Source organism: Azospirillum sp. (assembly GCF_035627195.1).
GTDB lineage: Bacteria > Pseudomonadota > Alphaproteobacteria > Azospirillales > Azospirillaceae > Azospirillum.
Genome location: NZ_DASPMG010000119.1, coordinates 1 through 54,673, shown reverse-complemented (window position 1 = coordinate 54,673; position 54,673 = coordinate 1). Strand labels below are relative to the sequence as shown.

At 69.9% G+C, this 54,673-nt stretch carries 55 protein-coding genes (1 of these 55 cut by a window edge); 28 read left to right on the top strand and 27 right to left on the bottom strand.

Annotation, left to right across the window (positions count from 1 at the left end; translation table 11 throughout):
• On the top strand, positions 1-865 hold the 3' end of the coding sequence (gene typA / locus VED21_RS11010) for a translational GTPase TypA (RefSeq protein WP_324882394.1). 968 nt of this gene lie to the left of the window's left edge; 865 of the gene's 1,833 nt are visible here — the last part of the coding sequence; its start codon lies beyond the left edge, outside the window; the stop codon is at positions 863-865.
• Between the two features lie 140 nt (positions 866-1,005).
• Here the strand turns inward: typA and VED21_RS11005 are convergent, their stop codons facing one another.
• Together VED21_RS11005 and VED21_RS11000 are read right to left on the bottom strand one after the other, a co-directional pair.
• Positions 1,006-1,173, bottom strand: coding sequence for a hypothetical protein (locus tag VED21_RS11005; protein ID WP_324882393.1), 168 nt, complete (start codon positions 1,171-1,173; stop codon positions 1,006-1,008).
• A gap of 28 nt (positions 1,174-1,201) precedes the next feature.
• Positions 1,202-1,645 carry an HIT domain-containing protein gene (locus VED21_RS11000; RefSeq protein WP_414638183.1) on the bottom strand — a complete coding sequence of 148 codons (444 nt, stop codon included), beginning with the start codon at positions 1,643-1,645 and terminating at the stop codon, positions 1,202-1,204.
• 350 nt (positions 1,646-1,995) lie between these two features.
• Here VED21_RS11000 and VED21_RS10995 point away from each other — a divergent pair, with 350 nt between their 5' ends.
• Complete coding sequence (locus VED21_RS10995; RefSeq protein WP_324882392.1) at positions 1,996-4,599, top strand: glycosyltransferase; 2,604 nt, start codon at positions 1,996-1,998, stop codon at positions 4,597-4,599.
• Positions 4,600-4,658: 59 nt separating this feature from the next.
• Here VED21_RS10995 and VED21_RS10990 read toward each other — a convergent pair whose 3' ends face one another.
• The gene (locus VED21_RS10990; protein WP_324882391.1) at positions 4,659-5,009 is read right to left on the bottom strand and encodes a helix-turn-helix domain-containing protein; all 351 of its coding nucleotides are present in this window, start codon (positions 5,007-5,009) and stop codon (positions 4,659-4,661) included.
• 25 nt (positions 5,010-5,034) lie between these two features.
• Positions 5,035-5,313, bottom strand: a complete 279-nt coding sequence (locus tag VED21_RS10985; RefSeq protein ID WP_324882390.1) for a BrnT family toxin — start codon at positions 5,311-5,313, stop codon at positions 5,035-5,037.
• A gap of 150 nt (positions 5,314-5,463) precedes the next feature.
• Between VED21_RS10985 and VED21_RS10980 the strand changes: the two genes are divergently transcribed.
• Complete coding sequence (locus VED21_RS10980; protein WP_324882389.1) at positions 5,464-6,729, top strand: tetratricopeptide repeat protein; 1,266 nt, start codon at positions 5,464-5,466, stop codon at positions 6,727-6,729.
• Here VED21_RS10980 and VED21_RS10975 read toward each other — a convergent pair.
• Positions 6,726-7,295: a hypothetical protein gene (locus VED21_RS10975; RefSeq protein ID WP_324882388.1), complete on the bottom strand. Its 570-nt coding sequence runs from the start codon at positions 7,293-7,295 to the stop codon at positions 6,726-6,728. The two genes, VED21_RS10980 and VED21_RS10975, sit on opposite strands and share 4 nt — an antisense overlap.
• A gap of 263 nt (positions 7,296-7,558) precedes the next feature.
• On the opposite strand from VED21_RS10975, the gene VED21_RS10970 reads away from it, so the two are divergent.
• The 3 genes from VED21_RS10970 to VED21_RS10960 all read left to right on the top strand — a co-directional run bounded on the left by VED21_RS10970 (position 7,559) and on the right by VED21_RS10960 (position 10,038).
• Complete coding sequence (locus tag VED21_RS10970; protein WP_324882387.1) at positions 7,559-8,164, top strand: hypothetical protein; 606 nt, start codon at positions 7,559-7,561, stop codon at positions 8,162-8,164.
• Between the two features lie 140 nt (positions 8,165-8,304).
• A complete protein-coding gene (gene egtB / locus VED21_RS10965; RefSeq protein WP_324882386.1) occupies positions 8,305-9,600 on the top strand; it encodes an ergothioneine biosynthesis protein EgtB in 1,296 nt (431 codons plus the stop codon).
• A 105-nt stretch (positions 9,601-9,705) separates the two neighbouring features.
• The gene (locus tag VED21_RS10960; RefSeq protein WP_324882385.1) at positions 9,706-10,038 is read left to right on the top strand and encodes a (2Fe-2S) ferredoxin domain-containing protein; all 333 of its coding nucleotides are present in this window, start codon (positions 9,706-9,708) and stop codon (positions 10,036-10,038) included.
• 99 nt (positions 10,039-10,137) lie between these two features.
• Here the strand turns inward: VED21_RS10960 and VED21_RS10955 are convergent, their stop codons facing one another.
• The 4 genes from VED21_RS10955 to VED21_RS10940 all read right to left on the bottom strand — a co-directional run bounded on the left by VED21_RS10955 (position 10,138) and on the right by VED21_RS10940 (position 13,545).
• On the bottom strand, positions 10,138-11,286 hold the full coding sequence (locus VED21_RS10955; protein ID WP_324882384.1) for a nicotinate phosphoribosyltransferase: 1,149 nt from the start codon (positions 11,284-11,286) through the stop codon (positions 10,138-10,140).
• A 205-nt stretch (positions 11,287-11,491) separates the two neighbouring features.
• On the bottom strand, positions 11,492-12,886 hold the full coding sequence (locus VED21_RS10950) for a class II 3-deoxy-7-phosphoheptulonate synthase (protein ID WP_324882383.1): 1,395 nt from the start codon (positions 12,884-12,886) through the stop codon (positions 11,492-11,494).
• 91 nt (positions 12,887-12,977) lie between these two features.
• Positions 12,978-13,334, bottom strand: coding sequence for a type II toxin-antitoxin system PemK/MazF family toxin (locus VED21_RS10945; RefSeq protein WP_324882382.1), 357 nt, complete (start codon positions 13,332-13,334; stop codon positions 12,978-12,980).
• A complete protein-coding gene (locus tag VED21_RS10940) occupies positions 13,327-13,545 on the bottom strand; it encodes a hypothetical protein (protein WP_324882381.1) in 219 nt (72 codons plus the stop codon). The genes VED21_RS10945 and VED21_RS10940 overlap by 8 nt, the downstream gene beginning before the upstream one ends.
• A gap of 168 nt (positions 13,546-13,713) precedes the next feature.
• Between VED21_RS10940 and VED21_RS10935 the strand changes: the two genes are divergently transcribed.
• Entirely contained in the window at positions 13,714-15,078 is a 1,365-nt protein-coding gene (locus VED21_RS10935; RefSeq protein WP_324882380.1) for an AmpG family muropeptide MFS transporter, read from the top strand.
• Between the two features lie 19 nt (positions 15,079-15,097).
• Here VED21_RS10935 and VED21_RS10930 read toward each other — a convergent pair whose 3' ends face one another.
• From VED21_RS10930 to VED21_RS10900, 7 genes are all read right to left on the bottom strand, one after another.
• A complete protein-coding gene (locus VED21_RS10930) occupies positions 15,098-15,991 on the bottom strand; it encodes a manganese catalase family protein (protein WP_324882379.1) in 894 nt (297 codons plus the stop codon).
• A 137-nt stretch (positions 15,992-16,128) separates the two neighbouring features.
• A complete protein-coding gene (locus VED21_RS10925) occupies positions 16,129-19,500 on the bottom strand; it encodes a M10 family metallopeptidase C-terminal domain-containing protein (RefSeq protein WP_324882378.1) in 3,372 nt (1,123 codons plus the stop codon).
• A 138-nt stretch (positions 19,501-19,638) separates the two neighbouring features.
• Positions 19,639-21,006 (bottom strand): glutathione-disulfide reductase, encoded by a 1,368-nt coding sequence (gene gor / locus VED21_RS10920; protein ID WP_324882377.1) that lies wholly within the window; start codon positions 21,004-21,006, stop codon positions 19,639-19,641.
• A 136-nt stretch (positions 21,007-21,142) separates the two neighbouring features.
• Positions 21,143-21,619, bottom strand: a complete 477-nt coding sequence (locus tag VED21_RS10915; protein ID WP_324882376.1) for a flagellar basal body-associated FliL family protein — start codon at positions 21,617-21,619, stop codon at positions 21,143-21,145.
• A 428-nt stretch (positions 21,620-22,047) separates the two neighbouring features.
• Entirely contained in the window at positions 22,048-23,415 is a 1,368-nt protein-coding gene (locus tag VED21_RS10910; RefSeq protein WP_324882375.1) for a glutamate--cysteine ligase, read from the bottom strand.
• Positions 23,416-23,456: 41 nt separating this feature from the next.
• The gene (locus VED21_RS10905; RefSeq protein ID WP_324882374.1) at positions 23,457-24,254 is read right to left on the bottom strand and encodes a 16S rRNA (uracil(1498)-N(3))-methyltransferase; all 798 of its coding nucleotides are present in this window, start codon (positions 24,252-24,254) and stop codon (positions 23,457-23,459) included.
• 41 nt (positions 24,255-24,295) lie between these two features.
• Complete coding sequence (locus VED21_RS10900; RefSeq protein WP_324882373.1) at positions 24,296-25,504, bottom strand: MFS transporter; 1,209 nt, start codon at positions 25,502-25,504, stop codon at positions 24,296-24,298.
• A gap of 124 nt (positions 25,505-25,628) precedes the next feature.
• Here VED21_RS10900 and ubiA point away from each other — a divergent pair, with 124 nt between their 5' ends.
• A complete protein-coding gene (gene ubiA, locus VED21_RS10895; protein ID WP_324882372.1) occupies positions 25,629-26,555 on the top strand; it encodes a 4-hydroxybenzoate octaprenyltransferase in 927 nt (308 codons plus the stop codon).
• Positions 26,556-26,562: 7 nt separating this feature from the next.
• Here ubiA and VED21_RS10890 read toward each other — a convergent pair whose 3' ends face one another.
• A complete protein-coding gene (locus tag VED21_RS10890; protein ID WP_324882371.1) occupies positions 26,563-27,273 on the bottom strand; it encodes a CHAP domain-containing protein in 711 nt (236 codons plus the stop codon).
• Between the two features lie 205 nt (positions 27,274-27,478).
• Here VED21_RS10890 and VED21_RS10885 point away from each other — a divergent pair, with 205 nt between their 5' ends.
• A complete protein-coding gene (locus VED21_RS10885) occupies positions 27,479-28,147 on the top strand; it encodes a class I SAM-dependent methyltransferase (RefSeq protein WP_324882370.1) in 669 nt (222 codons plus the stop codon).
• Here the strand turns inward: VED21_RS10885 and VED21_RS10880 are convergent.
• Both VED21_RS10880 and VED21_RS10875 read right to left on the bottom strand, forming a co-directional pair.
• On the bottom strand, positions 28,144-28,713 hold the full coding sequence (locus VED21_RS10880; protein ID WP_324882369.1) for a methyltransferase family protein: 570 nt from the start codon (positions 28,711-28,713) through the stop codon (positions 28,144-28,146). The two genes, VED21_RS10885 and VED21_RS10880, sit on opposite strands and share 4 nt — an antisense overlap.
• A gap of 10 nt (positions 28,714-28,723) precedes the next feature.
• Positions 28,724-29,368: a glutathione S-transferase family protein gene (locus VED21_RS10875; RefSeq protein ID WP_324882368.1), complete on the bottom strand. Its 645-nt coding sequence runs from the start codon at positions 29,366-29,368 to the stop codon at positions 28,724-28,726.
• Positions 29,369-29,508: 140 nt separating this feature from the next.
• On the opposite strand from VED21_RS10875, the gene VED21_RS10870 reads away from it, so the two are divergent.
• Positions 29,509-31,020, top strand: a complete 1,512-nt coding sequence (locus VED21_RS10870) for a UbiD family decarboxylase (protein WP_324882367.1) — start codon at positions 29,509-29,511, stop codon at positions 31,018-31,020.
• 102 nt (positions 31,021-31,122) lie between these two features.
• Positions 31,123-31,548 (top strand): hypothetical protein, encoded by a 426-nt coding sequence (locus tag VED21_RS10865; protein ID WP_324882366.1) that lies wholly within the window; start codon positions 31,123-31,125, stop codon positions 31,546-31,548.
• Between the two features lie 86 nt (positions 31,549-31,634).
• Here the strand turns inward: VED21_RS10865 and VED21_RS10860 are convergent, their stop codons facing one another.
• The gene (locus VED21_RS10860) at positions 31,635-32,594 is read right to left on the bottom strand and encodes a hemerythrin domain-containing protein (RefSeq protein WP_324882365.1); all 960 of its coding nucleotides are present in this window, start codon (positions 32,592-32,594) and stop codon (positions 31,635-31,637) included.
• 216 nt (positions 32,595-32,810) lie between these two features.
• Here VED21_RS10860 and VED21_RS10855 point away from each other — a divergent pair, with 216 nt between their 5' ends.
• The 5 genes from VED21_RS10855 (at position 32,811) to VED21_RS10835 (ending at position 38,677) form a co-directional block, all read left to right on the top strand.
• Positions 32,811-33,947, top strand: coding sequence for a DUF3616 domain-containing protein (locus VED21_RS10855; RefSeq protein ID WP_324882364.1), 1,137 nt, complete (start codon positions 32,811-32,813; stop codon positions 33,945-33,947).
• A 96-nt stretch (positions 33,948-34,043) separates the two neighbouring features.
• Positions 34,044-34,469 carry a DoxX family protein gene (locus VED21_RS10850; protein WP_324882363.1) on the top strand — a complete coding sequence of 142 codons (426 nt, stop codon included), beginning with the start codon at positions 34,044-34,046 and terminating at the stop codon, positions 34,467-34,469.
• A 133-nt stretch (positions 34,470-34,602) separates the two neighbouring features.
• Positions 34,603-35,790 carry a multidrug effflux MFS transporter gene (locus VED21_RS10845; RefSeq protein WP_324882362.1) on the top strand — a complete coding sequence of 396 codons (1,188 nt, stop codon included), beginning with the start codon at positions 34,603-34,605 and terminating at the stop codon, positions 35,788-35,790.
• A gap of 71 nt (positions 35,791-35,861) precedes the next feature.
• Positions 35,862-37,217 carry a TldD/PmbA family protein gene (locus VED21_RS10840; protein ID WP_324882361.1) on the top strand — a complete coding sequence of 452 codons (1,356 nt, stop codon included), beginning with the start codon at positions 35,862-35,864 and terminating at the stop codon, positions 37,215-37,217.
• Between the two features lie 131 nt (positions 37,218-37,348).
• A complete protein-coding gene (locus tag VED21_RS10835; protein ID WP_324882360.1) occupies positions 37,349-38,677 on the top strand; it encodes a diguanylate cyclase domain-containing protein in 1,329 nt (442 codons plus the stop codon).
• Positions 38,678-38,703: 26 nt separating this feature from the next.
• Here VED21_RS10835 and VED21_RS10830 read toward each other — a convergent pair whose 3' ends face one another.
• The gene (locus tag VED21_RS10830) at positions 38,704-39,582 is read right to left on the bottom strand and encodes a hypothetical protein (protein ID WP_324882359.1); all 879 of its coding nucleotides are present in this window, start codon (positions 39,580-39,582) and stop codon (positions 38,704-38,706) included.
• A gap of 323 nt (positions 39,583-39,905) precedes the next feature.
• Between VED21_RS10830 and VED21_RS10825 the strand changes: the two genes are divergently transcribed.
• The 8 genes from VED21_RS10825 (at position 39,906) to VED21_RS10790 (ending at position 45,764) form a co-directional block, all read left to right on the top strand.
• On the top strand, positions 39,906-41,204 hold the full coding sequence (locus VED21_RS10825) for a 3-deoxy-D-manno-octulosonic acid transferase (protein ID WP_324882358.1): 1,299 nt from the start codon (positions 39,906-39,908) through the stop codon (positions 41,202-41,204).
• Positions 41,201-42,178, top strand: coding sequence for a tetraacyldisaccharide 4'-kinase (lpxK, locus tag VED21_RS10820; RefSeq protein WP_324882357.1), 978 nt, complete (start codon positions 41,201-41,203; stop codon positions 42,176-42,178). The genes VED21_RS10825 and lpxK overlap by 4 nt, the downstream gene beginning before the upstream one ends.
• Positions 42,178-43,086 (top strand): lipid A biosynthesis lauroyl acyltransferase, encoded by a 909-nt coding sequence (locus tag VED21_RS10815; protein ID WP_324882356.1) that lies wholly within the window; start codon positions 42,178-42,180, stop codon positions 43,084-43,086. The genes lpxK and VED21_RS10815 overlap by 1 nt, the downstream gene beginning before the upstream one ends.
• Before the next feature lie 108 nt (positions 43,087-43,194).
• The gene (locus VED21_RS10810; protein ID WP_324882355.1) at positions 43,195-43,854 is read left to right on the top strand and encodes a LysE family translocator; all 660 of its coding nucleotides are present in this window, start codon (positions 43,195-43,197) and stop codon (positions 43,852-43,854) included.
• A gap of 112 nt (positions 43,855-43,966) precedes the next feature.
• On the top strand, positions 43,967-44,362 hold the full coding sequence (locus tag VED21_RS10805) for an NADH:ubiquinone oxidoreductase subunit NDUFA12 (protein WP_324882354.1): 396 nt from the start codon (positions 43,967-43,969) through the stop codon (positions 44,360-44,362).
• Between the two features lie 35 nt (positions 44,363-44,397).
• Positions 44,398-44,895, top strand: a complete 498-nt coding sequence (mlaD, locus tag VED21_RS10800; protein ID WP_324882353.1) for an outer membrane lipid asymmetry maintenance protein MlaD — start codon at positions 44,398-44,400, stop codon at positions 44,893-44,895.
• 123 nt (positions 44,896-45,018) lie between these two features.
• On the top strand, positions 45,019-45,261 hold the full coding sequence (locus VED21_RS10795) for a hypothetical protein (protein WP_324882352.1): 243 nt from the start codon (positions 45,019-45,021) through the stop codon (positions 45,259-45,261).
• A gap of 107 nt (positions 45,262-45,368) precedes the next feature.
• Positions 45,369-45,764, top strand: a complete 396-nt coding sequence (locus tag VED21_RS10790; protein WP_324882406.1) for a DUF2155 domain-containing protein — start codon at positions 45,369-45,371, stop codon at positions 45,762-45,764.
• 3 nt (positions 45,765-45,767) lie between these two features.
• Here VED21_RS10790 and aat read toward each other — a convergent pair whose 3' ends face one another.
• Positions 45,768-46,415: a leucyl/phenylalanyl-tRNA--protein transferase gene (gene aat / locus VED21_RS10785; RefSeq protein WP_324882351.1), complete on the bottom strand. Its 648-nt coding sequence runs from the start codon at positions 46,413-46,415 to the stop codon at positions 45,768-45,770.
• Between the two features lie 143 nt (positions 46,416-46,558).
• Here aat and VED21_RS10780 point away from each other — a divergent pair, with 143 nt between their 5' ends.
• Together VED21_RS10780 and VED21_RS10775 are read left to right on the top strand one after the other, a co-directional pair.
• Complete coding sequence (locus tag VED21_RS10780) at positions 46,559-47,206, top strand: ribonuclease T2 (RefSeq protein WP_324882350.1); 648 nt, start codon at positions 46,559-46,561, stop codon at positions 47,204-47,206.
• 96 nt (positions 47,207-47,302) lie between these two features.
• Positions 47,303-47,650, top strand: coding sequence for an endonuclease domain-containing protein (locus VED21_RS10775; RefSeq protein WP_324882349.1), 348 nt, complete (start codon positions 47,303-47,305; stop codon positions 47,648-47,650).
• A 74-nt stretch (positions 47,651-47,724) separates the two neighbouring features.
• Here the strand turns inward: VED21_RS10775 and accC are convergent, their stop codons facing one another.
• Genes accC through aroQ form a run of 3 tightly spaced genes read right to left on the bottom strand, consistent with a single transcriptional unit; the run spans position 47,725 to position 50,006 of the window.
• Positions 47,725-49,068 carry an acetyl-CoA carboxylase biotin carboxylase subunit gene (gene accC, locus VED21_RS10770; RefSeq protein WP_324882405.1) on the bottom strand — a complete coding sequence of 448 codons (1,344 nt, stop codon included), beginning with the start codon at positions 49,066-49,068 and terminating at the stop codon, positions 47,725-47,727.
• Positions 49,069-49,090: 22 nt separating this feature from the next.
• Positions 49,091-49,534, bottom strand: coding sequence for an acetyl-CoA carboxylase biotin carboxyl carrier protein (gene accB, locus VED21_RS10765; protein ID WP_324882348.1), 444 nt, complete (start codon positions 49,532-49,534; stop codon positions 49,091-49,093).
• Between the two features lie 22 nt (positions 49,535-49,556).
• Positions 49,557-50,006: a type II 3-dehydroquinate dehydratase gene (aroQ, locus tag VED21_RS10760; RefSeq protein ID WP_324882347.1), complete on the bottom strand. Its 450-nt coding sequence runs from the start codon at positions 50,004-50,006 to the stop codon at positions 49,557-49,559.
• A gap of 218 nt (positions 50,007-50,224) precedes the next feature.
• Between aroQ and VED21_RS10755 the strand changes: the two genes are divergently transcribed.
• Both VED21_RS10755 and VED21_RS10750 read left to right on the top strand, forming a co-directional pair.
• A complete protein-coding gene (locus tag VED21_RS10755; protein ID WP_324882346.1) occupies positions 50,225-50,665 on the top strand; it encodes a hypothetical protein in 441 nt (146 codons plus the stop codon).
• 23 nt (positions 50,666-50,688) lie between these two features.
• Positions 50,689-50,940 (top strand): hypothetical protein, encoded by a 252-nt coding sequence (locus tag VED21_RS10750; protein WP_324882345.1) that lies wholly within the window; start codon positions 50,689-50,691, stop codon positions 50,938-50,940.
• A 3-nt stretch (positions 50,941-50,943) separates the two neighbouring features.
• Here VED21_RS10750 and VED21_RS10745 read toward each other — a convergent pair whose 3' ends face one another.
• Both VED21_RS10745 and VED21_RS10740 read right to left on the bottom strand, forming a co-directional pair.
• Complete coding sequence (locus VED21_RS10745; protein WP_324882344.1) at positions 50,944-53,007, bottom strand: HD-GYP domain-containing protein; 2,064 nt, start codon at positions 53,005-53,007, stop codon at positions 50,944-50,946.
• Positions 53,008-53,121: 114 nt separating this feature from the next.
• Positions 53,122-54,438 carry a GTPase gene (locus tag VED21_RS10740; RefSeq protein ID WP_324882343.1) on the bottom strand — a complete coding sequence of 439 codons (1,317 nt, stop codon included), beginning with the start codon at positions 54,436-54,438 and terminating at the stop codon, positions 53,122-53,124.
• Between the last annotated feature and the right edge of the window lie 235 nt (positions 54,439-54,673).

The window sequence follows — 54,673 nt, the reverse complement described above, 5'->3', positions numbered from 1 at the left end:
GGGCGACAAGGTCACAAGCCGCATGATCCGCGACCGCCTCTACCGCGAGACGGAAGGCAACGTGGCGCTCCGCGTGACCGACACCGAGGGCGGCGATGCCTTCGAGGTGGCCGGCCGCGGCGAGCTGCAGCTGGGCATCCTGATCGAGACCATGCGCCGCGAGGGCTATGAGCTGTCGATCAGCCGCCCGCGCGTGCTGTTCAAGAGCGACCCGCTGAACGGCCAGCGCCTGGAGCCGATCGAGGAAGTCGTCGTCGACGTGGACGAGGAGTTCTCGGGCACCGTCGTCAACAAGATGGCCGAGCGCAAGGCCGACCTGGTCGAGATGCGTCCGGGCGGCGGCGGCAAGACCCGCATCGTCTTCCACGCCCCGTCCCGCGGCCTGATCGGCTACCAGAGCGAGTTCCTGACGGACACGCGCGGCACCGGCATCATGAACCGCCTGTTCCACGGCTACGCCCCCTACAAGGGGCCGATCGCGGCGCGGCGCACCGGCGTGCTGATCTCCAACAGCGACGGCACGGCCGTGGCCTACGCGCTGTGGAACTTGGAGGACCGCGGGCCGATGCTGATCGACCCGGGCGTCCCGGTCTACCAGGGCATGATCATCGGCGAGCACACCCGCGGCAATGACCTCGAGGTCAACGTCATCAAGGGCAAGCAGCTCACCAACATCCGCACGACGAGCAAGGACGAGGCCGTGCGCCTCACCCCGCCGATCCAGATGACGCTGGAAAAGGCGCTGTCCTACATCGCCGACGACGAGCTGGTGGAGGTGACGCCGAAGTCGATCCGCCTGCGCAAGCGCTACCTGGACCCGAACGAGCGCAAGCGCCACCAGCGCGCCATGGCCGAGGCGTCGTAAGGTTCTACCCTCTCCCGTCCCGGGAGAGGGTGGCCGCGAAGCGGCCGGGTGAGGGCAAAAGCAAGGATCCTTGCACTTGCCCTCACCCTCCCGCCCTGCGGGCGGGCCCCTCCCTCTCCCGGGGCGGGAGAGGGATTTCCTTACTCCCGCCCCGCCTTTTCCCTTATCTCGTCCCGCTCGCCCATCTCGTCGAACTTGTCGTTGACGGGCTTGTCGGTGTCGCCGGCGGCCTTGCCGGTCTCCTTCACCAGCTTGTCCTCGATGCGCTGGGCAGCGCCGCTCGGCGCGTCGTGCTTGCGGTCGGCCATCGAACCCTCCTGCTCACGGTTGCACCCCTTAAACAGGCGAACCGCCGCCAAGTCGCAGCCGCAGCTTTTCGACCAGCGCGTCGCGCTCCCCGTCCCCGTACGGCTCGGCGAAGCCCGAACCCCACACCGGCCCCGGCCACGCTGGGTCGCCCTTGCCGCGTGCGATCACATGCACGTGCAGTTGCGGCACGATGTTGCCCAGCGCGGCCACGTTGATCTTGTCCGGCCGGAACAAGTCTTTCAGAACAACGGACGCGCGCGTGATCTCTTCGATCAGCAGCGCCCGGTCCGCCGCGTCCAGGTCGTGGATCTCCACCACGCCCGCCCGCGCGGGCACCAGGATCAGCCACGGCCACACCCGGTTGTTCATCAGCAGGACCCGGCAGAGGCCGAGCGTGCAAACAGGGGTGGTGTCGGCCGTCAGGCGTTCATGCAATTGGAACATCGATCCTCGCTTCACGTTGTCGCGCACGGCGGATTATTGCAGGCCGGAATAAAGCGGGAATACCCCGTGTTCATTTTCGGCGCTGGTTGCGGTGCAAGAGAAAATGTATAAAATACGCCGACGGTCTGAAATGGATCGCTCGGCGCGAATGCTGCGCCGAACGCACCGTGAAGGTCGTTGCGCAGGGTCCTGGTGAGGGGCCGGCGTGCGGGTTTCGCGACGGGGGATCTCCGTTCAGCAGCCAGTGGGTGCCGGGTTCGGTCCGAGGGTGGTCGGGGCGGCGATGCCGCTCGCTTGGCGCCTGCGGATGGCACTGAAGATGCGCCGCGGCAACCGAGCTGCCGCGGACGGGTACGTGCGGGGAATGGCATACAGCTATGCGCAAGACAGCCATCGCGGTCCTCTTCCTGGTCATCCTCGGCAACGTCGGGGTCTGGGCGCTGTGGAACCGCCCGGTCGCCGAGCGGCCGTGGGCCGGCGTCGTCAGCGGCGTCGGTTATACACCGTTCCACCCCGACAAGAGCCCGACGAAGGGTGACCGCGCCAGCGCGGATGACATCGAAAAGGACATGAAGGCGCTGGAGGGCACCGTGAAGGGTGTCCGCATCTACTCCGCGACCGACGGGTCGGAGCAGGTGCCCCCCATCGCCCGCAAGTACGGCATCCCGGTGACGGCCGGCGCCTGGGTACAGGGCAAGCCCGAGATCGACGAGCCGGAAATCGCCGGCATCATCAAGCTGGCGCGCGACAACGCCAACGTGCGCCGCGTCCTGGTCGGCAACGAGGCGATCCTGCGCGCCGACGTCACCGTCCCGCAGGCCATCGAATACATCAAGCGCGTCAAGAAGAAGGTCAACGTGCCGGTCTCCACCGCCGAGCCGTGGCACGTCTGGCTGTCGCATCCCGAACTGGCCGAGGCGGTGGACTTCCTCGCCGTGCACCTGCTGCCCTACTGGGAAGGCGTGCCGGTCGACCAGTCGGTCGATTACGCGATGATGCGCTACAACGAGTTGAAGACCAAGTACCCGAACAAGCACATCCTGATCTCGGAAATCGGCTGGCCGTCGGAAGGCCCGTGGCGCCGCGGCGCCGAAGCCAGCCAAGTCAACCAAGCGAAGTTCCTGCGCAACTTCCTGAACATCGCGGCGCAGAACCGCCTGGACTATTTCATCATGGAGGCCTTCGACCAGCCCTGGAAGCGGGAGATCGAAGGCACCGCCGGCGTGTCGTGGGGCATGTGGGACGCGTGGCGCAACCCCAAGTTCCCGATGACCGGCGAGGTGCAGGAGATCCGCAACTGGCCGTGGATGTGCGCCGCCTCCATCGCCATGGCCTTCCTGCCGCTGGTGTTCTTCCTGTGGCGCCGCGGCGACCTGAAGTTCGGCGGCATGCTGTTCTACGGCGCGCTGATCCAGGCCGTGGGCTCGGTGCTGGTCACCACCATCTACGCCGCCTCCGCCGCCGGCCTCGCCACCACCACGGAAATCGCCTGGGGCTTCCTGATCTTCTGCCAGCTCGTCCTGCTGGGCGTTATGCTGATCGACGGGCTGGAACTGACCGAGGTGGTCTGGCAGGCGCACTTCCGCCGCAAGTTCAACCCGTGCTCCGCCGCCCCGGCGCCCGACGCGCCCAAGGTCTCGATCCACGTGCCGTGCTACAACGAGCCGCCGCACATGGTGATCCAGACGCTGGACGCCCTGGCCCGCCTCGACTACCCGAACTTCGAAGTCCTGCTGATCGACAACAACACCAAGGATCCCGAGGTGTGGAAGCCGGTCGAGGCGTACTGCAAGCAGCTGGGCGAGAAGTTCCGCTTCTTCCACCTGGACAACTGGCCGGGCTTCAAGGCGGGCGCGCTCAACTTCGGCCTCGACCAGACGGCGCCGGACGCGCAGTTCATCGCCGTCATCGACAGCGACTACCAGGTGCACCCGGACTGGCTGAAGGCCACCATCCCGCACTTCGCGCGGCCGGAGGTCGGCTTCGTCCAGTCGCCGCAGGACTACCGCGACTGGGACCACGACCTGTTCCAGCGCATGATCAACTGGGAATACGCCGGCTTCTTCCACATCGGCATGATCCAGCGCAACGAGCGCAACGCGATCATCCAGCACGGCACCATGACGATCATCCGCAAGACCGCGCTGATCGAGGTGGGCCGCTGGGGTGAGTGGTGCATCACCGAGGACGCCGACCTGGGCCTGCGCCTGTTCGAGGCCGGGCTGGAGGCCGTCTACATGCCGGAGAGCTACGGCAAGGGCCTCGTCCCCGACAGTTTCTCGGCCTACAAGACGCAGCGCTTCCGCTGGGCCTACGGCGCCGTGCAGATCCTCAAGCACCACTGGCGCGAGCTGCTGCCGGGTGCCAAGAAGCTGACGGCCGGGCAGAAGTACCACTTCATCTCCGGCTGGCTGCCGTGGTTCGCCGACGCCGCGCACATGGTATTCGGCATCGCCGGCATCGTCTGGTCGCTGGGCCTGCTGCTGTTCCCCAAGTACTTCGAGTTCCCGCCCAACGCCTTCATGATCCCGACGCTGAGCGCCTTCGCCTTCAAGGTGGCGGCCAGCATGTGGCTGTACGAGGCGAGGGTGAAGTGCGGCTTCTGGGACAAGGTGGGTGCGGCGGTGGCCGGCATGGCGCTGACGCACACGGTGGGCCGCGCCATGTGGCAGGGCCTGTTCACCTCCGGCCGGCCCTTCGTCCGCACGCCGAAGTGCGAGAACCAGCCCGCCTTCATGCAGGCCCTGCTGATGGCGCGTGAGGAGATCGCGCTCCTGATCTGCCTGTGGGGTGCGGCGGCGGCAATCGTCTTCGTCTTCGGCCACGAGAACCGCGACGCCTTCATGTGGGCCGGGTTGCTGGTGGTGCAGTCGCTGCCCTATCTGGCGGCGCTGATAACCTCGCTGATCAACGCCTTCCCCGACTTCCACTTCGGCCGCCGCCGACCGCAGCCGGTGGCGACCATGGGCGCTGCGGACTGATCCGCACCGGCAAAGCCGCGAAACGAACCGGGCCCCCATAGGGCCCGGTTTTCTTTTGCCTATTCGGCGGCGCGGAGCGCCCGCAGAACGGCGTCCGGTTCCCGCTCGATCACCCGGATGTAGGCCTGCGTGGCCGCGTCCGGCGTGCGCCGCCCCTGCTCCCATTCCTGGAGGCTGGCGACGGGAATGTGGAAGCGTTCGGCAAAGCGTGCCTGCGACAGCCCCAGGCGGTTGCGCAGCCGCCTCACCCGCGCTCCGAAGAAGGCCCGGTCCAGTTCCTCGTCCGAGAGCAGCGGGGCCGCGTCCGGATTCTCGGCAACCTGCCGGGCGATGTCCTCGTCGGTCATGGCGTCGAGGACGGGGTCATCCGGTTCCGGAACGGCGTAGGGCACCTCGGTGCCGTCGGGCATCACCCGCACCGCCGTGCCGTCGGCCCTAACCCGAAGCGTGGTCGCGGAATTTGTGCTGCTCTCGCTCATTGGCCTTCCTCACGGAGATGATGCGCATCTCGTCGCCGCGCTCGGCATAGACCGCGACGTACAGGCGCTTGCCGACCCGGCCGTAGCAGATGACCCGGCGTTCCCCATAGTCGAACCGCGTGTCGTCCACATGCAGGGCCTCCGCATCGCCGACGACCAGGATGCCGAACCCCAGCGCCAGCTTGTGCGTGCGAAGGTTGGCGGCGTCCTTGGCCGGGTCGATGGTGATCCGCATCGGCTCCACTGTGCGGCATTGACGGATATGCGGTCAATGCCGGCTTTCCGCTATGGCGCGCGCGGATTTTGCCGTGCAATCCGGGCCGCGCTTGCGCTATCCCCCTTGAGTGCCGGGATCGGTGCCGGCATCGCTGATGGGAGCCTTGGAATGAACAGACCGCTGCGCCGGGGGGAGCCGAAGGGGGCGGCGCTGGCCAATCCCGCCCGCCTCAACGAGGACGGGCAGAAGCTGCTGGCGCGCGGTCAGGCGGCGCAGGCGGCCGAGCTGTTCGCCAAGGCCGTGCGCCTGTCGCCGGAGCAGCCGGAATACCGCGTCAACCTCGGCCGCGCCTACGCCGCCCAGGGCAACACCGCCAAGGCCAAGGCGGCGCTGGGCCGCGCCGTGGCGCTGTTCCCGGCGATGGCGGACCTCTACGGCTCGCTCGGCAACGTGCTGGAGGCGGAGGGCGCCAATGTGCCGGCGCTCAACAGCTACCGCCGCGCCGTGCGCCTCGACCCCGGCCACTACACGGCGCGCAACCTGGACGTGGTGGTGGCGAAGCTGGCGCAGGCGGTGCACGGCTGGCACCTGCCGATGCTGGCCGACACGCTGCGCAACGACGCCTTCCAGGCGGCCATCGAGGCCGCCGTCCGGCCGGACGACGTGGTGCTGGACATCGGCACGGGCTCCGGCCTGCTGGCCATGATGGCGGCGCGCGCCGGGGCGGGGAGCGTCTACGGCTGCGAGATGCTGAACGATCTGGCCGAGTTGGCGAAGATCGTCGTCGCGCGCAACGGCTTCGCCGACCGCGTGACGGTCATCCCCAAACCGTCGACCGAACTTGAGGTCGGCCGCGACCTGCCGGCGCGCGCCACGCTGCTGGTGACGGAGACGTTCGATTCCCTGGTGATCGGCGAGGGCATCCTGGGCACGCTCCGCCACGCGCACGAGCACCTGCTGGCCCCCGGCGCGCGGGTGATCCCGGCCGGGGCGACGCTGAAGGGGCAACTGGTGACCCTGCCGCGGCTGAAGGCGCTGCACCCGCTGAAGACCATCAACGGCTTCGACCTCAGCGCCTTCTCCATCGGCTCGCCGGTGGAGCGGTTCTACCCGGTCTTCCCCGACCACGAGGACCACACCGCCCTCACCGCCCCCTTCGACCTGCTGGGGTTCGACTTCACGGTGAAGCCGGCCCTGCGCCAGTCCTGGTCGGCGGAGGCCGAGGTGGAGGCCGACGGCACGGTGCAGGCGCTGCTGCTGTCCTTCGACCTGCACCTGGACGCCGGTACGGTGATCTCCACCACCAAGTTCGGCGCCATCAAGCACTGGAACCCGGTCGTCTTCGTCTTCGACGCCGAGCGCCCGGTGCGCCGCGGCGACCGTGTCACGATCAGCGGCCGCCTCGACGACAAGGCGATGAGTTTCAGCCTTTAGGCGGCTTCGGTCAGCGTCAGTTTGGCGCGCACGATGGGCAGCGACTGCACGGTGAAGGGCGCCCGCACGCCGCCGCTGAACGTCTCGGCGCACTCCAGCGCCTTGCGCACGCGCTGCTCGGCCGGCAGCCCCTCGGTGGAGGCGAGCGAGCCCAGGGCGTAGTCCGCACCACAGCCGATGGCGTGGTAGCCGCGGATCGCCTCGCCCACCTGATAGTCCGACTGAACGGAGAACAGCCGGCCTTCGTAGGCGACGAGGAAGCAGCCGCCGCTCTCCACGTCGTTGGACTTCTGCGCCCAGCCGCCGTCCTTCAGGCAGGCGCGCACCGCGTCCACGAAGTCCACCACCATGTAGCGGAAGACGTCGTCCGTCTCGCGCGGCGGCGGCTGGAGCCGGTAATGCAGCAGCTGGCCCATGCGGAACGAATTGGTGAAGCCGATCAGCATGTCTTCGTTATGAAACACCTTGGTGTCGGCGCGAACCGTGATGTCCAGGCCGGAGACGCCCGCGCTGTCGCCGCCCATCCACACCCGGTCGTTGTCCACCAAGCCCACGATGCAGGTCATTGCTACCCTCGTTCCCAAAAGCGATGACGCGATGTTTGGCGATTATGGTTAACGATTGGTTTCCTCGATGTGAGATCGGCGACATTCCGGCCGACGCGCATCGCCGATCATTGCAATTGAACAAAATCCCGGCGGCGCGGCCTTTTGCCTCGTCTTCGCTTGCTCGCCTGGAGGACGAGTCGATTCCTTGACATTCGCAGATTTGTTGGTATGCTGAACAGACTGCCGCATCTGCCGGCCGCGTGTGAAAGGACGTCCGTGCCATGGCCGACGCCCAGATCGGACGCCCCGATTTCCCCCTCCGCCCCACCGGCGTGGTGGAGCGCACGGGCTCGGCCACCGACCGGCAGCCGCGCCGCCAACAGCAGCACCAGCACCGCGAGCCGGAGCGCCGCGACCCGCAGCCGCCGAATCCGAAGCGGCGGCGCATCTACGACATGCTGTTCGAGGAGATCGACCAGATCGATGCGCTGGACGAGGGACAGCGCACGCGCATCAAGGACAACATCCGGTCGCACCTGACCGCCCCCCCCCGGCACGAGGCGCCGCACGGCCGCCGCGCCTACGCCACCGGCTACGCGCAGGCACCGCCGGAGCCTCCACCACCCGCCGAACCCATCGTCGCCGACCCGAGCGCGGTGAATCCAGAGACCATGGAGCCGATCGACCACGACCAGATCGTGCAGGTCGCCGCCCCCGTGCACCCGCACCTGCCCCCCGACGAGGCGCAGGAGAACGCCCGCCTCGCCCGCCAGCTGCGCGACTGTCTGGCCCTGCACACCGAGCGCGCGCGCAAGGTGGCCGTCTACCTGCACCTGCTGCTGCGGCTGGACCATTCGCTGCGGCCACACCTCGTGGTCGACATCTGATCCCCTCTTATCGAAGGGGCTAACCCTCCTCCCGATGCGCGTCGGTGTTCCGCTTACGCCTGCGGCACAATGAACGTTGATGATGCAACGCCATCGTCACGGCGGCGCCCGCCGCCGCCCCGTCACCGGGAGTGCCCTGTATGCCCGACACCCGCCTCGCCACCGCGCCCGGCCCGAACGACGCCATCCGCCATTCCCTGGCCACCCGCTTCCAGAAGGCCCGCGCCCGCACGGCGGAGCTGGTGGCGCCGCTGGGGGTCGAGGACCTGATGGTGCAGTCGCTGCCCGAAGGGGCGCCGGCCAAGTGGCACCTCGCCCACACCACTTGGTTCTTCGAGACGCACGTGCTGATGGCCGCCGATCCCGGCTACCGCCCCTTCGACCCGGCATTCCGCCAGCTCTTCGCGGCACTCGACGACCGCTTCGGCGCGCACCTGCCCGCCCCCACCCTGCGCCTGCTCTCCCGCCCGACGGCGTCGGAGGTCATGCGCTACCGCGACCATGTCAACGGCACCATCCTGCACCTGCTGGACCGCATCGATGACGCCGGCATGGCCGATCTGGCGGAGCGTATCGAGCTGGGCCTCGTGCACGAGCGCCGGCACCAGGAGCGGCTGCTGTCGGAGATCAAGCACGCCTTCTGGTGCAACCCGCTGCGCCCGGCGTACGAGCCCCTGCCGCCCGCCGCCGCGCAGCCGGAAACGCCGCAGCAGTGGATCGACGTGCCCGGCGGCATGGTGGAGATCGGCCGCGACGAAACCGCCCCCGGCCGCGACCACGAGGGGCCGCGCCATCAGGTGCTGCTGCGCCCCTACCAGCTTGCCGGACGGCCGGTGACCTGCGGCGAGTACCTCGCCTTCATCGAGGACGGCGGCTATGCGAAGCCCAAATACTGGCTGGGCGACGGGTGGGAGGCGGCGCGCGCCGTGGACTGGCAGGCCCCGCTCTATTGGGAGCGGCGCGAGGGCGGCTGGCAGGTCTTCACACTGTACGGCATGCGCCCGCTGGATCCGGCCGAACCGGTCTGCCACGTCAGCTGGTACGAGGCCGACGCCTTCGCCCGCTGGGCCGGCAAGCGCCTGCCCGAGGAGGCGGAATGGGAAGCCGTGGCGGCCCAGAAGGAGTGCCTGGGCAACCTGCTGGGCAATGGCCACCGCCAGCCGCGCCCGCACGTCTGCCGCGGCACCGACGGCCCCTGGCAGATGTACGGCGACGTCTGGGAATGGACGCGCAGCCCCTTCATGCCCTACCCCGGCTACCGCCACCCCGACGGCGTGGACGAGGCGCTGACCGGCCGCTTCATGGCCAACCGCATGGTGGTGCGCGGCGGCAGCTGCGTGACGCCCTTCGACTACGCCACCCCGACCACCCGCCACTTCCTGCGCCCGCAGGCGCGCACCGCCTTCACCGGCATCCGCTTGGCCGAGGACGTGTAGTTCGCACGTGCGAGAAAAATTAGAACGCTTTCAAAAAGGGGGTTGGCATGCGGCGGAACGTCGCGGCAATATCCATAACATAATTATGGATATTGGAGCCCCGCGATGGAGTACGAGCTTCCCCAGGTGTTCAAGCACCACGTCTTCGGCTGCGCCCAGCAGCGCCCGCCCGGCCACCCGAAGGGCAGCTGCGCGTCGCGCGGGGCGCACCCGCTGCTTCAACGCCTGGACCAGATCGTCCAGGCGCGCGGGCTGGCGGATGTCGGCATGGCGTGGACCGGCTGCCTGGGCTTCTGCCAGGCCGGCCCGCTGATGGTGGTCTATCCGGAAGGCATCTGGTACCGCCCGGAGACGGAAGAGGACGTGGAGGAGATCGTCCAGTCCCACTTCGTGGACGGCAAGCCGGTGGAACGGCTGATCATGGTGCTGCAGCGCTGACGGCAAACGTAGGTTGGGTTGAGCGCCAGCGAAAACCCAACGGCTTCCGCAATGCGAACACGTTGGTTTTCGCCTGCGGCTCAACCCAACCTACGGGTTTCACCCCCGCCGGAACAGGAACTCGCGGCCGACCTTCACGCGCTTCTCGCCGTCGTATTCGATGACGTCGGCGGTGGCGTAGGTCTCGGTCCAGCGTTCGGGCAGGTAGCTGCCGGTGCCGACCACGTCGATGGGGGCGTTGGCCTCGGCCATCAGGCGGCACTTGGCCGGACCGAAACCCGACGACGCCACGATCTTCACCGCCGGGAAGCCCGCCTCGTCCAGCTTCTCGCGCATCCAGTGGATGGCGGCCGCCGACACGCCGGTGCCGATCAGGTAGCGCAGCTGCGTCTCGTCACGGTAGCCGCGGATGGCATGCGGCGCGTGGCGCTCCAGCACGGCGTATGAGCCGGGCGGGTCCAGCCCCTCCACGAAACGGCCGCCCGGCGTGTCGAGCCGTACGCCCAGCTTGCCGCTGGCAGCCAGCTTCGGAAAGCGCCGGCACACCTCCAGCGAATCCGTCACCTCGCGGCCGAAGTAGTCGACCAGCACGGTCAGCGCCTCGTCCGGGAAGGTCTCGTGGAACATCTCCGCCGCGCGCACGGTGGAGCCGGCGTAGCCGATCAGCGCGTGCGGCATGGTGCCTTTGCCCTTCGGCTGGCCGAAGAAGTGCGCGGTGGCGTCGGTGGCGTTGCCGACGAAGCCCTTGGCGCCCACCTTGCGCTTGGCCCGGTCGGAGCCGACGGCCGCCGCGTAGGCCATCATCTCCGCCATGTCGCGGCCGGCGCAGTGGCGGGCGTCCATGGCCAGGAAGGCCACCTTCGGCAGGTCGGCGCACATGGTGAAGGCGTTGTACGCCGCCACGCAGGCCGGCCCCAGCTTCTGGAGCAGGATCGTCTCCAGGTCGCACAGGTGGTAGAAGGAACCGGTGATGTACATCATCGGCTCGCCCGCACCGACCCACTTGCCCTCGGGGAAGTTCAACTCGATCTCCACCTCGAAGCCGCGCTCGGCGGCCACGGCGTTCAACCAGTCGATCATCAGGCGCGGGGCGCACACCACCGGGCGGCGCATGAAGATGGCGTAGGTGACGCGCTTGTCGCCGAACTTGCCGACCGCTTCCTTGGTCCGCTTGAAGTAGGTGTCGGTCCAGTCGCCGATCGCCTTGACCGACGGGCGCGCGCACGCCGGCTTGCTGCTGTCGTCCATGGAGGTGTTCCTCGCTTTCACCCGCATCCCTGTCGTTCTGTTCAGCATTATACGGCCCTCGGTGTCGGCGGAAGGGGGTTCAGGCGCAACCCTGGCCGGAAAATCGCCGGCCCTTCCCGCGTATAACGGCGGCGGACACGAAAAAGCCCCTTCCCCGCGGTCCGGGGAAGGGGCTTTTCGTCGCAACCCGACGTCGGAGTTTCGCTTACTCCGCGGCCGCCGCCGCCGCGCGGCGCTCGGCGTCCTTGGCCAGGCGCGCGCGCTTCAGCTCCTCGGCCAGCAGGAAGGCCAGTTCCAGCGACTGGCTGGCGTTCAGGCGCGGATCGCAGGCGGTGTGGTAGCGGTCCGCCAGCGCGTGGTCGGTGATCGCCTGGGCGCCGCCCGTGCACTCCGTCACGTCCTGGCCGGTCAGCTCGAAATGCACGCCGCCGGCGTGCGTGCCCTCGGCCTGGTGCACGGCGAAGAAGCCCTTGGCCTCCGCCAGCACCTTGTCGAACGGGCGGGTCTTGTAGCCGCTGGCCGACTTGATGGTGTTGCCGTGCATGGGGTCGCACGACCACAGAACGACGCGGCCCTCGCGCGTCACCTTGCGCAGCAGCGGCGGGAACTTCTCCGCTACCTTGTCCGCACCCATGCGCACGATCAGCGTCAGGCGGCCGGGCTCGTTGGTCGGGTTCAGGATGTCGATCAGGCGGATCAGCTCGTCCGGGTCGGTGGACGGGCCGCACTTCAGGCCCAGCGGGTTCTTGACGCCGCGCAGGAACTCCACGTGCGCGCCGTCCGGCTGGCGGGTGCGGTCGCCGATCCACAGCATGTGGGCCGACACGTCGTACCAGTCGCCGGTGGTGCTGTCGACGCGGGTCAGCGCCTGCTCCCACGGCAGCAGCAGCGCCTCGTGGCTGGTGAAGAAGTCGGTCTCGCGCAGCTGCGGCGTGGTGGCGCCGGTGATGCCGCAGGCGGCCATGAAGGCCAGCGCCTCGTCCAGGCGGTTGGCGAGGTCCTCGAACTTCTCGCCGGCCGGCGAGCGCTCCAGGAAGCCCAGCGTCCACTGGTGCACCTTGTGCAGGTCGGCGTAGCCGCCCTGGGCGAAGGCGCGCAGCAGGTTCAGCGTCGACGCCGCCTGAGTGTAGGCCTGCATCATGCGCTCGGGATCGGGGACGCGGGCGTCGGCCGTGAAGTCGAAGCCGTTGACGATGTCGCCGCGGTAGCTCGGCAGCTCGACCCCGTTCACCTCTTCCATGTCGGCCGAGCGGGGCTTGGCGAACTGGCCGGCCATGCGGCCGACCTTGATCACCGGGATGGCCGCGCCGAAGGTCAGCACGACGGCCATCTGCAGCAGCACGCGGAACGTGTCGCGGATGTTGTTGGGGTGGAACTCGGAGAAGCTCTCGGCGCAGTCGCCGCCCTGCAGCAGGAACGCCTCGCCCGCCGCCGCCTGCGCCAGCGACGCCTTCAGCCGGCGCGCCTCGCCCGCAAAGACGAGCGGCGGATAGGACGACAGCCGCTCGACGACGGCATCGACCTTGCCCTGGTCCGGGTATGCGGGCAGCTGCTTGGCCGGCTTCGACTTCCAGCTCGTGGGGCTCCAACGCTCCGCCATGACACGCACTCTTCCTGCTCGGGGTAACCGGTCCGGCCGATGGTGGCCGGGGATCAACCCTATACGTCCACGGCCGGAGTTTTTCCACCCCTTACGACTCGGGGATTGCCGGAAGTGTGAAACCGAACACACGGCAGAACACGGGGGCGGCATCGTGCAGCCAGCCCGGCTCGGCATCGCCCAGCTTGCCAGAAACGACCCGCTTCTCCAGGGTCACCAGCTTGTCGAACCGCACGACCGACGGAACCTTCAGGCCGTTCATCGCGGTCGGCGCGATGGCCCTTGCATCCGGACCGTCCGTGAAACTGGTGTTGGACGTGATGAACGCGAGCACCACGTCGGCGCGCCGCCCGTTGTCGCGCGACACCACCAGGGCAGGCCGCAGCTTGCCGCCGGACAGGTCGGTGAAGGGAAAGCGCGTGAAGACGATGCTGCCGAACTCAAACATTGCGCCGTTTGATGTCGGCGTCGCTGTAGAGATCGGGTTCCTCCTTGAGGAAGTCGAAGGCGCCGCCCGCTTCCGCCATGCGCGCCAGCGGCAGATCCTCGTCTTCGACCGTCTCGAAGACCACGCGCAGGCGCTGGCGCGGCTGGATCCCCCGCCGCTTCATCTCCTCGAAGACACGCTCGGCTTCGATGTTTTCAAGCACCTGACGCATGGCTTCACCCTAGCGCAACCGCTGCAGGGACGCAAATTGCGTCCTTCCTTCGCTCTATGTGGCGCGCGGCCGGCCGATTGGAAGCGGCCCGAAAAACCGCACTGGCCGCCGCAATGATTGCGTGCCTATAAACGCCGCAGGCTCCGCACGGCAGAAGGTCTTTGCCCGGTGAAAGCGTCGTCCTGGGGGCAGGCGGCCTCCGTCTACCTGCACCCCCGCATCCTCGCCATCCTGTTCCTGGGCTTTTCCGAAGGGCTGCCGCTGGCGCTCACCGGGGCCACTCTGTCGGTGTGGCTGCGCGAAGGCGGCGTCAGCAAGACCGCCATCGGCCTGTTCGCGCTGGTCACCATGCCCTACGCGCTGAAGTTCCTGTGGGCGCCGTTCATCGACCGGCTGCGCCTGCCGGTGGTCACCCGCCTGTTCGGCCGGCGGCGCGGCTGGGCGCTGGTGACGCAGGCCGCACTGGCCTGCGCGCTGATCGGCCTGGGCTCCACCGACCCGATCGCGGACCTGTGGTGGACGGCGTTGCTGGCGGTGATCGTCGCCTTCTGCTCGGCCAGCCAGGACATCGTCATCGACGCCTTCCGCGTGGAGACGCTGAGCGAGGAGCAGCAGGGGGCCGGTGCCGCCATGCTGGTGCTGGGCTACCGCTTCGGCATGCTGGCGTCCGGCGCGGGTGCGCTGTACCTCGCCGAGTTCTTCGGCTGGCGGACCGCCTACTACGCCATGGCCGGGCTGGTGTCGGTCGGCATGCTGACCATCCTGCTGAACCCGGAGCCGGCCGCCGCCACGTCGCGCGAGGCGGAAAAGCGCGAGCGGCACGTGGCCGAATGGCTGGAGGCGCGCCCGCACCTCGGCGGCTGGCGGGCGGACCTGCTGGCGTGGCTGTACGGCGCCGTGGTGGCGCCGTTCGCGCAGTTCATGACGCGCAACGCCTGGGCCGCCATCCTGGCCTTCATCGCGTGTTACAAGCTGGGCGACGTGCTGGCCGGCACCATGGCGTCGCCCTTCTACGTCGACCTTGGCTTCGAGAAGACGGAGATCGCCAACGTCACCAAGGTGTTCGGCCTGTGGGCGACGATCGTCGGGGGGCTGGTCGGCGGCGTGGTGGTCAACCGCTTCGGCGTTCTGAAGGCGCTGCTGCTGGGCGGCGTCATGCAGATGGTGTCGAACCTGGGATTCGTCATGCTGGCCTGGGCCGGGCACGACGTGACCGCGCTGGCGGTGACGGTGGCGGTGGAGAACGTGTGCGGCGGCATCGCCACCGCGGCCTTCGTCGCCTACCTGTCCAGCCTGTGCAACGTCGCCTACACGGCCACGCAGTACGCGTTGCTGTCCAGCTTCTACAAGCTGGGCGGCGACTTGCTGGGCGCGCCGTCCGGCTGGCTGGCCGACCACATGGACTGGGCCAGCTTCTTCCTGGTCTCCATGGCCGGCGCGCTGCCGGGCCTGCTGATCCTGACATGGCTGATCGGGCGCAGCCGCGCCGGGGAACCGGACGCGGAGCCGGCGCCGGCCGGCTCCGCCCGATAGCCGTCAGACCTGCCTGGCCTCAGACCTGCTTTACCTTGCCCGCCCCCGGGCCGGCGCCCAGGTCGGCGCCGGTGGTCGGGTTGGCATCGGGGCGCGACATGGTGCGCTGCGACACCTTCTCGATCGCCGCCATCTCCGCGGCGGCCAGACGGACCGTGGCGTTGCCGTCGCCGCCGTCCACGGCCTGCTGGTCGTGGCGCTGCTCGACGAACTCCCACTGCTCGCCCTGGTTCCACGGCCCGCGCGTGTCGCCGGGACCCTGGCTCATGTTGTAGTACTTGTTCACGTACTCGGGATGGCCCGGCAGCTTGCCCGGCGGGAAGTTGTTCTCGATGGCGTACAGCGCCTTCTCGAAGCTCTTCTGGTGGGCGATCTCGCGCGTCATCAGGAAGGTCAGCGCGTCCTTCACGCCCGGATCGTCGGTGAGGTTGATCAGGCGCTCATAGACGATCTTGGCGCGCGATTCCGCGGCGATGTTGGAGCGCAGGTCGCAGGTCGGATCACCGATGGAATCGATGTAGCCGGCGGTCCACAGCTGCCCGGCCGAATTCACCAGCGCCGGCCCGCCGCCGTAGAGGAGCTGCAGCGTGTGGCTGCCGTTGCCCTGGGTGATGTTGGCGTAGAGGTCGGCGGTCGCGTCCGCGCCCTCGGCCAGCTTGCCCTTGGTGCCCTTGGTCAGCATCGCGACGATGGAGCCGATCACCTCCAGGTGGCTCAGTTCCTCGGTGGCGATGTCGATGAGCATATCCTTGCGGCCCGGATCCTCGTCGGCGATGCCCTGCGTGAAGTAGCGCATGGCCGCCGCCAGTTCGCCCTGCGGCCCGCCGAACTGCTCCAGCATCAGGCTGGCCAGCGCCGGGTTCGGCTCCGACACGCGTACCGTGTACATCAGGCGTTTGTTGTGCATGAACATGCTGGGTTTCCTCTCGCCCATGACGATGGTGCGGAGTCCCTCCGCCGGTCGAGGCGGCCGGCGTCGACGCGGGATCCCGTCAGGCCATCAACTGGAACGGATTAGAATCGTTCCAGAATGGCGAACGGATCTGTCCCTCAGGACACGAACCAGCCGGCCTGCACCTGCCCCGCGGCGATGCCGGTCAGGGTGAGCTGCGCGCCGGTGCTGAAACCGACGACCGCGTGCCCGGCGGCATCGGCGCCGACGGTCCAGGTCACGCCCGCCGACACCTGGATGCGGTCGCCCTCGGCGGCGTTGAAGTCGCTCGCCACGTCCGCACCGGCGCTGACGACGAAACGGTCGGCCCCGGCCCCGCCCACCAGCGTGTCCGCTCCCAGGTTGCCGTTCAGCACGTCGTTGCCCAGGTTGCCGGCGACGACGTCGTCGCCCTGCCCGCCGAACAGGCTGTCGTCACCCTGCCCGCCGAACAGCGTGTCGTTGGCCATGTTGCCGTACACGGCATCGTTCGCCATGTTGCCGAACATCAGGTCGGCGTCCTGCCCGCCGAACAGCGTGTCCGCCCCCTGCCCGCCGAACAGCGCGTCGGCGCCGAGGTTTCCGTAGAGAAGGTCGGCGTCCAGGTTGCCGTACAGGCTGTCGTCACCGACACCGCCGGTGATGGTGTCGTTGCCCTCGTCGCCGAACAGCAGGTCGTTGCCCTCGCGCGAGCCGATGACGTCGTCGCCGGCCCCGCCGCGTAGCGTGTCGTCGTCCGCGCCCAGCACCATGATCTGCCCGGAGCCGTCGCCGACCGCGTACTGCGCCCCTGCCCCGCCGCCCAGCTGCGCGTTGCCGACCACGGCGACGAAGCCGACGTTGTCCACCTGCAGGATGGTGCCCGGCGGCAGGCCGCGCGCGTCGATGACCAGCGCCTCGCCGCCCGTGCCGCCGCCGGTGATGACGATCGGCTCCGCCGGTGCGCCGCCCGACAGCGTCGGCGTCAGGGTGCTCACCGTCACCGACGCACCGGCCGGCAGCGAGGCGGCGTAGGTGGTGAAGGCGGAGGCCAGCGCGGCCTGCTGCGCCGGATCCCCGTTCAGCGCCCCGACGGTGGCGGTCAGCGTGCCCGCCAGATCGGCTGCCCCCACCGGGTTCGGCTGCCCGCCGCTGGCGAGACTGACGCCGTTCGGCGCCTGCGTGGTGATCGTGCCCGTGACCGCCACCGGAATCGGCACGACCGGTGTGCTGACCGGCGTGGAGGTGGTCCCGCCGCCGCCACCTCCGCCACCCCCTCCACCTCCTCCGCCACCACCTCCTCCACCCCCCGAATCGCCGCTCGTGGTGGTGGTGACCGGCGGGGCCGGGGTATGGACGATCCGCAGCGTTCCGCCGACGCTCGTGGTGGACAGGGTCGATGCCGCGTAGCCGGAGCCCTGCAGCGTGAACGCCAGCGACTGCCCGCCCTCGCTGACCGTCACCGCGCTGGAGGAGGAGCCGGCGGAGACGCTCAACGTTGCCGCCCCCGTGTAGCCGCCGACCAGCAGCGTGTCGCCGGCCGCGAGGTCGGCCACCGTGTCGCCCGCCCCGGCGTGGAAGACGTCGTTGCCGGCGCCACCCGACAGGGTGTCGTTCCCATCGCCGCCGCTCAGCGTGTCGGCGCCGTCGCCGCCGTCCAGGACGTCGGCGGCGTCCATGCCGCTCAACCGGTCGTTCCCGGCGCCGCCGAAGAGGAAGGCCGCATTGGTGCCGCCCAGCGCGGAGAGCAGCGTGTCGTTCCCGTCGCCGCCGCTCAGCGTGTCGGTGTCGGAGGTGGCTCCGGTGGAGTGCCCTTGCAGCCAGTCGTGCCCGGCCCCGCCGACCAGCAAGTCCGACCCGGCGTCGCCCATCAGCGTGTCGCTGTCGCCGGACGCCGTGCTGCCGCCGTACAGCGTGTCGTTGCCGCCCGCCCCCATCAGCAGGTCCGACGCGCCGGCACCGGACAGCACGTCCGCCGCGCTGCCGCCGGTCATCGAATCCGCCGACGCGGTGCCCACGCCCATCAGCTGCACGTCGGTCGCCGTCAGCCCGGACAGGTCGAGCGTCGCACCGGCCGCCTTGACCGCCAGCGTTTCGACGTCACCGCCGTTCACGCCCTGGATGCCGGTGATGCCCGCCAGCTGGCCGATGCCCACCGTCAGCGTGACGCCCGACGCGATGCGCAGCACCTCGATGCCGTCCAGCGTCGCGGCGGTGAGGTCGGCGTCGGCGTCCGCCTCGACCGTGTCGGTGCCGGCGCCACCCGACAGGGTATCCGCCTCGGTGCCGTCCCCCGTGCCGAACACCAGCACGTCGTCGCCCGCCCCGGCGTCGATCCGGTCCACCCCGGCGCCGCCGTACAGGCTGTCCGCCCCGTCACCGCCCACCAGCGTGTCGGCGCCGGCCGCGCCGGACAGGATGTCGGCCCCGTCGCCGCCGGACAGCCGGTTGTCGCCCTGGTTGCCGCTGACGGTGTCGGCACCGGAACCGCCGGTCGCGTTCTCGATCAGGGACCGGGTGTCGCTGTTGTAAAGCCGCGCGCTGGCGACGTTGCCGATGGCGGAATGGCCGCCGCCCAGGCTGGCGAGTTGCCCATCGGCCAGCGTGCTCCACGAACCGGGCGCGAGGTCGAGCGCCACGCCGCTGGTATAGGCCGAGGCGTCGTAGGTGTCGGTACCACCGCCGTCCCAGATCGTCTCGAAGATCGTCGCGGTGGCGGGGGAGAAGCTGTAGGTCGTGTCGCCGGAGTTGTAGGTGTAGTTGGCGCCATAGAGCTGCTGGATCGCCGCGATGTCGTTCATCATCGGCCCCGCCGGGTAGGACCCCGCGGCGACCGTGTAGCCGCTGGCCGGTCCGCCGACGTAGGAGCGGTACGCCATCACCGAGTATTCCAGCGAATCCTGGCTGGTGCTCATCACGGGCCAGGTGACCGACCCGTTGGTGTAGCTCTCGTGCGGGTGCTTCAGCCCCAGCGCGTGCCCGGCCTCGTGCAGGACGGTGAGGTAGGAATAGGTGCCGGGTGCCCAGTCGGCGGTGCCGGCGATGTTCCCGAACCACACATCGCCCGCCTTGCCGGTGGTCGCCGGCAGGTAGGCGTAGGAGGTGCTGGGCAGGCTGCTGACGGCGAACCGCAGGTCGGCCACCGTCCCCGGTTCGGTGGCCAGGGAGATCGGCAGGTTGGAGACGTTCGACCACAGCGTGACGGCCGACGTCACCGCCGTCTGCTGCGCCGTGGTGAGCGCGGCGAAACCGTTGTACGGCTCACCGGTCGAGGCGTTGTAGGACGACCAGTTGGACGCCACGGTCGGAAAGCCGTAGGTGATGGAGCCCGACCACTTGCTGCCGATCAGCAGGGAGTCGACGGCGTTGGTGCCGGTCAGGCCGAAGCCGCCGGTCGACGCCGCAAGCGCGCCGTCCGGCACGCCGGACGACGGCAGGATCATGTCCGTCCCGGCGGTGGCGCCGGCCCACGCGGCCCCACCGAACAGCCCCCGCTCGCACAGCTCGCACATGCCCGTCCCCACGCAACCGCCCGCGCCCGCAAGGATTACTCCTTACGGCACAGGCGGATTGTGGCGGAACGGTGCCGTCGGCGGAAGCGACCTCCGGCATTTACCAAAAAAGTCACAGAGCGAAAGGGAGCCGCAACGCTACAGCTTCTGCGGATCGGCGACTTTCTCGCGCAGCAGCACGAACTCCTCCGCGGTGGAGGGGTGCAGCGCGATGGTGCGGTCGAAGTCCGCCTTGGTCGCCCCGCAGTTCAGCGCGATGGCAAGGCCCTGCACGATTTCCGGTGCGTCCATGCCCATCATGTGGCAGCCCAGCACGCGCTGCGACTCGCCGTCGACCACCAGTTTCATCAGCACCCGCTCCTCCCGGCCGGACAGCGTGTGCTTCATCGGCCGGAAGCCGGTGCGGTAGATGTCCACCTTGGCGTAGCGGGCGCGCGCCTCCGCCTCCGTCAGGCCGACGGTGCCCAAGGGCGGCAGCGAGAACACGCCGGTCGCCACGTTGTCGTAGCTGATGCGCATGGGGTTGTCGTTGAACAGCGTCTCGGCCAGCGCCCGCCCCTCGGCGATGGCGATGGGGGTCAGCGCCATGCGGTCGGTCACGTCGCCGATGGCGTAGACGCCGTCGACGTTGGTGCGCGACCACTCGTCGACGCGGATCGCCCCGCCCTTGTCCATCTCGACGCCCAACTCCTCCAGGCCCAGGTCGCGGGTGTTCGGCCGCCGTCCGGTCGCCGCCATGACCAGCCCGGCCGAGTGCTCGCGCCCTAGGTGGTCGGTGACGGTGAAGCCGCCCGCCCCCTCCACCACCTTCACCGGCTTGGTGCGTGCCAGGATCTCGATGCCGCGATTGCGCAGTTCTTGCGCCAGCGCCACGCGGATGTCGTCGTCGAAGCCGTTCAGCAGGTCCTCGCCGCGGATCATGATCGTCACCTCGACGCCCAGCCCGCGGAAGATGCTGGCGAACTCCACCGCGATGTAGCCGCCGCCGATGATGAGGATGGAGTGCGGCAGATGGCCCAGGTGCAGCGCCTCGTTCGACGTGATGGCGTGCTCGATGCCGGGGATCTCCGGCAGCGACGGCCAGCCGCCGGTGGCGATCAGGATGTTCTTCGCCGTGTAGCGCTTGCCCGCCACCTCGACCGTGTGCTTGTCGATCAGCCGGCCGAAGTGCGGCAGCAGGGTGACGCCCGAGGTCTCCAGCATCTTGATGTAGATGCCGTTCAGCCGGTCGATCTCCTTGTCTTTGTTGGCGATCAACGTCGGCCAGTCGAAGGCCGGCACATGGCTGTCCCAGCCGTAGGCGCAGGCGTCCTGGAAGGCGTCGCGGAACTGGCTGGCGTAGACAAGCAGCTTCTTCGGCACGCAGCCGCGAATCACGCAGGTGCCGCCGACCCGGCTGCCCTCGCAGATCGCCACGCGCGCGCCATAGGACGCGGCGCGCCGGCTGGCGGCCACGCCGCCCGACCCGGCGCCGATGGTGAACAGGTCGAAATCGAATTCCGCCACGGCCGTCTCTCCATCCCATTCTTCATTGGCGGCGGAGTCTTCCGCATTCCGCCGCCCCTGTCGAGTGGACAGACAGCCGAAGCGTCGGTTCGTCGCGCAGGTCAGGAAACCGGATGGGACGGGTGGCCGGCGCGGCTCAGCGCACCAGGAAGCGCTGCAGCAGCACCTGGCGGATGCGGATCGGCTTCATCTCGCGGTTGACGGCGATGCTGACCTGCTCCTTGACCAGGCGCGTGCCCGCCGGGCCGGTCAGTTCCATGGGGTTCACGTCGATCATGCTGGCGCTCAGCGCGTTGGCGATGCGCGGCGCGTGCATTTCCACCAGCTTGCGGTCGACCTTGGGGTCGAACTCCAGCAGGACGCGCAGCTCGACCTGCCGCATGCGGTGCCCGTCGGCCAGCGTGAACTCCATCGGCGGCAGCGGCGCCACGGTGCCCATGGCCTGGATCTTCGGCTCCTCCACCACGGGCTTGCTGGCGTGCGCGGTGCCGAACAGGGCCACGCTTCCGCCGCCCAGGACGGTCAGCAGGCCCAGCGCGCCGATCAGCAGCAGCGCCCCGCGCGTCAGGCTGCGGTCTGAACCCGTGCCCCCAAGAGTGATCCGCAGCGCCATGCCCCTCAACCTCTCCGCCCCGTATTGTCCTGCACGCCCCGGAAAGAGAAACCCTTCCTCTTGTGCGTGCTTTCGGGATGAAACTCCCGCTTGAGGCTTGTGACAATTTAGGGCACCGGGTGGGGCGCGTCAAATATTGCAATTTTATACTGTTGCCACAGTTCCAAGACTTATCGGGAAGCCGGGAGACTTCCATTTGTCTTTCGTTCGGAACTGCTTCGATTTTCGTAGCGCTTTTACGGAAAATGCAATGAGTCGCGTTGAGCCCGTAGGTTGGGTTCAGCGCCAGCGCAAACCCAACGCCGTCGGCACCGCGGGAACGTTGGGTTTTCGGCTCCGCCTTAACCCAACCTACGGGGCCGCCGAAACGGAAAAGGCCCCTTCCCGCCGGGAAGGGGCCTTCCACTTCGAACACAACCGACCGGCGGTCAGTACGCGTACTCGCGGAACACCGGGTCGACGCTGCCGCCCCACACGCCGTGGTACTTGGCCAGCAGCTCGTCCGCCGGAGTCTGCCCGGACTCGGCGATGGTGCGCAGCGTATCGAGGAAATGGCTCTCGTCGTCGCCCCAGTTGTCGTTGCGCTTGCGCCGCACGAGGCCGCCATGGGCGATCTCCAGCACGCGCATCGACACCTCGCGCACCGTCTCCTTGCGGAACGGCGTGCGCAGCCCCAGGCGCGGCACGTCGCGGCGCAGGCCCGCGCGCTCCTCCGTCGTCCAGTCCTTGACGAGGTCCCAGGCGGCGTCCAGCGCTTGGCCGTCGTACAGCAGGCCGGTCCACAGCGCCGGCAGCGCGCACAGGCGCCGCCACGGGCCGCCGTCTGCGCCGCGCATCTCCAGGTACTTCTTCAGCCGCACCTCGGGGAAGGAGGTGGTCAGGTGGTCGGCCCAGTCGGTGATCAGCGGCGTCTCGCCCGGCAGCGCCGGCAGCTTGCCCTGCATGAAGTCGCGGAACGACTGGCCCGACGCGTCGATGTACTTCCCATCCCGGTAGACGAAGTACATCGGCACATCGAGCAGGTAGTCGACGTAGCGGTCGAAGCTGAACCCGTCCTCGAACACGAACGGCAGGTCGCCGGTGCGGTCGGGGTCGGTGTCGGTCCAGATGTGGCTGCGGAACGACTGGAAGCCGTTCGGCTTGCCCTCGGTGAAGGGAGAATTGGCGAACAGCGCCGTAGCGATCGGCTGAAGCGCCAGCGACACGCGGAACTTCTTCACCATGTCCGCTTCGCTGGAGAAGTCCAGGTTGACCTGCACGGTGCAGGTCCGCGTCATCATGTCGATGCCCAGGTTGCCGCGCTTGGGCATGTAATCGCGCATGATCTTGTAGCGGCCCTTGGGCATCCAGGGGATGTCCGCGCGCGTCCACTTCGGCTGGAAGCCCAGCCCGACCATGGCGATGCCCAGCTCGTTGCCGACCTCCTTCACCTGGCGCAGGTGGCGCTGCACCTCCGCACAGGTCTGGTGCAGGGTCTGCACGGCCGCACCCGACAGCTCCACCTGCCCGCCCGGCTCCAGCGTGATGTTGGCGCCGTCGTCCTGGGTCAGCGCGATGATGTTGCCGCCCTCGGACACCGGCTGCCAGCCGAAGCGCTGCATGCGGGTCAGCAGTTCGCCAATGCCGTCCGGCCCCTCGTAGGGCAGCGGGCGCAGGTCGGCGACGCGGTAGGCGAACTTCTCGTGCTCGGTGCCGATGCGCCAAGCCTCGGCCGGCTTGTTGCCGGACTCCAGGTAGGCGACCAGTTGCCGACGGTCGGTGATCGGCGCGCCTTGCGTGGACGGAGGTGCGGACATGGCGTCTCTCGGGCTTGAACGAAATTCGGAATACGACGGCTTTAAATCGGCTGGCCCCGGGCGTCTTCCGCCGCGCGGAACGGGGGCCGGGCATCGCCGCCGGACGCCGTCCAGTCGCCCACCAGGGCCTGCCAGCAGGCGAGCGCGGCGAACACCGCCGTGTCGGCCCTGAGAACGCGGGGGCCAAGGCCGACCGGAACAACAAAGGGGAGTTTGCTCAAATCGTCAAGTTCCGACTTGGCGAAGCCGCCCTCCGGTCCGACCAGGAAGGCCGCCGGCCGGCCGGCGAAGTCCCGCACCGCCTCGGCGACCGGGCGGGCCGAACCGCTTTCCGCGCACAGGAACAGCACGCGCTCCGCCGGCCAGTCGGCCAGCGCCTTATGCAGTTGCACGGGCTCTGGCATGTCCGGAACGCTCAGCCGCTCGCACTGTTCGGCCGCCTCCACGGCGTTGGCGCGCAGCCGGTCCATGTTGACGCGGTGCGGGTCGGTGTGGCGGGTGAACACCGGCCAGATGCGCGACGCGCCCAGCTCGCTCGCCTTCTCCGCCACGGTGTCGATGCGCCCGCGCTTGATCGGCGCGAACAGCAGCCACAGGTCCGGCCCGTCCTGCTGCGCCCGGCGCCGGGCCTGGACGGTGAGCGAGCACCAGCCCTTGCCGAATCCGTCGATGACCGCCAGCCACTCCCCATCCGTGCCGTTGAACACGGCGACGGCGTCGCCACGCTCCAGCCGCAGCACGTGGCGCAGGTAGTGCGCCCGCTCGTGGTCGAGCCCGATCGCCTGCCCCTCGGCCAGCGGGCTGTCGACGTGGAGACGTGTCTTGGGCGTGTCCTGCATAGCGCGATCCTGGTAAGCGGGTTCCTGGTCCCGGGCGGCGACTATAGCGGGAAACGCCGGCGGATCGCGAGAAGGCCAACCACCGCCACCGCCGAAAAACCCGCCCCCGCCAGGAAGGTCGCGGCCGGCCCGACGGTCGCCCACAAGGCACCGGCCAGCACGCTGGCGGCCAGCAGCGCGACACCCGTCATCAGGTGGAACAGGCCGAAGGCGGTGCCGCGCAGCTCGGCCGGGGCGGCGTCGGCGACCATCGCCGCCAGCAGCCCCTGCGTCATCCCCATGTGCAGCCCCCACAGGCCCGCCCCGGCCAGCACCAGCGCCGGGCCCGCCGCGAACGCCAGCACGAGGTCGCTCGCCACCAGGACGGCGAAGCCGGCCATCAGCAGCCCGCCGCGCCCCACACGATCGGACAGCACCCCCACCGGGTAGGACGACAGCGCGTAGACCACGTTCATCACCACCAGCACCACCGGCACCCAAGCCATGCCCATGCCGAGGTCCTGCGCGCGCAGCAGCAGGAACGCCTCGGAAAAGCGCGCCAGCGTCATCACCGCGGCCACCGCCACCAGCGCCCAGAATGCGCCGCCGAAGCGCGACAGCCCGCGCAGCGACGGAGCCGGCCGCTGCGGCCGGTGTCCGGCGGGCGCGTCGCGCACGCCCAGCGCCAGCACCGCCACCGCGGCGAAGGCCGGCACCACCGCCACCCAGAACACCAGCCGCACGTCACCGGCCGTCAGCGCCATCAGCGCGATGGCGGCCAGCGGCCCCAGCACCGCGCCGATGGTGTCCAACGTCTGGCGCAGGCCATAGGCGGCGCCGCGCTGCTCCGGCGGCGTGATGTCGGCCACCAGCGCGTCGCGCGGCGCGCCGCGAATGCCCTTGCCGACGCGGTCGATCAGCCGCGCCGCCAGCACCGTGGCGGCCGATCCGGCCAGCGGGAACATCGGCTTCGTCAGCGCCGCCAGCCCATAGCCGGCCAGCGCCAGCGCCTTGCGCTTGCCCAGCCGGTCGCTGAGCGTGCCGGAAAAGATCTTGACGATGGAGGCCGTCGCCTCCCCCAGCCCCTCGATGATGCCGACGGACAGCGCGCTCACCCCCAGCACCGTCACCAGGAAGACCGGCAGCAGGCTGTGGATCATCTCCGACGACAGGTCCATGCACAGGCTGACCAGCCCCAGCGCCCACACGCCGCGCGGCAGGCGGGCCTTGGCCGGGGATGCGGCGGCGGATTCCGTGATTCGCTGGTCCATGCCGGGGACGTTAGGGGCGCTTCCTCCTGTCCGGCAAGGGGTTTTCCCGGCCGCGCGCTTGCCCGTGCGGCGGTGGGCCGGTACCTTGCGCAGCCCCACCGCATTTTCCTGGCGAGACTCGACCATGGACCGCTCAACCGCGCCGACCGAGGGCGGCTTCACCGACATCCGCGCCGACGGCTGGATCGACCGCTACACGCCCGCACCCGTGCGGCCGTACCTCAAGCTGGCCCGGCTGGACCGCCCGATCGGCACGTGGCTGCTGCTGTTCCCGTGCTGGTGGAGCACGGCGCTGGCCTCCCCCGGCCTGCCGGACTGGCGGCTGATGCTGCTGTTCGCCGTCGGCGCCGTGGTCATGCGCGGGGCCGGCTGCACGGTCAACGACATCCTCGACCGCGACTTCGACGCCCGAGTCGAGCGCACCCGCGCCCGCCCCATCCCCAGCGGGCAGGTCAGCGTGAAGCAGGCGCTGGCCTTCCTGGCGCTGCAGCTGCTGATCGGCCTGATCGTGCTTTTGCAGTTCAACACCACGACGATCCTGCTGGGCGTGCTGTCGCTGGTGCTGGTGTTCACCTACCCGCTGATGAAGCGCATCACATGGTGGCCGCAGGCCTTCCTGGGCCTCGCCTTCAATTGGGGGGCGCTGGTGGGCTGGACGGCGGTGCGCGGCGAGCTGGAATGGCCGGCGCTGGTGCTCTACGCCGCCGGCATCGTCTGGACGCTGGGGTACGACACCATCTACGCCCACCAGGACAAGGAGGACGACGCCCGCATCGGCGTGAAGTCCACGGCATTGCGCCTGGGCGACCAGAGCAAGATCTGGATCTACGCCTTCTACACCCTGACCTTCGTGGGGATCGGCGCGGCGGGCGGGCTGGCGGGGCTGGGGACGTGGTTCCGTCCGGTGCTGATGCTGGCCACGCTGCAATTGGCGTGGCAGGTCGCGACCTGGATCCCGGACGACCAGAACGACTGTCTGGCGAAGTTCAAGTCCAACCGCTGGTTCGGCTGGCTGGTCCTGGCGGCGATCGTCGCCGGCCGTGTCGTCTGACGGAGGATCAGCGCTCGCTGCTGGCCACTTCGGTGGCCGGGGCGGCGGCGCCGGGCTTGCGGTTCGGCAGGACGGTGCGCAGCGTGTCGCCGTCCGCCACCGCGATGGCCGGGGTCGACGGCTTGCGCCGCGGCGTGACGGAAAGCGGCGCCGCGTCGTTCTGGGCCACCGTGATGACCGGCGCCGACGGCTTGTGGGCCGGGCGCACCATCGGGGCGACGCGCGGGGTGTCCAGCTGCGCGGTCTGCAGGCGCATGGTGGCACGGGCAGCGCGGCCGGCCGGCGCGACGACCAGACGCGTCTCCGGCTCGACCTGCTGCGGACGGGCGCCGCCCGGCAGGATGAAGCCGTAGGTCGGGTAGGATCGCATGCCCAGCGTGTCGCCCGGCTCGTGCCAGACGCGCACCGCGCTCCAGTCGTTGTGGCCCGACACGTCGACCACGCGCATGGCGCGGCGCAGGCCGCGGCCACCCAGCCAGGAATGGTCGACCTCGATGGTGCGGCGGTCGACGACGCGGGAAACCAGGGAGACGTGGCCGCGGTTCAGGCGGCCGGAGCGCTTGAACACCAGGACGGAGCCGACGGCGGGCTGCGACGACTGGGCATAGCGCCCGGAGGAGTGCGCCCACCACGTCCAGGCATCGCCCTGGATGGTGAAGTCGGAGATCGATCGGACGACGCGGACGCAGTCCTCGGCCTGTGCGGCTGCCGGAATCATGGCGGGAGCGAATGCCACGAACGCAGCAAGCGAGAGACGGATCCCCATCGCCTTCAACCGCATGACTCCCCCTCACCAAATTGTTATCCCCTGTTGCCGAGGTAACACAGGTTGCAGGGTGAGTCTACCCTGTTTGAATTATGTAACCGAAAGCGGCTGTGGATAAGCGTACCCTGCCGAACCGCCAAAGGAACGAATAGGCCCCATGACCGCCCCGGAAATCCACGCAAATCCAGCGGATTTCGTCCGCCGAAACACGGTGGTGACGACCGCCCCGCTGCTGCCCGAAGTCCGCCTGCACTTGGCCACGGAGGTGACGCCGCTGTGGGAAGCGACCGAGGAAACCCTGCGGAAAACCAACCTTCCGCCGCCGTACTGGGCTTTCGCCTGGCCGGGCGGCCGCGCCGTGGCACGATTCGTGCTTGATCGGCCGGAGCTGGTGCGCGGGAAGCGTGTCCTGGACTTCGCCGCCGGCACCGGCTGCGTCGGCGTCGCCGCCGCCATGGCCGGGGCCGCGTCGGTGCGCGCCTGCGACATCGACGCCTTCTCGCTTGCGGCGATTCGCCTCAACGCCGAGGCCAACGGCGTGGCCCTGGAGGTGGAGGGCGAGGACCTCGTGGGCCTGCCGCTGCCCGGAGTCGACGTCGTGCTGGCCGGCGACGTCTGCTACGAACGCCCGATGGCCGAGCGGGTCACCGCCTGGCTGCGCACGCTGGCCGCCGCCGGCACGCTGGTGGTGCTGGGCGACCCCGGCCGCGCCTACGTCCCGAAGGAGGGGCTGGAGTTCCTCGCCCGCTACGCCGTGCCGACGTCGCTGGACCTGGAAGACCGCGAGGTGCGCGAAACCACGGTGTGGCGCCTGCTGCCCGATTAGCGTTTTTGCCGCCCCATGTACCGCCCTACATACCGCCCCGTGCGGCCGCGGTAATAGCGGTAGACCTCGCCGTGGATCAGCGCCAGATGGTCCTCGCGGATCTTCACCCAGCGGTGCAGCAGCAGCGCCAGCACCGCCAGCTGGATCAGCCCGGCGACGGTCGGCCACAGCAGCGTGTAGCCGAGCATCGCCGCGAGATAGCCCAGGATGTGCGGGTTGCGGCTGTATCGGTACGGGCCGCCGGCGGCGTGCGCGCCCGCCCGGCGCCCGTGCCGGCGCACCGCGTGGGCCTGCGCGGTGGCGGCGAACACCGTCACCGCCAGCCCCAGCACGCCGACGGTGAGGCCCAGCACCGCGGGCGCCGCCGACTCCGCGAACGCCGCGATGTAGGCGGTGCGCAGGACGGCGTCGAAGCAGAACAGCGCGATGAGCTGCACCAGCGTTCCCGGCTTCAGCGCCCCTTCGTGCACGAAGTCGGCGCGCACGTGCTTCAGCACCCGCGCGCCGGCCAGGGCGAACAGCGTGCCGATGACCAGTGCGACGGCGGCTTCCTGAAGGTGCTCCACGCGCCGGGGCTCAGAGGCCGCGCGCGGGGGCGCCGAGTCCGGCGTCGATGGACGGGTGCGACTCCACGAATTCCGGCAGCGCCTCGCAGGCGTCCGAGAGGCGGTCCAGGTTCGGGTAGCGCCCCACCGGCAGCAGGTCGTCGGGTGCGGTGCGGACATAGCCGACCATCGCCGCCACGGTCACGTCGGCCTGGCTGAACCGGGCGCCCAGCAGCCAGGGCGACGGCGCCACGGCGTCCAGCGCCCGCAGCGCCGTCTCCGCCTGCACGCGGCAGCGCTCGACCCACGGCTCGAACTGCCGCTCCTGCGGACGGCGCAGGCGCTCGTAGGCCACCAGCATCGCCTTGTCGATGGCGCCGGTGGCCAGCGCCACGAGTCGCAGGCACTGCCGCCGCTCCGCTCCCGCGGCCGGGGTCAGCGCCCGCTCCGGCCCCACCAGCGTGTCGAGGTGGTCGATGATGGCGGCGCTGTCGACCAGCACCTCCCCGTCGTCGAGCACCAGCGAGGGCACGCGGCCCAGCGGGTTGATGCGCCGCATCTCCTCGGCATCGGAGAAGACGGAGAGCGGGCTGCGCGTGAAAGGCAGCCCGTAGTGGCGCAGCGTCACCGCCACGCGGCGGACATAGGGCGAATCCAACTGCCCGACGAGGATCATCGGCGGCCTCCTGCGGCGCGGTGTACGAACGTCCGCCACGATGCGGCCACCGGTCGCCGGACGCAAGCCCACTCGCCCCTTGACGCCGGGCGCGCGCGGCCGATGCTTACGGCCTCGTTTCGCAACACGGACCCGCCGTCATGCCCTACACCTCCCTGCGCGACTTCATGGACCGGCTGCAGGCCGCCGGCCGGCTGGTGGTGGTGAAGGAACCCGTGTCCAGCGTGCTGGAGATGACCGAGATCCAGACCCGCCTGCTGGCCGAGGGCGGCCCGGCCGTGCTGTTCGAGAACGTCATCAAGGCGGACGGCACGCGCTCCGACATGCCGGTGCTGGTCAATTTGTTCGGCACGGTGGAGCGCGTCGCCTGGGGCATGGACCGCGAACCGCACGAGCTGCGCGCGGTGGGTGAGACGCTAGCCTTCCTCAAGCAGCCGGAGCCGCCCGGCGGCTTCCGCGAGGCGCTGGAGCTGATCCCGCTGGCCAGGACCGTGCTGTCGATGAAGCCGAAGACGGTCGGCTCGGCGCCCTGCCAGGAGGTGGTGCTGACCGGCGACCAGATCGACCTGGGCCGCCTGCCGGTGCAGAGCTGCTGGCCGGGCGAGCCGGCGCCGCTCATCACCTGGCCGCTGGTGGTGACCAAGGGGCCGACGGGCAAGCGCGAGGACGACTTCAACCTGGGCATCTACCGCATGCAGGTGCTGGGGCGGAACAAGGCCATCATGCGCTGGCTGAAGCACCGCGGCGGCGCCCAGCACCATCGCCGCTGGCAGGCGTCGGGGAAGACGGAGCCGCTGCCCTGCGCCGTCGTCCTGGGGGCCGATCCCGGCACCATCCTGGCCGCCGTCACGCCGGTGCCCGACACCCTGTCGGAATACCAGTTCGCCGGCCTGCTGCGCGGCAAGAAGGTGGAGCTGGTGGACTGCAAGACGGTGCCCCTCAAGGTCCCCGCGCAGGCCGAGATCGTGCTGGAAGGCCACGTCAGCCTGGACGAGTACGCCGACGAGGGGCCCTACGGCGACCACACCGGCTACTACAACTCGGTGGAACCGTTCCCGGTGTTCACCATCACCGCCATGACGATGCGGCGCACCCCCATCTACCTGTCCACCTTCACCGGCCGCCCGCCCGACGAGCCGTCCGTCCTGGGCGAGGCGCTGAACGAGGTGTTCATCCCGCTGCTGACCCAGCAGTTCCCTGAGATCGTCGACTTCTGGCTGCCGCCGGAGGGCTGCTCCTACCGCATCGCGGTGGTCAGCATGAAGAAGGCGTACCCGGGCCACGCCAAGCGCGTGATGATGGGCGTGTGGTCGTTCCTGCGCCAGTTCATGTACACGAAATGGGTGATCGTCGTGGACGACGACATCAACGCGCGGGACTGGAAGGACGTGATGTGGGCGATGAGCACCCGCATGGACCCCGCCCGCGACATCACGGTGATCGAGGGCACCCCCATCGACTATCTTGACTTCGCCAGCCCCGAGTCGGGCCTGGGCGGCAAGGTCGGCCTGGACGCCACCAACAAGTGGCCGCCCGAAACCAAGCGCGAGTGGGGCGAGAAGATCCGCATGGACCAGTCCGTGGTCGAGGAGGTGACGCGCAAATGGGCCAGCTACGGCCTGCCGGGCAGCGGCAAGCCGATCTGGAAATAGCGCAGCGAAGGCTGGAACTTTCTCCATTGCCCTGCCACGAAAGTGGTGATGCGGGCCGGGCCGTTCCGCCGCGCGCCGCCCCTGGGATATGGAGTCGAGATCATGTCGAAGGCGTTCGCCACCCTCGCCCTTTCGCTGGCCGCGATGGCCGCGGCGCCATCCGGCGCGCTGGCGCAGTCCGGCGCGCAGGGGACCGTCTGCGTCCAGAACGACACGAGGCTGATGCTGACCGGCTTCCGGCTGGAATACTACAGCCCGGACACCTACAACGCGTCCGCGAACCGCAAGCTCGGCGAAGCGGAATCGGGCATCTTCCCGGTCTACCAGACGCGGTGCATCGACGTGCCGGCGCAGATCAACGGCACGCCCGTCGCCATGGTGCACTTCTCGTGGAACTACAACGCATTCGGTGTGGCCTGGAGCGATTGGCGCCCCTGCAACAACCAGTACCCCCGCCCGGCCAAGGGCAACCACAAGTTCGCCATCAAGATGATGGACGTCGGCTACATCGATTGTTTCGCGCAGTGAGGCGGGTGCCGTCCCCGCCGTAAAGGACGTTGGGTTTTCGGCCCCGGCCTGACCCGGCCCGGCGAAAACCCAACGTCGGGCACGGCTTACGCCCGGTCGGACGTCGACCGCCGCCGTTCGCCCGGCCGCAGCGCCTCGCCCGAGGCCCGCACGGTCAGGTCGAGCATGCGGCTGCCCACGTCCATCCAGGCGCGGGCCGCCTCCAGAACGAAGCGCTGCTGCGCCTCGGCGAGTTGCGCGGGGCCGCTGCAGCGGGACATCTGCTGGAACGCCTCGGCCCCGGCGCGGGTGGTGCGGTTCACGTACTCCATCCACACCCCGCCCGCTTCGCTCGCCACGCGGGCCACGGCGGTCGGCGCCTGGGCAAGCGCCTGGAACTGCTCCAGCACCGGCGGTGCCACCTGCTGCTCCGTGCGCGACGCGGCCTCGGCGGCCTGCCGCATGCCGCGCTGCGTGGCGTCCAGCCCCGAGCGGGCCGCCTGGGCGCCGGTCTCCACCATGCGGGCCTCCGCCCGGATGACCCGCTCGGCGGGGCGCGCCATCGCCTCCACCGCCTCGCGCTCGCGGCGCACCTCGGCGCGGCGTTGATCGGCCTCCTCGCGCCGGGCGTCCTCGATGCGGGCGCGGCCGGCCTCGATCTTGTCGGTGACGGCCTGCGCCTCCTCGTCGCTCAGCGCCTTGCGGACGGCGGGCAGCAGTTCCTTGCGCTCGTCGCGCACGTGCTGCTGGAAGACCTTGCGCAGCTCGGCGAGCTTGCGGGCGAAGTCCTCGCCTTCCTTCGGCATCTTCTCCAGTTCGGCGAGCAGCGCCTTGGCCTCGCGGTTGTCGTTGATGGCCTCCTGGACGAGGTCCTTCGTCTCCTTGTGCTTGCGCAGCACCGGGAAGAGATGCCGTTCCTCCAGCTGCGACTGGGTTTCCAGCTCCTCCTTCAGCTCCGCCAGCAGCTTCTCCCGCGTCTTGACGGCGCCGTCGGACGTGTCGGCCAGCTTGGCGAACAGCTCGTTCGCCTTGGCGGGACCGGCTTGAATCAGTTGCGTAAGAGTCATCGGTCGAGTTTCCCCGCTTGGGTCCGTTGTTCATTGCTTTGCCGCCGCGCCATGCTGCACTGCGGCATAGGTGGCAACCGCTGGAGCCACTGATGGTTCCGTGTCTCGCATGCACCGACGTACAGTGCCGTTGGGATAAGACGGCCGGTGCGGTGTTCTCCTTCCGAAGGCCCTCGCCGCCCTCCACTGCCGCCCTCGCCACTGCCGGAGACGACCATGCCCCGCGATCCCGCGCCCCACACCCCCGCGCAGCGCCTGAGCACCGTCCGCCTCGCCTTCCGCCCGCACGAGGAGGTGGCGGCCGACCTGACCAAGCCGATCGGCGCCAACCTGTCGGTGATCGAGCGGGTCGGTCGCACGCTGTTCACCGCGTCGGACGAGGGCGCGCGCATCGAGCGGCTGGCGACGCACGACGGCGCCGTCTTCGGCGAGCACGCCAGCTACGCGCTCGCCGACTTCTTCAAACTGCCGGCCGGCGCGGAGGGCGAGGCGGACGTCGAAGGGCTGTGCGTGGACCCCGGTTCCGGCGGCTGGCTGTGGGTGGTGGGCTCGCACAGCCTGGCGCGCAGCAAGCCCAAGCCCGACGAGGACGACGCCACGGCCTGCCTGGAGCGGCTGACCGAGGTGCGGCGTGACCCCAACCGCTGCCTGCTCGGCCGCATCCCGCTGGTGGAGGTCGCCGAGGGCCTGTTCGAACCGGTGCGGGCGGACGGCGAGCGCACCGCCGCCTGCCTGAAGATGGGGCGAAAGCGCAACGCGCTGGCCAAGCGGCTGCGCCGCGACGACCACATCGGCCGCTTCATCGGCGTGCCGGCCAAGGAGAACGGCTTTGACGTCGAGGGCATCGCGGCGCGCGACGACCGCGTGTTCCTCGGCCTGCGCGGGCCGGTGCTGCGCGGCTGGGCCTGCATCCTGGAACTGACGGTCCGCCAGACCAAGCCCCACCGGCTGCGCCTGTGCGGCGGCGGCCCGGACGATGAAGCCTACCGGAAGCACTTCGTCGACCTGGACGGGCTGGGCGTGCGCGAACTCGCGATCGACGGCAACGACCTGCTGATCCTCGCCGGCCCGACCATGGACCTGGACGGGCCGGTCAGCGTCTACCGCTGGGCCGGCGCCCTGGCGTCGGAGGAAGGACAGGTGGTGCCGCGCGACCACCTCGTCCGCCTGCTGGACGTGCCCTTCGGCGCCGGCTGCGACCACGCCGAGGGCATCGCCCGGCTGGAGCGGCCGGGGGCGGCGCCGCTGCTGATGGTGGCCTACGACTCCCCTGCCCCGGACCGCCGGCACGACGGCGGCACCGCCGTGGACGCCGACCTGTTCGAATTGCCGACACCGCGATTGTTCGTATGACAGCAACTATATTTGCAAAACTCGTGCGTTTATCTCTCCTCCGGAAACCGGCTTAATGGCCTCAACAAGCCACCCACACCGGAAATGGAGAGCGCCATGATCGACACCACCCGCACCGCCCCGTACGCCGCCTTCGCGCTTCGCGTCAGCCTCGGCGTCCTGTTCCTCGCCCACGCCTACCTGAAGATCTTCGTCTTCACCGTGCCGGGCACCGTCAGCTTCTTCGAATCGATCGGCTACCCGGGTTTCCTCGCCTACCTCGTGATCCTCGGCGAACTGGGCGGCGGCCTGCTGCTGCTTCTCGGCACCTACACGTCGCTGGTCTCGCTGGCGCTCGTGCCGCTGATGATCGGCGCCACGCTACAGCACGCCGGCAACGGCTGGCTGTTTTCCGCGCCGGGCGGCGGCTGGGAATTTCCCGCCTTCTGGACGGTGTTGCTGGGCGTGCAAGCCCTGCTGGGCGACGGCGCCTTCGCGCTGAAGCTGCCGGTCCCCGGCCTGACGGCGCGCCGCGCCCTGTAGCCGAAACCGCTGTGACCACCGTTGCCGTGAACGCCACGCAACCCTGACGCTTCGTACACGCATGTTTCGGCAAGGACAGCGCGCGGGTAGGCTCCGGCCTCCCGCGCGCTGCCGCGTTTTGTTCAGGACTCCCATGTCGCCCGCCAAGCCGCCGGTCAGCCTGCTCGTCGCCGCCACCGCCACCGGGCCGCTGGCGCTCAACGTCTTCGTGCCGTCCATGCCGGCCCTGCCGGCCGCCTTCGGCACCGGGCACGCCACGGTGCAGCTCACCCTGTCGCTCTATCTGGTGGGCGTCGCGGTGGGGCAGCTCGCCTACGGGCCGCTGTCCGACCGGTTCGGGCGGCGGCCGGTGCTGCTCGGCGGGATGGGCCTTTATGTGCTGGCCAGCCTCGCCTGCGCGCTGGCGCCCAGCATCGGCCTGCTGATCCTCGGCCGCATCGCGCAGGCCATGGGCGGCTGTGCGGGCATGGTGATCGGCCGCGCCGTGGTGCGCGACGCGTGGGAGCGCGACGAGGCGACGCGCGTGCTGGCGCTGGTCATCGCCGGCATGGCGGTGGCGCCCATGGTGGGGCCGGTGCTGGGCGGCTTCCTCGACGAATGGGCGGGCTGGCGGGCCGGCTTCGTGCTGCTGGTGGGCTTCGGCGCGGTGGTCCTGCTGGCCGGCCTGCGCGCCCTGCCGGAGACGCACCGCGACCGCACGCCCTTCCCCGGCCCCATGGCGCTGCTGCTCGCCTACCGGTCGCTGGCGGCCAAGCCGGTGTACATCGGCAACGCGCTGGCCACGTCCATGGCGACCGCCAGCTTCTTCGCCTTCCTGTCCGGCGCGCCTCACACGATGGTGGAATTGCTCGGCCGCACGCCCAGCGAATACGGCCTGTGGTTCGTCCTGCTGTCGGTCGGCTACATGGCCGGCAACGTCGCGGTCACGCGCATCGCCCACCGGGTGGATCCGGAGTCGCTGGTGTGGACCGGCCTTGCCATGTCGGTCGCCGGGCCGGTGGCCCTGCTGGGCTTCCTGCTGGCCGGGATGTTCACGCCGGCCACCCTGTTCGTTCCCATGCTTCTGATGTCCTTCGGCAACGGGTTGAGCTTCCCGCCGGCCATGACCATGGCCATCGGGGCGGAACCGCGGCTGGCCGGCACCGCGTCGGGCCTGCTGGGCTTCTTGCAGATGGGCTTCGGCGCGGTCGCGGCCGCCGCGGTGGGCGCCATGAAAGCGTGGGAGCCGATGGTCATGGTGCTGGCGATGGTCGCCTTCAACCTGCTGGCGCTCGCCGCCGCGCACTACGCCCGGCGCCGGCCCCACCCGCGAACGGCGTGACGCTTTTTCCCTTCCTCTTCTGCCGCGCGGCCCCATTTGCTAGACACGTGGGAGACCCTTCGGAGACACGCATGCCCGCCCCAAGCACCAGCCAGACCGAGCTGCTGAACCTTCTGGAAGACCTGATCCGCAAGGCGCGGGCATCCGGCGCCGACGCGGCCGACGCGGTGCTGTTCGATTCCGCCTCGGTGTCGCTGTCGCAGCGCCTGGGAAAGCCTGAGCGGCTGGAGCGTTCGGAGTCCGGCGACCTCGGCCTGCGCGTCTTCGTCGGCCGGCGGCAGGCCATCGTCTCCTCCACCGACCGCAGCCGGCAGGCGCTGGACGAACTGGTGGAGCGCGCCGTCGCCATGGCCCGCGTGGTGCCGGAGGATCCCTTCGCCGGCCTCGCCGATCCTGAGCTGCTGGCCCGCACATGGCCCGACCTCGACACCTGCGACCCCGACGAACCCGCGTCCGAGCTGCTGATCGAGCAGGCCCGCGCGGCGGAGGAGGCGGCGCTGGCCGTCGACGGCGTCACCAATTCCGAAGGGGCCGACGCCGGGTGGAGCCGGTCCAACATCGCCATCGCCGCGTCCAACGGCTTTGCCGGCGGCTACGCCGTGTCGCGCCGCTCGCTCTCCGTCTCGGTCCTGGCCGGCACCGGCACGGGCATGGAGCGCGACTACGAGTACGACTCGAAGGTCTACGGCAGCGACCTGCGCGCCGCCGCCGAGATCGGCCGCGAGGCCGGGGAGCGCGCCGTGCGCCGCCTGAACCCGCGCAAGGTGAAGAGCCAGAAGGTCCCGGTCGTCTACGACCCGCGCGTCTCGCGCGGCATGATCGGCCACCTGACCGGCGGCATCAGCGGCCCGGCGGTGGCGCGCGGCACCAGCTTCCTGAAGGACAAGCTGGGGCAGGTGATCTTCCCCGCCGCCATCAGCATCGTCGACGACCCGTTTGTGCGCCGCGGCCTGCGCTCCCGCCCCTTCGACGCCGAGGGCGTCACGGTGGAGAAGCGCACGATCATCGAGGAAGGGCGGCTCACCACCTGGCTGCTCGACCTGCGCTCGGCCCGCCAGCTCGGCCTGAAGACGACGGGCCACGCCTCGCGCGGCACCTCCGGCCCGCCGGGCCCGGCGCCGTCCAACATCTACATGGCGCCCGGCTCGCGCTCGCGCGAGGACATCATCGGCGAGATCAAGGACGGCCTGTACATCACCGAACTGATGGGCTCCGGCGTCAACGGCGTCACCGGCGACTACAGCCGGGGTGCGAGCGGCTTCTGGATCGAGAACGGCCGGCTCGCCTACCCGGTCAGCGAGCTGACGGTGGCCGGCAACCTGAAGGACATGTTTCTCAACATGGAGGCGGCCAGCGACCTGGAGTTGCGCTTCGGCATGGACGCGCCGACGCTGCGCATAGACGGCATGACGGTCGCCGGCATGTAGGCCGAAGGGCGCCGCCCGTCGCGGCGGCGCCCTTCGTTCCTCACACAAGAGAGTGGTGGATCTGGAACGCTTCGGCTATACACCGCAAACGAACGTTTTGACGTGTATTCTTGCCAACCCGAGGCATGGCGATGGCCCAAGCGGTCTGGGGACGGCGCGCATCGGCGCTGCTGTCCATCCTCTTTTGGGCCGCGCTGACCGGCGGTTCGCTCGCCTACAACCTGAACCTGCTCGACCATCAGGCGGCCGACAACGCGCTGGCGCGCGGCCGCATGCTGTTCAAGATGATCGAGACGACGCGCCTGTGGAACGCCGAGCGCAACGGCGTCTACGCCGCGGTGTCGGCGCACACGCCGCCCAACCCGCTGCTTGAGGACCCCGACCGCGACGTCACCATCAACGGGCAGCCCTACACCAAGGTCAACCCCGCCTACATGACGCGCCAGATCGCCGAACTGGTGCAGAAGGACGCCGGCGTCACCTTCAACATCACCAGCCTGAACCCCATCAACCCGAACAACCGGGCCGACGTCTGGGAACGGGTGGTGCTGAAGTCCTTCGAATCCGGCCGGCGCGAGGTGCTGGAGCGGGTCGAGCAGCCGGACGGCCCCGCCTACCGCTACATGGCGGCGCTGGTCACCGTGGAGCCGTGCCTGGGCTGCCACGCCAAGCAGGGCTATCAGGTCGGTGACATCCGCGGCGGCATCAGCGTCACCATCCCCGGCCCCTTCGTCCTGTCGGAGATCGCGCCGCAGACGCGCCAGACCATCGTGCTGCACGGCGTCGTGTTCCTGGTGCTCTCCGCCGTCAGCCTGCTGTTCCTCAACCGCCTCGCCGGCGCCTGGGAAGCGATGGAGGGCATGGTGGCCGCCCGCACGGCCGAGTTGCGCCGCGCCAACGAGGCGCTGGAGCGCATCGCGCTCTACGACCAGCTCACCGGCCTGTGCAGCCGCACGCTGTGCGAGGAGCGCCTGAAGCGCGCCCTCCAGCGCGCGGAACGGCACGGCAATCTGGTCTCCCTCACCTACATCGACCTGAACGGCTTTAAGCCGGTCAACGACACGTACGGGCATCAGGCTGGCGACGTGGTGCTGCAGATCACCGGCCAGCGCATGCTGGCGGCGGTGCGCAAGGTGGACACGGTGGCCCGCCTGGGCGGCGACGAGTTCGTCATCATCATGGAGGACGTGGCCAGCCGCGACGACTGCATCCGCGCGGTGGAACGCACGCTCTCCCGCATCGCCCAGCCGGTGGCCCTGCCCGACGGCACGCAGGTGGTGGTGCACGCCAGCGCCGGCACGGCCTTCTTCCCCACCGACGCCGAGACGCCGGAAACGCTGATCGCCGCCGCCGACGCCGCCATGTACCGCGCCAAGAACGAACAGCACGCCGCTCCCGACACCTGCCGCCACGTCGTCGCCGACGACGACCTGGAACTGGTGCCGATCAACGGGGCGTGACGGCGCGGATCAGCGCCGGTTCGGCATCAAGCCTCGCTTTCGGCCGTGGCAGCTTTCAAGCGCTCCAGAAACTCTTCTTCCTCACGGTCGATCTCGGCAAACTCCTTGTCCCGGATGTGCCGCCAGTTGGCCATGAGCACCTCGTTTCCCAGGATGGAAATGCTCGCCATCAGCACCGCGAGGTATTCGGACGTTGCCTCCCCAAAGCTGTCTGAAAGGCCGGAAATCAGGAAAGCACCGCAATTGCAGATAAGAAGCACGCCAACTCTTTCTATCTGCGGCCTCTTGACCCAATATTTGTCAGCAACGACGCGCCTGCGATAGATATATGGCGCGATCGGGTCTCCATCGGCAGGCTTGTACTCATCAAGAGACAAAAATTTGCTCATATTCCTAATGATCAGAAGATTTCCTCGCAAATCGAGAACATTTATACATATTGCTACAATGCAAAATGCTTGGATATTATCGACAACGAAGCCCATCAACACGAATCCAAGCGCCAAACCAATCGACAAAAGCGGAATATAGTTTGCACCTTCCAGATCCCGAACTCGCATTGGGATCTTCGCCTTCAAGTAAATTTCAAGAAGTATGTTGTATTCGTTTTTTACCGCACTGCGATATCGCACATACCAGACAATTGTAACAATTGACAAAATAATCACATAACCTTTGTCAGATAGAAACATCCAGGCGGAATAGGCGGCCTGACGGAAAAGCCAACCACTGCCTAGCACCTCCAAACCATACCTGGCGATCCAGCCAAAATATTGGCCAACTTCAAGCTTGTAGTTAACTATAATTGAGAATGACACAATTCCAAATATGACGTCGCTCACGTCAATCAGCTTCAAAAGCCACCTTTCGGCCCGACCGCCGACACCCAAAACAGAGCCAATCATATTCACCTCATATGCCTTTGAAGGTTACCGGAAAAAACGCGATGGGCCACAAGCATGATAACATCTATTTTAGAACATAAAAGACTATCACGAGGAAGAGTGCAATTCCATAATCATATATGACTGACCTCTTGCCCTGAGGACAGGGCATTTCGCGATCGCCCTTTCACCGATCGAAGCAGTTGGCAGCCCCCCTCCCCCTGCCAGCCGATCGCTCCCCGAATCCCGACGCTTCGAATTCAGGCACAGCCCATGCTAAGGTGCCGGCCCTTGCGGGCAGGGTCCCGCGGCGGGTCCGGGTTCCCATTCTTGTTTCGATGCGCATGCTCCAGTCCCTCTATCGCGGCCTGACGTCCATCGCCGGGCCGGCGGTGCGCCTTTACCTCCACCGCCGCCGCGCGGCCGGCAAGGAGGACCCGCAGCGCCAGGGAGAGCGGCTGGGCCACGCCTCGCGCCCACGGCCGGACGGGCCGCTGGTGTGGCTCCACGCCGCCAGCGTGGGCGAGGCCAACTCCATCCTCGTGCTCGTCGACCGGCTCCTGGAACGCGCCCCCGACCTCACCGTGCTGCTGACCACCGGCACCGTCACCTCGGCGGCACTGATGGGCCGCCGGTTGCCGGAGCGCGCCATCCACCAGTACGTCCCGGTCGACCTGCCGGACGCCGCCGCCCGCTTCCTCGACCACTGGCGCCCCGATCTCGTGCTGTGGATCGAGTCGGAGATCTGGCCAAACCTGCTGGGCGCCATCCGCGCGCGCCGCATCCCGGCGGCCCTGGTCAACGCCCGCATCTCGGCGCGCTCCTTCGCGCGCTGGCGCCGGGCGCCGGGCTTCATCGGCGGCCTGCTGGGCACCTTCCGCATCGCGCTGGCGCAGACCGACGGCGACGCGGAGCGTCTGCGCGCGCTGGGCGCCGGGACCGTGTCCTGCGTCGGCAACCTGAAGTTCTCGGCCGCCCCGCCGCCGGCCGACCCGGCCCAGTTGGACGCCCTGCGCGGCGCCGTCGCCGGCCGGCCGCTGTGGCTGCTCTCCAGCTCCCACCCCGGCGAGGACGAGGTTGCGGCGGCGGTGCACGAGGCGCTGGCCGCCGACCTGCCCGGCCTGCTGACCGTCGTCGTGCCGCGCCACCCGCACCGCGGGCCGGACATCGCCCAGGCGTTGCGCGCTCGCGGCCTCGCCGTCGCGCGCCGTGCCGAGGGCGCCCTGCCCGGCCCGCAGGACGCCGTCTACGTCGCCGACACCATGGGCGAGCTTGGCCTTTTCTACCGGCTGGCGCCGGTGGTGTGCATGGGCGGTTCCTTCGTGAACCACGGCGGCCAGAACCCGGTGGAGCCGGCGCAGCTCGGCTGCGCCGTGCTGTACGGCCCGCACATGTGGAACTTCGCCGAGATCACCGACCGGCTGGAGGCCGCCGGCGGCGCCATGCCGCTGCCCGACCCGGCGGATCTGGCCCCCAACGTCCGCCGCCTGTTGACCGACGAGGCGGAACGCGCGCGCGTCGTCGCCGGCGCCGCCACGGTGACCGAGCACAACCGCCGCGTCGTCGACCGCGTGCTGGACGTGCTGGCGCCGCTGCTCGACGAGGCCGGCGTGCGGCGCAGGGCGGATCGGCCGGCCGCATGAGGACCCCCGCCTTCTGGTACCGGCCGCCCACGGCGGCGGCGCTGGCGCTCGCCCCGCTCGGCGCGCTCTACGGTCTGGCCGGCCGGCTGCGCTTCGCCACGACGCGCGCCGAACGGGCTCCCGTTCCCATCGTCTGCGTCGGCAACCTCGTGGCTGGCGGCGCCGGCAAGACGCCAGTCGCCCTGGCGCTGGCCGAGGCGCTCGCCGCGCGCGGCACGGCCGTGCATTTCCTGACGCGCGGCCACGGCGGCACGGAACGCGGCCCCTTGCGCGTCGACCCCGCCCGCCACGACGCCGGGCAGGTCGGCGACGAGGCGCTGCTCCTGGCATCCCACGCCCCCACCTGGGTGGCGCGCGACCGCGTGGCCGGCGCCCGGGCCGCCGCTGCCGCCGGGGCCGAGGTCGTCGTCATGGACGACGGTTTCCAGAACCCGCACCTCGCCAAGGACCTGTCGCTGGTCGTGGTGGACGGCGCCGCCGGCTTCGGCAACGGCTGCCTCCTGCCCGCCGGCCCCCTGCGCGAACCGGTGGCGCGCGGCCTGTCGCGCGCCGACGCGGTCGTGCTGATGGGCGAGGACCGCACCGGCGTCGCCGCCCGCGTCGCCCCGCTGCCCGTGCTGCGCGCCCGCGTCGAGCCGGACGCCGACCACGGCTTGCGCGGGCGGAGGGTGCTGGCTTTCGCGGGCATCGGCCGGCCGGAGAAGTTCTTCGCCACCCTCGAATCGCTGGGCGCCGTGCTGGCCGGCCGCGTCCCCTTCGCCGACCACCACCCGTACACCGCCGCCGAGGTGGCCGACCTGCTGGCCCGCGCCGAGGCGCTAAACGCCCTGCCCGTCACCACCGCCAAGGACGCCGTCCGCCTGCCGGCCGACGTCCGCGCACGCGTGCGCGTGCTGCCCGTCTGCGCGGTGTTCGACGACGCGGAAGCACTCGGCGCGCTGCTCGACCGGCTTCCCGCGCTGGGGAGGGCCTGATGGGAAAGCCCCGCAGCCCGGCCGTGCGCTGGCTGACCAAGCACCTCTCCTACCCGCTGGAGGCGGCGGCGGCCTATGGCTTCGCCGCCCTGTGCCGGGCGCTGCCGGTGGACACGGCGTCGGCCTTTGGCGGCTGGCTCGGCCGCACCATCGGGCCGTTCCTCTCCAGCACGCGCACCGCCCGCCGCAACCTGACGCGCGCCTTCCCGGAGAAGAGTGCCGCCGAGATCGACGCCATCATCACCGGCATGTGGGACAACCTGGGCCGCACCATGGCCGAGTACCCGCACCTTGACCGGCTCGGCGACTCCGGCCCCGGCGGCCGCACCGAGTTCATCGGGGCCGAGCACGTCACCGCCATGCGCGACGACGGCATCGCCGGCATCGTGGTGTCCGGCCACCTCGCCAACTGGGAGGTGCCGTCGGTGGTGTCGCGCAAGCTGGGGCTGGAACTGGCGCTGGTCTACCGCGCGCCCAACAACCCCATCGTCGACCGCCTGCTGACCGACCTGCGCGGGGCCGCCACCGGCACGCACATCCCCAAGGGTCCGGATGGTGCGCGCGCCCTTATCCGCATCCTGGGCCAGGGCGGCCACGTCGGCATGCTGATCGACCAGAAGATGAACGACGGCATCCCCGTCCCCTTCTTCGGCCGCGACGCCATGACCGCGCCGGCCGCCGCCCAGCTGGCGGTGCGCTCCGGCATCCCGATCCGCCCGGCGCGGACCGAGCGGCTGGGCGGTGCGCGCTTCCGCGTCACCGTCTACCCGCCGCTGGAAATGCCGGCCAGCGGCGACCGCAACGCCGACTCGCGCATCCTCATGCAGCGCGTGAACGAGTTGCTGGAGGGCTGGATCCGCGAACGGCCCGAGCAGTGGCTGTGGATGCACCGCCGCTGGCCGGACTGAGGCCCACCGCCAGAGGCGCCGAATACCCGACCTGCGCACTGCGCCGATGATCCGCCACGGTCCCGCCGCTATACTCGGCCGCACCGCCGCGCCGATTCGGGGTTTGCCATGCCGTTCGATCCGCACCTGTTCCAGCTCTACCTCGTCGCCGCCATGATCCTTGTGATCACGCCGGGGCCGGATTCGCTGCTGGTGCTGTCGCGCGGGCTGACGGAGGGGCGGCGCGCCGGCTTCGTGGCGACGGCGGGCATCACGGCGGGCAACGTCATCCAGGCGCTGTTGGCGGCGGTGGGCGTGTCGGCGCTGATCGCCGCCTCGCCGGTGCTGTTCGACGTGTTGCGCTACGCCGGTGCGGCCTACCTGGCGTGGATCGGCACCCGCGCCCTGTGGAGTGCGATCCAGGCGCGCCGTCAGGGCGGCGCCACGGCGGAGCCGGTGCGCCCGCCGCCGGCCTCCACCCGCATGGTGTTCGTCAACGCGCTGCTGACCAACCTGCTGAACCCGAAGATCATCCTCTTCTACCTCGCCTTCGTGCCGCAGTTCGTGGCGCCGGAGCTGGGGTCCGTGGCGCTGCAGACCTTCACCTACGGCATCATCCTGGGCGGGCTGGGCTGCCTGTACCTCCTGGGCGTGGCGGCGGCCAGCGCCGGGGCGGCGCGCGCGCTGATGACCAGCCGCGCCGTGCACGCCGTGCTGGACGCCGTGGCCGGCGTGCTGTTCCTGGGCTTCGCCGTGCGCCTTCTGCTGACCGAGCGACGCTTCGCCTGAGGCCGGAGAAAACCTGTCCTTCGCAGTGGACGGGCGGCAATCGCGGTGCCATAGTGCGCCGCGTCCGATGGAACCCCCTTTGGCGGGCGGCAACGCCCGATCACGGCCGACAATGAGCGATAAGATCTCCCTCATCACGTGGATGGCCAACGTCCACATCCGCTTCCTCACGTGGCGCCGCGGCGAGCTGGTCGGGACCGACCGCTTCGGCAACATGTACTACCGTGACCGCAGCGTGTCGCACGGCAGCCGGCGCGAGCGCCGCTGGGTCATCTACAAGGGCGAGCCGGAGGCCTCCAAGGTCCCGCCGGAGTGGCACGGCTGGCTGCACCACACCCACAAGGACCCGATCCCGGAAGGCAGCAGCCCCTACCACAAGCCGTGGCAGCAGGAGCACGTGCCGAACCCGTCGGGTTCGCTCCAGGCCTACCGCCCGCCCGGGCACGTGCTGCAGGGCGGCCGGCGCGTGCGCGCCACCGGCGATTACGAGCCGTGGACTCCGGGCTGAGGCCCGGCGTCCACCACGGCCGCTAGGAATCCATCATGCGCCGGAACGTCATCGAAACCGTGCTGGGCGGCGTCGTCCTCGTCGTCGCCGGCTTTTTCCTCGTGTTCGCGTACACCAGCGCCGACCTGCGCAAGGTGGACGGATATGAGGTGACGGCCCGCTTCGGCTCCATCAGCGGGCTGCAAAGCGGTGCCGACGTGCGCATCAGCGGCGTCAAGGTCGGCACGGTCACGTCGCTGACGCTCGACCCGAAAAGCTATCAGGCGGTCGTCCACCTCTCCATCGCCCCGGACGTCAAGCTGCCCAAGGACACCGCCGCCGTCGTGGCGAGCGAGAGCCTGCTGGGCGGCAAGTTCATGGCGCTGGAGCCCGGCGGCGACCCCGACATGATCGCCCCCGGCGGCCGCATCGAGTACACGCAGAGCACCCCCGGCCTGGAACAGCTCCTGGGTCAGGTGATCTTCAGCCTGCAAAGCAACGCCAAGGGCGGCGACAAGGCCGAAACCGGCAAGGACGCCCCGCCGAAGATGTGACCCGTATCCCATCGGACGTCACCCGACACCGGGCCGCGCTTGCGCGGCCCGGTGCGTTTTCAGGAACCATCCGCGCCCCGTGCCGTTCTTCCGCCTGAGCGTAACCTCAGCGGGAGATTAGCCATGCGTTTCCGCACCCTGGCCGTGTTCGGCCTGTGCCTGTTCGCCGCGGCCTGCGGCCGCACCATGGAGGAGAAGGCCGCCACCGGCGGTCTGGGCGGCGCCGCAGCCGGTGCCGTGGTGGGCGGCCCGGTCGGCGCGGTGATCGGCGGTGCCGCCGGCGCGGGTGCCGGCGCCGGCGCCGAAAAGCTGGAGGAGCGGCAGGAAGATCGCGACACCCGGCGGCGCACGGGCAGCGGCGGCTGAGCCTCAGCCCTGCGATCGCGTAATCGAGCGACAGCGCGACTGGACGCGGCGGCGCTTCCGATGTAAACGGCGGACACCGTCCACCATCGGAAGCCACCGTCGTGACGATGTTCGACACCGCGCGCGCGGCCTTCGCGGCCCTGCTTCTCGCGGCTCCGGCCCTGGCGGCGCCCGCCGCCAACGCGCCCCCGCCGCAGATGATCGAGCGCCCGGCCGCCCGTCTCCAGGGCCTCGACAAGGTCACCGCGCGCACCACCACCTTCGACATCCGGGCCGGCGAGACCAAGGTCTTCGGCAGCCTGCGCGTGACCCTGCGCGCCTGCCGCGAGAACCCGCCCATCGAGGCGCCCGAGTCGGCCGCTTTCCTGGAGGTTGTCGAGATCAAGCCCGGCGAGCAGGCGGAAACCGTGTTCAGCGGCTGGATGTTCGCCTCCAGCCCCGCCCTCTCGGCCATGGAGCACGCCGTCTACGACGTCTGGGTGCTGTCCTGCCAGGAGAAGTGACGCCTACCCCTCCCCCGTCCCGTCCAGCAGGGCCGCCAGCGCCGTCGCCTGGTCGACGCCCGCGAAATCGGTGGGCTTGCCCAAAGCCGCCGCCAGGCGGCGCCGGTATTCCGCGCGCGGAATCTCGACGGCGCCGAAGCGGGTGAGGTGCTCGGTCACGAACTGCGTGTCCAGCAGCGTGTAGCCCGCTGCCCGCAGCCGCGCCACGAGATGGACCAGCGCCACCTTGCTGGCGTCGGTCTCGCGGCTGAACATGCTCTCGCCGAAGAAGGCGCCGCCCAGCGACACGCCGTACAGCCCGCCCACCAGCCGCCCGTCGCGCCAGCACTCCACGCTGTGCGCACAGCCCTGCCCGGCCAGTTCGCTGTACAGCCGCACGATGTCCTGGTTGATCCAGGTCTTGGGCCGCTCGGCCGTGGGCTCGGCGCACGCCTCGATCACCGCGCGGAAGGCGCTGTCGACGCGCACCTCGAACGGCCCGCGCCGCACGGTGCGGCGCAGCCGCTTTGGCACGTGGAACGCGTCCAGCGGTAGGATGCCGCGCTGTTCGGGATCGAACCAGTAGAGGTCGTCGGAGTCGGCGCTCTCCGCCATCGGGAAGATGCCGGCGGCGTAGGCCCGCAACAGAAGCGTCGCGTTCAGTTCGATCATCGGCGGTCCGTCATCCGGTGGGACACAGAGAGTACCCTCGGTCGCGGCGCCGCCGCCACTCCGCCGAGACCTGCAGCCCGAGACGCGGCCCGCCACTCCATGGTATGCAATTCCCCCGCGAGACAAACACCGTGGAGCCGAAAATGCGGACGATCACCGCCTTTTCCATTCTCTCTCTGATTGTGATTCTGCTGGCGCCGCTCGAGGCCGCCGCGCAACGCAAGGCCGACCCCGGCGCCTTCGACTACTACATTCTCAGCCTGTCCTGGTCGCCGGCCCACTGCTCCCGCCCCGACCGCGACGATGATCCTGACCAGTGCGGGGCCGGCAAGAACCACGGCTTCGTGGTGCACGGCCTGTGGCCGCAGCACGAACAGGGCGGCTACCCGCGCTCCTGCTCGGCGCAGCGGACCGTGCCGAAAGCGGTGGTGGACGAGACCATGCCGGTGATGCCCAGCCCCAGCCTGATGGTGCAGCAGTGGCAAAAGCACGGCACCTGCAGCGGCGTCGACGTGGTGAAGTACTTCGCCACCCTGCGCGACGCCGCCGCCCGCGTGACGGTTCCCGACGCGGTGAAGACGCCCAAGCCCGACCTGTCGCTGCCCCCCGAAAAGCTCCAGTCGCTGTTCACCGAGGCCAACCCCGGCCTGACGCCCGACATGGTCGCCGTGATCTGCGCCCGCCGTCAGGTGACCGAGGTGCGCGTGTGCCTGGACAAGGACCTGAAGTTCCGCGCCTGCGGCAAGGGCGTGGCGGATCGGTGCGGCAAGGGCATGGCGCTGAAGGGATAGCCAATCCATGCCCTCCCCCTGCTCCGCAGGGGGAGGGAGGGACCCACGCGTAGCGTGGGAGGGTGGGGGCAACGGCTTACCCAGGAGGCCACGGCCATGAAAGGTGTCCCAGAAAGCACTTTGGCAAAGGCCCGCACGCTGCGCCGCGACCCGACCCCGGCCGAGCGTGCATTATGGCGCCTGCTGCGCAACCGGCAGGTCGGCGGGTTCAAGTTCCGCCGGCAGCATCCGGTGCCGCCCTATGTGCTGGACTTTGCCTGCCTGGAGGTGTGCGTCGCCGTCGAATGCGACGGTGAGCAGCATGCCGGATCGCCGCGCGACGCCCAGCGCACGGTGTATCTGGAAACACAGGACTGGCGCGTGCTGCGGTTCTGGAACCACGAGGTTCTGGAGAACCCGGAGGGTGTCGCCGAGACGATCCTGGCGTGTCTGTCGTCCCGATAGGGCGTCGCCCCCACCCTGCCCGCTCTCGCGGGCTTCCCTCCCCCGCCGGAGGCGGGGGAGGGACTAAACCCACCCTACTTCTTCAAACCCATCAGCTGTTCCAGCCAGTGGATGTCGTAGTCGCCGTTGATGAAGGCCTGCTCGGCGATGATGCGCTGGTGCAGCGGCAGCGTCGTGTCGATGCCGCCGATCACGTACTCCTCGATGGCACGGCGCAGGCGCATCAGGCACTCGTTGCGGGTCGTGCCGTGCACCACCAGCTTGGCGATCAGGCTGTCGTAGTGCGGCGGCACGCGGTAGCCGTCGTACAGCGCCGAATCGACGCGCACGCCCAGCCCGCCCGGCGCGTGGTAGCCGTCGATCTTGCCCGGCGACGGAACGAACGTCTCCGGGTTCTCGGCGTTGACGCGGCACTCGATGGCGGCACCCTGGAAGCGGATGTCGCCCTGCGTGTAGCCCAGGGGCGCGCCGGTCGCCACGCGGATCTGCTCGCGCACCAGGTCGATGCCGGTGATCATCTCGGTGATCGTGTGCTCGACCTGCAGGCGGGTGTTCATCTCGATGAAGTAGAACTGCCCGTCCTCGAACAGGAACTCCATCGTGCCCACACCACGGTAGCCGATGGCGGCCGTGGTCTTGGCGGCCAGCGTGCCGATGAAGTCGCGCTGGGCGGCGTTCAGCGCCGGCGACGGCGCCTCCTCGATCACCTTCTGGTGGCGGCGCTGCACCGAGCAGTCGCGCTCGCCGAAGTGCACGCAGTTACCGTGCGTGTCGCCCAGCAGCTGGATCTCGATGTGGCGGGGACGGCCGAGGTACTTCTCGATGTAGACCTCGTCGTTGCCGAAGGCGGCGCGCGCCTCGCCGCGGGCCAGCTGGTAGGCCTCGCGCAGCCCTTCCGGGTTGCGGGCCACCTTCATGCCCTTGCCGCCGCCGCCGGCCGCCGCCTTGATCAGCACCGGATAGCCGATGTCGCGGGCGATCTGCTCGGCTTCCTCAAGCGTCGGCACCGGGCCGTCGGAACCCGGCACCACCGGCAGCCCCAGGCGGCTCACCGTCGACTTGGCGGTGACCTTGTCGCCCATGATGCGGATGTGCTCGGGCGTCGGGCCGATGAAGGTGAAGCCGTGCTCCTCCACCATCTCGGCGAACTGCGCGTTCTCCGACAGGAAGCCGATGCCCGGATGGATGGCGTCCGCCCCGGTGATCGTCGCCGCCGACAGGATGGCCGGCACGTTCAGGTAGCTCTCGCGCGCCGAGGCCGGGCCGATGCACACGCTCTCGTCGGCGAGGCGCACGTGCATGGCGTCGGCGTCGGCGGTGGAGTGCACCGCCACCGTCTGGATGCCCATCTCGCGGCAGGCGCGATGGATGCGCAGTGCGATCTCGCCGCGATTCGCGATGAGAACCTTTTCGAACATCGCCAAGGGATGCGTCCTTCCCTTACTCGATGACCATGAGGACTTCGCCGAACTCCACCGGCTGAGCGTCGGCGATGGCGACCTCGGTCAGGGTGCCGCCGCGCGGCGCCTTGATCGGGTTCATCACCTTCATGGCCTCGATGATGAGCAGCGTCTGGCCGGCCTTCACCTGGTCGCCCACGCGAACAAACGGCGTGCCGCCCGGTTCCGGCGCCAGATAGGCGGTGCCGACCATGGGCGAGGTCACAGCACCCGGATGCTGCGCCGGCTTGGCGCCCGCGGCCGCCGCGATCGGGGCCGCGGGGGCCGCCGGGGCCAGATGAACGGCCGCAGCCGCCGCTGGGGCGCCGCGGGTGACGCGGATGCGCTTCTCGCCCTCGGCGAATTCGATCTCGTTCAAGCCCGTCTCGCGCAGGAGGTCCGCCAGCTTGCGGATCAGGTCGCCGTCGATGTCGAAGCTCGCCATGCTCATGAAATCCCGTGTTCTGTCAGTCGCGGTCGAGGATCTGCGCCAGGGCCTCCAGCGCCAGCAGATAGCCGTGCGGGCCGAAGCCGCAGATCATGCCCTTGGCCACCGGGGAGATGTAGGAGTGGTGGCGGAAGGCTTCCCGCTTGAAGATGTTGGAGAGGTGCACCTCGATCACCGGCAGCTCGGACAGGATGAGCGCGTCCATGATGGCGACCGAGGTGTGGGTGTAGGCGCCGGCGTTGATGACGATGCCGTCATGCTCCGTGCGGGCCTGCTGGATCCAGGAGACGAGTTCGCCCTCGTGGTTGGACTGCCGGAAATCGATGCTCAGGCCGAGCTGCTCGGCCCGCTCCTGGCAGGACGACTCCAGGTCGTCGAGCGTCAGCGAGCCGTAGATGTGCGGCTCCCGTACGCCCAGCATGTTGAGGTTCGGTCCGTTCAGGACCAGCACCGACGCGTCGATGGCCACGAAGCCGCGCCCTTCTTCCAGATCAGGTGGCGCGTTTATAGCACGCTCCGTCGCCAGGGCAATGGCCGCGAGGAGACTGCGGCGATTCCCTCGTCCAACCACAGGGCCAACCCCAGGCGGCGGCACGGCATAGCCAACCCATCCTTTGGTAGCACTCGACCGCCCGGCGGCACCGGCGCCATACTGCTGGCCCCACCCCGCACCACCAGGGATACGCCATGTCCAGAGTGCCCGCCCTGTTCACCGCGCTCGCGCTGCTGGCCGGCGCGGCGCTCACCGCCCCCGCCTCCGCCGCCGACCTGGCGCGCAACCGCACAAACCTGCCCGAACTGGTCCTCGGCACCGAGGACGGCGACGACTTCTTCGTCTCGCAGAAGGAACTCACGCTGGAAGGCGGGAAGTTCTACCGGCTGGAGATCACCGCCAAGGGGCAGAAGGAATACATGTTCCGCGCCCCCGACTTCATGCGCGACATCTGGGTCAACCAGATCGTCATCAACCATTTGGAGGTCCACCCCATGGGCGCGCCCTACGCCCTGGAGTTCGACGACCAGGGCACCATCGCCATCGACTTCGTGCCCATGCGCACCGGGGAATACACCTGGAGCATCAAGGGCCTGGAGGACAAGGGCATGACCGGCAAGATCATCGTGAAATAAAGAAACGGAATGTGAGGAAACGCATGCGCACCCCCATCCTTGCCGCCTCCCTGGTCGCCCTCCTCCTCGCCGGGCCCGCGCTCGCCGACGACCAGTCGGACTGCGTGGCCGGCATCGAGTTCATCAAGGCCGAGATCGCCAAGGCGCCGGCCCAGCCCACGCTCGACGCCCTGAAGAAGCAGCTGCGCAACGCCGAGCGCGAGCAGCGCGAGAAGGAGTACGACGAGTGCCTGGACGCCGTGAAGGCGGCCCGCAAGGCCGTGGCGGCGAAGTAGCCGTCACGCCGGCTCCTCCAGCCGCACCGTGCCGCTCTCCAGCACGCGGATGCAGGCATCCACCACCGCGGCGTCGTACAGCGTGCCGCGGTGGGCACGGATCTCCCCCAGCGCCTCGGCCACGCTCAGCGCCGGGCGGTACGGGCGGTGCGCGGTCATCGCCTCCACCACGTCGGCGACGGCCAGGATGCGCGCCTCCAGCCGGATGGCGTTGCCGGCCAGCCCGGCGGGATAGCCGGAGCCGTCAAGCCGCTCGTGGTGCTGGGCGATGGCGGCGGCGACCGGCCAGGGGAACTCGACGCCGCCGATGATGTCGGCGCCGGCCGCCGGGTGTTCCTTGACCAGCTCGAACTCCAGCGCGTTCAGGCGGCCGGGGCGGCTGAAGATCTCGGCCGGGACGGCGACCTTGCCGATGTCGTGGATGATGCCGGCGACGTACACGCCCTTCACCCGGTCTTCCGGCAGGCCCAGCGCGCGGGCGATGCCGGCGGCCAGCTCGGCGACCCGGCGCTGGTGGCCGGCGGTCGAGGGGTCACGGATCTCCACGGTTGCGGCAACCGCCTGGATGGTCTTCTCCAGCGCACGCTCCAGCCGGTCCTCGTCGGCGCGCCAGCGGACACGGGTGCGCAGGGTGACGATGCCATAGGCAAGGTCGCCGGCCATCTCGCTCAGCAGCGCCCGTTCCTCCCCGTCGAAGCCGGCGGCGTCGCGCCCGTGGATGGCGATGGCGCCCAACGGCGCCCCGCCGCCGTCCCGCAGCGGCAGCAACAACAGGCCGTGCGGCGTCGGCCGGTGCAGCGTCACCCCGGCGCGGATGGGATCGGCCAGCGCCGCGGCCTCCGCCTCCGGCAGCACGCCGTCGCCGCACTGCGCGGCGACGCGCACCGCCCCCTCCTCCACCAGCGCCACCCAGGCCTGCGGATAGCCGCCGACGTCGACCACGATGCGGCACATCTCGGCCAGCAGGTCCGGCTCGGCGGTGGCGTGGATCAGCGCCTGGTTGCCGCCGGACAGCGTCTTCAGCGTGCGCTGCAGCCGCGACAGCGCGGCCACGGTGCGGCGCTGCTCGTCGAGTTGGCGGGCGAGGTCGTCGGCGTGCACCAGCATCCGCCCGGTCAGCGGCCGCAGCACCAGGAACAGGCCCAGCGTGCCCAGCAGCGTCAGCCCTGCCGCCGTGCCGCCGACCGACAGCACCAGCCGGTTGGAATCATAGTACAGCTCGTCCGCGTCCATGCGCGCGGCCAGCAGCCACGCGGTGCCCGGCACGCGCCGCGCCACCCAGACGACCGCACCGCCGCCCTCGGGCTCCACGCGAACCAGCGACGGCGCGTCGCGCGCGGCGTCCAGCGCCGCGCCCAGCCCGGCCTCTTCGCCCACGGCGCCGTCGCGCGGGACCAGCACGCCGTAGCCACCGGCCCCGCCCTCGACCACCAACCCGCCCTCGACCACCAGACGGCTCGCCCAGGTGCGGCCCACGTGATGGCCGTCCGTCACCAGCGCCTCTAGCGCGGCGCCGTCGAACAGCACGACGTCGGTCCCCTCGCGCCGTCCCGTCCGCCCGTTGATCGGCGCCACCACGACCACCCGCGCCCGCCCGTCCGGCGCCAGGGTCAGGTCGCCGACCACGGGATCGGCACCGACCGTCGGGACCGGCGCCTCCGGGGCCGGCGCTTCACCCACCGTCACCACCGCGCGGCCCTCGCGGTCCAGCCGCACGATGCCCAGCATCTCCGGCGCCAGACGCAGCGCGTCGGCCAGCTTGTCGGCCGAAAAGGCGTGCAGCGCCTCCTGCGTCATGACGCCGTCGTTGTATTGGACCAGCGCGTCGCGGATGACGGTACGGCTGGTGACCTGACGCGTCAGATCGCGCAGGCGCGACAGCGCCTCGCCGATGGCCATGACCTGCTGGTCCAGCGAATGGGACAGGTTGCGGTCGGCGGCGGCCACCGTGTGGCGTTGCAACGGCACCACGCAGGCCGCGGCGACGGCGATGCTGAGCGCCACCATCGCGGCGATGGCGTAGGCGACGATGCCCTTCTGGAGACGCGCCGCATCGGTCGTGCGCATGACCGGCCTCGCGCAGGAAACGGAAACTCACGAATCCCATGGATTCTAGCCCCCGCCATTCTGCGCCCAGCGCGCCCCTTTCGCAGGGGTGCGGTGAGGAAAGCGCATGCGGCCCTATGCGCGCGCCACCAGCGACTCGCGGGCCTTGGCGACGCGGCGCGCCGCCCCCCGCCCCCACCCCACCGGGTTCGCGCGGAACAGCGACCGGAAGACGCGCGTCGCCCGGCGGAAGGCCCGGCGCGGGTCCAGCCCAGCCTCGCCCGCCTGTTCCGGAAGGCCGGCGGCGATGCCCTGCGCGGCGGCCGCGCGCAGCCACAGATGCCCGGCGACCAGCAGCGCCATCACCACCGCGAACGCCCCGACGAGGCGGACCGGCACGCCGCGCGCCCAGTTCACCCGCCCTTCCACCAGCCAGGACACGAACGGCGGCAGGGTCTCCCGCCCGGCGAGGTGCACCGCGCCCGCCGCCAGCCCCGCCAGCAGCCCGATCCACAGCACGTCGGCCAGAAGCACGCGCCAGCGCCAGCGGCGCAGGGCCCTGCGCACCAGCGGCACCTGCTCGCCGTCCACCGCCGCGGCGGCGCCGGCCAGCAGCGTGCGGATCTGCTCCGCCCGGCCGTCCCGCACGGCGTCGATGCGCTTGCGGATCTCGGCGAACTGCGCGTCGCACCGCGCGGCGAATCGCGCGCGGCGTTCCGCGTCGGCCAGCAGCGGCGCGTCGGCGCCGGCAGCATCCGCGTCGTAGACGGCGTAGATGCCCTCCACCAGCCCGGCCTGGGCGAGCACCTCCTTCCACACGCCGACCAGCGTCTCGACGTCGTCGTCGGTGGCGCAGGCGTCGATCTTGTTGAGCACGCAGACCACCTTGCTGCGGCACCCGGGAGCGAGGCGGTGCAGCGTGCTGCGGATGGCCGGCGGGTCGGGATGGCAGGCATCGAAGAAGACGAGCACGAGGTCGGCCGCCTCGACCACCGCCTCCACCAGCCCCGGCGGCGCGTCGTGCGCGCCGTCAAAGCCCGGTGTGTCGACCAGCAGCATCCCCTTCAGCGCGTCGCTGTCTGATGCGGCGAACCGCAGCCCGCCTTCGCCCTCCAGCAGCCCGGGCGGCAGGCGCGGGTCGGCGGGATCGGGCGGCGCCGATCCGTGCGCCAGCAGCGTGAATCCGCTCCCCTCCCCGCCCGCGACTGGTGCGCCGATCAGGCGGTTGATGAACGTGGACTTACCGGAGCCGGCGGTGCCCAGCACGGTGATCACCGGCCACCACGGCGCGCGCGTCGCCAGCGATTCGCCGGGGCGCAGGAAGCCCGGCCGCTTCAGGGCGCGGTCGAGGTCGCGGGCGGCGGTGAGCAGCGGCAGCCGGTCGGGGCTTTCGGCGGCGAGGCGCGCCTCCAGGTCCTTCAGGCGCCGGCGCAGGGGGGGACGTGCGGACATGGCACCCGTGTACCATGGCAGCCGGCGACCGGCGCGGAAATTTGCCGTCGCCGCCGCGCGCGCCTATGATCGGCGGACTTCGCGGAGAGCATCGTTGACTCACGACCACCACACGCACGCCGCCCATCATCACGACCATGCGCATGACCATGGGCACGGCCACCACGGCCACTCCCACGCCCCGGCGGTGACCGCCGACAGCGAGCGGCGCATGCTGCTGGTCATGCTGATGACC

Excerpts from the sequence above, each read along its gene's own strand:
- VED21_RS11005 (WP_324882393.1), bottom strand. The coding sequence starts at position 1,173 with ATGGCCGACCGCAAGCACGACGCGCCGAGCGGCGCTGCCCAGCGCATC.
- VED21_RS10995 (WP_324882392.1), top strand. The coding sequence starts at position 1,996 with ATGCGCAAGACAGCCATCGCGGTCCTCTTCCTGGTCATCCTCGGCAAC.
- VED21_RS10990 (WP_324882391.1), bottom strand. The coding sequence starts at position 5,009 with ATGCCCGACGGCACCGAGGTGCCCTACGCCGTTCCGGAACCGGATGAC.
- VED21_RS10985 (WP_324882390.1), bottom strand. The coding sequence starts at position 5,313 with ATGCGGATCACCATCGACCCGGCCAAGGACGCCGCCAACCTTCGCACG.
- VED21_RS10980 (WP_324882389.1), top strand. The coding sequence starts at position 5,464 with ATGAACAGACCGCTGCGCCGGGGGGAGCCGAAGGGGGCGGCGCTGGCC.
- VED21_RS10975 (WP_324882388.1), bottom strand. The coding sequence starts at position 7,295 with ATGACCTGCATCGTGGGCTTGGTGGACAACGACCGGGTGTGGATGGGC.
- VED21_RS10970 (WP_324882387.1), top strand. The coding sequence starts at position 7,559 with ATGGCCGACGCCCAGATCGGACGCCCCGATTTCCCCCTCCGCCCCACC.
- egtB (WP_324882386.1), top strand. The coding sequence starts at position 8,305 with ATGCCCGACACCCGCCTCGCCACCGCGCCCGGCCCGAACGACGCCATC.
- VED21_RS10960 (WP_324882385.1), top strand. The coding sequence starts at position 9,706 with ATGGAGTACGAGCTTCCCCAGGTGTTCAAGCACCACGTCTTCGGCTGC.
- VED21_RS10955 (WP_324882384.1), bottom strand. The coding sequence starts at position 11,286 with ATGGACGACAGCAGCAAGCCGGCGTGCGCGCGCCCGTCGGTCAAGGCG.
- VED21_RS10950 (WP_324882383.1), bottom strand. The coding sequence starts at position 12,886 with ATGGCGGAGCGTTGGAGCCCCACGAGCTGGAAGTCGAAGCCGGCCAAG.
- VED21_RS10945 (WP_324882382.1), bottom strand. The coding sequence starts at position 13,334 with ATGTTTGAGTTCGGCAGCATCGTCTTCACGCGCTTTCCCTTCACCGAC.
- VED21_RS10940 (WP_324882381.1), bottom strand. The coding sequence starts at position 13,545 with ATGCGTCAGGTGCTTGAAAACATCGAAGCCGAGCGTGTCTTCGAGGAG.
- VED21_RS10930 (WP_324882379.1), bottom strand. The coding sequence starts at position 15,991 with ATGTTCATGCACAACAAACGCCTGATGTACACGGTACGCGTGTCGGAG.
- VED21_RS10925 (WP_324882378.1), bottom strand. The coding sequence starts at position 19,500 with ATGTGCGAGCTGTGCGAGCGGGGGCTGTTCGGTGGGGCCGCGTGGGCC.
- VED21_RS10915 (WP_324882376.1), bottom strand. The coding sequence starts at position 21,619 with ATGGCGCTGCGGATCACTCTTGGGGGCACGGGTTCAGACCGCAGCCTG.
- VED21_RS10910 (WP_324882375.1), bottom strand. The coding sequence starts at position 23,415 with ATGTCCGCACCTCCGTCCACGCAAGGCGCGCCGATCACCGACCGTCGG.
- VED21_RS10905 (WP_324882374.1), bottom strand. The coding sequence starts at position 24,254 with ATGCAGGACACGCCCAAGACACGTCTCCACGTCGACAGCCCGCTGGCC.
- VED21_RS10900 (WP_324882373.1), bottom strand. The coding sequence starts at position 25,504 with ATGGACCAGCGAATCACGGAATCCGCCGCCGCATCCCCGGCCAAGGCC.
- ubiA (WP_324882372.1), top strand. The coding sequence starts at position 25,629 with ATGGACCGCTCAACCGCGCCGACCGAGGGCGGCTTCACCGACATCCGC.
- VED21_RS10890 (WP_324882371.1), bottom strand. The coding sequence starts at position 27,273 with ATGATTCCGGCAGCCGCACAGGCCGAGGACTGCGTCCGCGTCGTCCGA.
- VED21_RS10885 (WP_324882370.1), top strand. The coding sequence starts at position 27,479 with ATGACCGCCCCGGAAATCCACGCAAATCCAGCGGATTTCGTCCGCCGA.
- VED21_RS10875 (WP_324882368.1), bottom strand. The coding sequence starts at position 29,368 with ATGATCCTCGTCGGGCAGTTGGATTCGCCCTATGTCCGCCGCGTGGCG.
- VED21_RS10870 (WP_324882367.1), top strand. The coding sequence starts at position 29,509 with ATGCCCTACACCTCCCTGCGCGACTTCATGGACCGGCTGCAGGCCGCC.
- VED21_RS10865 (WP_324882366.1), top strand. The coding sequence starts at position 31,123 with ATGTCGAAGGCGTTCGCCACCCTCGCCCTTTCGCTGGCCGCGATGGCC.
- VED21_RS10860 (WP_324882365.1), bottom strand. The coding sequence starts at position 32,594 with ATGACTCTTACGCAACTGATTCAAGCCGGTCCCGCCAAGGCGAACGAG.
- VED21_RS10855 (WP_324882364.1), top strand. The coding sequence starts at position 32,811 with ATGCCCCGCGATCCCGCGCCCCACACCCCCGCGCAGCGCCTGAGCACC.
- VED21_RS10850 (WP_324882363.1), top strand. The coding sequence starts at position 34,044 with ATGATCGACACCACCCGCACCGCCCCGTACGCCGCCTTCGCGCTTCGC.
- VED21_RS10845 (WP_324882362.1), top strand. The coding sequence starts at position 34,603 with ATGTCGCCCGCCAAGCCGCCGGTCAGCCTGCTCGTCGCCGCCACCGCC.
- VED21_RS10840 (WP_324882361.1), top strand. The coding sequence starts at position 35,862 with ATGCCCGCCCCAAGCACCAGCCAGACCGAGCTGCTGAACCTTCTGGAA.
- VED21_RS10835 (WP_324882360.1), top strand. The coding sequence starts at position 37,349 with ATGGCCCAAGCGGTCTGGGGACGGCGCGCATCGGCGCTGCTGTCCATC.
- VED21_RS10830 (WP_324882359.1), bottom strand. The coding sequence starts at position 39,582 with ATGATTGGCTCTGTTTTGGGTGTCGGCGGTCGGGCCGAAAGGTGGCTT.
- VED21_RS10825 (WP_324882358.1), top strand. The coding sequence starts at position 39,906 with ATGCTCCAGTCCCTCTATCGCGGCCTGACGTCCATCGCCGGGCCGGCG.
- lpxK (WP_324882357.1), top strand. The coding sequence starts at position 41,201 with ATGAGGACCCCCGCCTTCTGGTACCGGCCGCCCACGGCGGCGGCGCTG.
- VED21_RS10815 (WP_324882356.1), top strand. The coding sequence starts at position 42,178 with ATGGGAAAGCCCCGCAGCCCGGCCGTGCGCTGGCTGACCAAGCACCTC.
- VED21_RS10810 (WP_324882355.1), top strand. The coding sequence starts at position 43,195 with ATGCCGTTCGATCCGCACCTGTTCCAGCTCTACCTCGTCGCCGCCATG.
- VED21_RS10805 (WP_324882354.1), top strand. The coding sequence starts at position 43,967 with ATGAGCGATAAGATCTCCCTCATCACGTGGATGGCCAACGTCCACATC.
- mlaD (WP_324882353.1), top strand. The coding sequence starts at position 44,398 with ATGCGCCGGAACGTCATCGAAACCGTGCTGGGCGGCGTCGTCCTCGTC.
- VED21_RS10795 (WP_324882352.1), top strand. The coding sequence starts at position 45,019 with ATGCGTTTCCGCACCCTGGCCGTGTTCGGCCTGTGCCTGTTCGCCGCG.
- VED21_RS10790 (WP_324882406.1), top strand. The coding sequence starts at position 45,369 with ATGTTCGACACCGCGCGCGCGGCCTTCGCGGCCCTGCTTCTCGCGGCT.
- aat (WP_324882351.1), bottom strand. The coding sequence starts at position 46,415 with ATGATCGAACTGAACGCGACGCTTCTGTTGCGGGCCTACGCCGCCGGC.
- VED21_RS10780 (WP_324882350.1), top strand. The coding sequence starts at position 46,559 with ATGCGGACGATCACCGCCTTTTCCATTCTCTCTCTGATTGTGATTCTG.
- VED21_RS10775 (WP_324882349.1), top strand. The coding sequence starts at position 47,303 with ATGAAAGGTGTCCCAGAAAGCACTTTGGCAAAGGCCCGCACGCTGCGC.
- accC (WP_324882405.1), bottom strand. The coding sequence starts at position 49,068 with ATGTTCGAAAAGGTTCTCATCGCGAATCGCGGCGAGATCGCACTGCGC.
- accB (WP_324882348.1), bottom strand. The coding sequence starts at position 49,534 with ATGGCGAGCTTCGACATCGACGGCGACCTGATCCGCAAGCTGGCGGAC.
- VED21_RS10755 (WP_324882346.1), top strand. The coding sequence starts at position 50,225 with ATGTCCAGAGTGCCCGCCCTGTTCACCGCGCTCGCGCTGCTGGCCGGC.
- VED21_RS10750 (WP_324882345.1), top strand. The coding sequence starts at position 50,689 with ATGCGCACCCCCATCCTTGCCGCCTCCCTGGTCGCCCTCCTCCTCGCC.
- VED21_RS10745 (WP_324882344.1), bottom strand. The coding sequence starts at position 53,007 with ATGCGCACGACCGATGCGGCGCGTCTCCAGAAGGGCATCGTCGCCTAC.
- VED21_RS10740 (WP_324882343.1), bottom strand. The coding sequence starts at position 54,438 with ATGTCCGCACGTCCCCCCCTGCGCCGGCGCCTGAAGGACCTGGAGGCG.